This window comes from Sphaerisporangium sp. NPDC005288, assembly GCF_040607475.1.
Taxonomy (GTDB): Bacteria; Actinomycetota; Actinomycetes; order Streptosporangiales; family Streptosporangiaceae; genus Sphaerisporangium; species Sphaerisporangium rhizosphaerae.
On record NZ_JBEXGT010000004.1, the window covers coordinates 114,571 to 172,241 of the forward strand.

Annotated in this window: 44 protein-coding genes (2 of these 44 only partly in view); 25 read left to right on the plus strand and 19 right to left on the minus strand. The window is 72.2% G+C overall.

Features of this window, described 5'->3' with window-relative positions:
* On the plus strand, positions 1-141 hold the 3' end of the coding sequence (locus tag ABZU32_RS05650; RefSeq protein ID WP_354917591.1) for a fused response regulator/phosphatase. Its footprint begins 1,431 nt before the window's first position; the window shows 141 of its 1,572 coding nt (coding positions 1,432-1,572); its start codon lies off the left edge, out of view; its stop codon occupies positions 139-141.
* Positions 142-158: 17 nt separating this feature from the next.
* Here the strand turns inward: ABZU32_RS05650 and ABZU32_RS05655 are convergent, their stop codons facing one another.
* Complete coding sequence (locus tag ABZU32_RS05655) at positions 159-578, minus strand: PIN domain nuclease (RefSeq protein WP_354917594.1); 420 nt, start codon at positions 576-578, stop codon at positions 159-161.
* Positions 579-1,162: 584 nt separating this feature from the next.
* Between ABZU32_RS05655 and ABZU32_RS05660 the strand changes: the two genes are divergently transcribed.
* Positions 1,163-1,993, plus strand: a complete 831-nt coding sequence (locus ABZU32_RS05660; protein ID WP_354917597.1) for a helix-turn-helix transcriptional regulator — start codon at positions 1,163-1,165, stop codon at positions 1,991-1,993.
* A complete protein-coding gene (locus tag ABZU32_RS05665; RefSeq protein WP_354917600.1) occupies positions 1,984-2,184 on the plus strand; it encodes a DUF397 domain-containing protein in 201 nt (66 codons plus the stop codon). Before ABZU32_RS05660 ends, ABZU32_RS05665 begins: the two co-directional genes overlap by 10 nt.
* 102 nt (positions 2,185-2,286) lie before the next feature.
* Here the strand turns inward: ABZU32_RS05665 and ABZU32_RS05670 are convergent, their stop codons facing one another.
* The gene (locus ABZU32_RS05670; protein ID WP_354917603.1) at positions 2,287-4,347 is read right to left on the minus strand and encodes a protein kinase; all 2,061 of its coding nucleotides are present in this window, start codon (positions 4,345-4,347) and stop codon (positions 2,287-2,289) included.
* 5 nt (positions 4,348-4,352) lie between these two features.
* Positions 4,353-6,413, minus strand: coding sequence for a protein kinase (locus tag ABZU32_RS05675; protein ID WP_354917606.1), 2,061 nt, complete (start codon positions 6,411-6,413; stop codon positions 4,353-4,355).
* 301 nt (positions 6,414-6,714) lie between these two features.
* On the opposite strand from ABZU32_RS05675, the gene ABZU32_RS05680 reads away from it, so the two are divergent.
* Complete coding sequence (locus ABZU32_RS05680) at positions 6,715-6,963, plus strand: hypothetical protein (RefSeq protein ID WP_354849931.1); 249 nt, start codon at positions 6,715-6,717, stop codon at positions 6,961-6,963.
* Between the two features lie 51 nt (positions 6,964-7,014).
* Here the strand turns inward: ABZU32_RS05680 and ABZU32_RS05685 are convergent, their stop codons facing one another.
* The 5 genes from ABZU32_RS05685 to ABZU32_RS05705 all read right to left on the minus strand — a co-directional run bounded on the left by ABZU32_RS05685 (position 7,015) and on the right by ABZU32_RS05705 (position 12,408).
* Positions 7,015-8,643: an alkaline phosphatase family protein gene (locus ABZU32_RS05685; protein ID WP_354917609.1), complete on the minus strand. Its 1,629-nt coding sequence runs from the start codon at positions 8,641-8,643 to the stop codon at positions 7,015-7,017.
* 10 nt (positions 8,644-8,653) lie between these two features.
* A complete protein-coding gene (locus ABZU32_RS05690) occupies positions 8,654-9,559 on the minus strand; it encodes a carbohydrate ABC transporter permease (protein ID WP_354849937.1) in 906 nt (301 codons plus the stop codon).
* Positions 9,556-10,611 (minus strand): ABC transporter permease subunit, encoded by a 1,056-nt coding sequence (locus tag ABZU32_RS05695; RefSeq protein WP_354917612.1) that lies wholly within the window; start codon positions 10,609-10,611, stop codon positions 9,556-9,558. Before ABZU32_RS05695 ends, ABZU32_RS05690 begins: the two co-directional genes overlap by 4 nt.
* Before the next feature lie 84 nt (positions 10,612-10,695).
* On the minus strand, positions 10,696-11,088 hold the full coding sequence (locus ABZU32_RS05700; protein WP_354917615.1) for a hypothetical protein: 393 nt from the start codon (positions 11,086-11,088) through the stop codon (positions 10,696-10,698).
* 45 nt (positions 11,089-11,133) lie between these two features.
* Positions 11,134-12,408 carry an extracellular solute-binding protein gene (locus tag ABZU32_RS05705; protein ID WP_354917618.1) on the minus strand — a complete coding sequence of 425 codons (1,275 nt, stop codon included), beginning with the start codon at positions 12,406-12,408 and terminating at the stop codon, positions 11,134-11,136.
* A gap of 316 nt (positions 12,409-12,724) precedes the next feature.
* Between ABZU32_RS05705 and ABZU32_RS05710 the strand changes: the two genes are divergently transcribed.
* The 3 genes from ABZU32_RS05710 (at position 12,725) to ABZU32_RS05720 (ending at position 18,043) form a co-directional block, all read left to right on the plus strand.
* Positions 12,725-13,936 (plus strand): ROK family transcriptional regulator, encoded by a 1,212-nt coding sequence (locus ABZU32_RS05710; protein ID WP_354849946.1) that lies wholly within the window; start codon positions 12,725-12,727, stop codon positions 13,934-13,936.
* A gap of 217 nt (positions 13,937-14,153) precedes the next feature.
* Entirely contained in the window at positions 14,154-16,991 is a 2,838-nt protein-coding gene (locus tag ABZU32_RS05715) for a glycoside hydrolase family 3 C-terminal domain-containing protein (protein ID WP_354917621.1), read from the plus strand.
* The gene (locus ABZU32_RS05720) at positions 16,988-18,043 is read left to right on the plus strand and encodes a LacI family DNA-binding transcriptional regulator (protein ID WP_354917624.1); all 1,056 of its coding nucleotides are present in this window, start codon (positions 16,988-16,990) and stop codon (positions 18,041-18,043) included. The genes ABZU32_RS05715 and ABZU32_RS05720 overlap by 4 nt, the downstream gene beginning before the upstream one ends.
* Positions 18,044-18,142: 99 nt before the next feature.
* Here the strand turns inward: ABZU32_RS05720 and ABZU32_RS05725 are convergent, their stop codons facing one another.
* The 3 genes from ABZU32_RS05725 to ABZU32_RS05735 all read right to left on the minus strand — a co-directional run bounded on the left by ABZU32_RS05725 (position 18,143) and on the right by ABZU32_RS05735 (position 21,916).
* Entirely contained in the window at positions 18,143-19,315 is a 1,173-nt protein-coding gene (locus ABZU32_RS05725) for a low temperature requirement protein A (protein ID WP_354917627.1), read from the minus strand.
* Positions 19,316-19,399: 84 nt separating this feature from the next.
* On the minus strand, positions 19,400-20,230 hold the full coding sequence (locus ABZU32_RS05730) for a DoxX family protein (protein WP_354917630.1): 831 nt from the start codon (positions 20,228-20,230) through the stop codon (positions 19,400-19,402).
* 174 nt (positions 20,231-20,404) lie between these two features.
* A complete protein-coding gene (locus ABZU32_RS05735) occupies positions 20,405-21,916 on the minus strand; it encodes an MFS transporter (RefSeq protein WP_354917633.1) in 1,512 nt (503 codons plus the stop codon).
* A 401-nt stretch (positions 21,917-22,317) separates the two neighbouring features.
* On the opposite strand from ABZU32_RS05735, the gene ABZU32_RS05740 reads away from it, so the two are divergent.
* From ABZU32_RS05740 to ABZU32_RS05770, 7 genes are all read left to right on the plus strand, one after another.
* Complete coding sequence (locus ABZU32_RS05740) at positions 22,318-24,180, plus strand: hypothetical protein (protein ID WP_354917636.1); 1,863 nt, start codon at positions 22,318-22,320, stop codon at positions 24,178-24,180.
* Positions 24,181-24,370: 190 nt separating this feature from the next.
* Positions 24,371-24,805 (plus strand): CBS domain-containing protein, encoded by a 435-nt coding sequence (locus tag ABZU32_RS05745; RefSeq protein ID WP_354917638.1) that lies wholly within the window; start codon positions 24,371-24,373, stop codon positions 24,803-24,805.
* 209 nt (positions 24,806-25,014) lie between these two features.
* Complete coding sequence (locus tag ABZU32_RS05750; protein ID WP_354917641.1) at positions 25,015-27,366, plus strand: AAA family ATPase; 2,352 nt, start codon at positions 25,015-25,017, stop codon at positions 27,364-27,366.
* Positions 27,367-27,588: 222 nt separating this feature from the next.
* On the plus strand, positions 27,589-28,575 hold the full coding sequence (locus tag ABZU32_RS05755; RefSeq protein ID WP_354849969.1) for an ABC transporter permease: 987 nt from the start codon (positions 27,589-27,591) through the stop codon (positions 28,573-28,575).
* On the plus strand, positions 28,572-29,486 hold the full coding sequence (locus ABZU32_RS05760; RefSeq protein ID WP_354849972.1) for an ABC transporter permease: 915 nt from the start codon (positions 28,572-28,574) through the stop codon (positions 29,484-29,486). The genes ABZU32_RS05755 and ABZU32_RS05760 overlap by 4 nt, the downstream gene beginning before the upstream one ends.
* Positions 29,483-31,840: an ABC transporter ATP-binding protein gene (locus ABZU32_RS05765; protein ID WP_354917644.1), complete on the plus strand. Its 2,358-nt coding sequence runs from the start codon at positions 29,483-29,485 to the stop codon at positions 31,838-31,840. Before ABZU32_RS05760 ends, ABZU32_RS05765 begins: the two co-directional genes overlap by 4 nt.
* A gap of 40 nt (positions 31,841-31,880) precedes the next feature.
* Positions 31,881-33,590: an ABC transporter family substrate-binding protein gene (locus tag ABZU32_RS05770; RefSeq protein ID WP_354917647.1), complete on the plus strand. Its 1,710-nt coding sequence runs from the start codon at positions 31,881-31,883 to the stop codon at positions 33,588-33,590.
* A 39-nt stretch (positions 33,591-33,629) separates the two neighbouring features.
* Here the strand turns inward: ABZU32_RS05770 and ABZU32_RS05775 are convergent, their stop codons facing one another.
* Both ABZU32_RS05775 and ABZU32_RS05780 read right to left on the minus strand, forming a co-directional pair.
* Positions 33,630-35,438 carry a hypothetical protein gene (locus ABZU32_RS05775; RefSeq protein WP_354918018.1) on the minus strand — a complete coding sequence of 603 codons (1,809 nt, stop codon included), beginning with the start codon at positions 35,436-35,438 and terminating at the stop codon, positions 33,630-33,632.
* 169 nt (positions 35,439-35,607) lie between these two features.
* Positions 35,608-35,760, minus strand: coding sequence for a hypothetical protein (locus ABZU32_RS05780; RefSeq protein WP_354917650.1), 153 nt, complete (start codon positions 35,758-35,760; stop codon positions 35,608-35,610).
* A 430-nt stretch (positions 35,761-36,190) separates the two neighbouring features.
* Here ABZU32_RS05780 and ABZU32_RS05785 point away from each other — a divergent pair, with 430 nt between their 5' ends.
* The 4 genes from ABZU32_RS05785 (at position 36,191) to ABZU32_RS05800 (ending at position 41,582) form a co-directional block, all read left to right on the plus strand.
* Positions 36,191-36,343 carry a hypothetical protein gene (locus ABZU32_RS05785; protein WP_354849983.1) on the plus strand — a complete coding sequence of 51 codons (153 nt, stop codon included), beginning with the start codon at positions 36,191-36,193 and terminating at the stop codon, positions 36,341-36,343.
* A gap of 78 nt (positions 36,344-36,421) precedes the next feature.
* Positions 36,422-38,521, plus strand: a complete 2,100-nt coding sequence (locus tag ABZU32_RS05790; RefSeq protein WP_354917653.1) for a SpoIIE family protein phosphatase — start codon at positions 36,422-36,424, stop codon at positions 38,519-38,521.
* Between the two features lie 237 nt (positions 38,522-38,758).
* Entirely contained in the window at positions 38,759-40,477 is a 1,719-nt protein-coding gene (locus ABZU32_RS05795; RefSeq protein WP_354917656.1) for an RNA polymerase sigma factor, read from the plus strand.
* Between the two features lie 130 nt (positions 40,478-40,607).
* Complete coding sequence (locus tag ABZU32_RS05800; protein WP_354917659.1) at positions 40,608-41,582, plus strand: hypothetical protein; 975 nt, start codon at positions 40,608-40,610, stop codon at positions 41,580-41,582.
* Here the strand turns inward: ABZU32_RS05800 and yaaA are convergent.
* Positions 41,569-42,333 carry a peroxide stress protein YaaA gene (gene yaaA, locus ABZU32_RS05805; protein ID WP_354849995.1) on the minus strand — a complete coding sequence of 255 codons (765 nt, stop codon included), beginning with the start codon at positions 42,331-42,333 and terminating at the stop codon, positions 41,569-41,571. The genes ABZU32_RS05800 and yaaA overlap by 14 nt on opposite strands.
* A gap of 92 nt (positions 42,334-42,425) precedes the next feature.
* Between yaaA and ABZU32_RS05810 the strand changes: the two genes are divergently transcribed.
* A complete protein-coding gene (locus ABZU32_RS05810) occupies positions 42,426-43,154 on the plus strand; it encodes a GNAT family N-acetyltransferase (protein ID WP_354917662.1) in 729 nt (242 codons plus the stop codon).
* Between the two features lie 140 nt (positions 43,155-43,294).
* On the opposite strand, the gene ABZU32_RS05815 is transcribed toward ABZU32_RS05810, so the two are convergent.
* The gene (locus ABZU32_RS05815) at positions 43,295-43,519 is read right to left on the minus strand and encodes a hypothetical protein (RefSeq protein ID WP_354850001.1); all 225 of its coding nucleotides are present in this window, start codon (positions 43,517-43,519) and stop codon (positions 43,295-43,297) included.
* Positions 43,520-43,762: 243 nt separating this feature from the next.
* Between ABZU32_RS05815 and ABZU32_RS05820 the strand changes: the two genes are divergently transcribed.
* Entirely contained in the window at positions 43,763-45,835 is a 2,073-nt protein-coding gene (locus tag ABZU32_RS05820) for a DNA topoisomerase IV subunit B (RefSeq protein WP_354850004.1), read from the plus strand.
* A 151-nt stretch (positions 45,836-45,986) separates the two neighbouring features.
* Here the strand turns inward: ABZU32_RS05820 and ABZU32_RS05825 are convergent, their stop codons facing one another.
* Positions 45,987-46,487, minus strand: coding sequence for a carbonic anhydrase (locus tag ABZU32_RS05825; RefSeq protein WP_354850007.1), 501 nt, complete (start codon positions 46,485-46,487; stop codon positions 45,987-45,989).
* Between the two features lie 139 nt (positions 46,488-46,626).
* On the opposite strand from ABZU32_RS05825, the gene ABZU32_RS05830 reads away from it, so the two are divergent.
* Positions 46,627-46,956 carry a hypothetical protein gene (locus ABZU32_RS05830; RefSeq protein ID WP_354850010.1) on the plus strand — a complete coding sequence of 110 codons (330 nt, stop codon included), beginning with the start codon at positions 46,627-46,629 and terminating at the stop codon, positions 46,954-46,956.
* Positions 46,957-47,113: 157 nt separating this feature from the next.
* On the plus strand, positions 47,114-47,467 hold the full coding sequence (locus ABZU32_RS05835) for a YciI family protein (RefSeq protein ID WP_354850029.1): 354 nt from the start codon (positions 47,114-47,116) through the stop codon (positions 47,465-47,467).
* A 362-nt stretch (positions 47,468-47,829) separates the two neighbouring features.
* On the opposite strand, the gene ABZU32_RS05840 is transcribed toward ABZU32_RS05835, so the two are convergent.
* The gene (locus ABZU32_RS05840) at positions 47,830-48,387 is read right to left on the minus strand and encodes a thioredoxin family protein (RefSeq protein WP_354917665.1); all 558 of its coding nucleotides are present in this window, start codon (positions 48,385-48,387) and stop codon (positions 47,830-47,832) included.
* 338 nt (positions 48,388-48,725) lie between these two features.
* On the opposite strand from ABZU32_RS05840, the gene ABZU32_RS05845 reads away from it, so the two are divergent.
* On the plus strand, positions 48,726-49,070 hold the full coding sequence (locus ABZU32_RS05845) for a VOC family protein (RefSeq protein WP_354917668.1): 345 nt from the start codon (positions 48,726-48,728) through the stop codon (positions 49,068-49,070).
* 181 nt (positions 49,071-49,251) lie between these two features.
* Here ABZU32_RS05845 and ABZU32_RS05850 read toward each other — a convergent pair whose 3' ends face one another.
* On the minus strand, positions 49,252-51,768 hold the full coding sequence (locus ABZU32_RS05850) for a DNA topoisomerase IV subunit A (protein WP_354917671.1): 2,517 nt from the start codon (positions 51,766-51,768) through the stop codon (positions 49,252-49,254).
* A gap of 234 nt (positions 51,769-52,002) precedes the next feature.
* Between ABZU32_RS05850 and ABZU32_RS05855 the strand changes: the two genes are divergently transcribed.
* Positions 52,003-54,210, plus strand: a complete 2,208-nt coding sequence (locus ABZU32_RS05855) for a DEAD/DEAH box helicase (protein WP_354917674.1) — start codon at positions 52,003-52,005, stop codon at positions 54,208-54,210.
* Positions 54,211-54,289: 79 nt separating this feature from the next.
* On the opposite strand, the gene ABZU32_RS05860 is transcribed toward ABZU32_RS05855, so the two are convergent.
* Positions 54,290-55,183 carry a sugar kinase gene (locus ABZU32_RS05860; protein ID WP_354917677.1) on the minus strand — a complete coding sequence of 298 codons (894 nt, stop codon included), beginning with the start codon at positions 55,181-55,183 and terminating at the stop codon, positions 54,290-54,292.
* 153 nt (positions 55,184-55,336) lie between these two features.
* Here ABZU32_RS05860 and ABZU32_RS05865 point away from each other — a divergent pair, with 153 nt between their 5' ends.
* On the plus strand, positions 55,337-57,671 hold the 5' portion of the coding sequence (locus ABZU32_RS05865; RefSeq protein ID WP_354917680.1) for a GNAT family N-acetyltransferase. It continues 443 nt past the right edge of the window; 2,335 of the gene's 2,778 nt are visible here — the first part of the coding sequence; its start codon is at positions 55,337-55,339; its stop codon lies beyond the right edge, outside the window.

The window sequence follows — 57,671 nt, forward strand, 5'->3', positions numbered from 1 at the left end:
CTCGACGACGGCCTGGAGATCGTCAGGGGCATCTCCGAGACGATCGGCGACGACCTCAACGACTTCTGCGACCGCCTCACCCGCAGATTCGGCCCCCGCACCGACGACGTAGCCCTAGTAGCGGTCCGCCGCCACCCCTGACCCCGCCGCTCCCAAGGTCAGTTCAAGGATCCAGGAGGGGCCAGCCATTCCACTGGTTGTCCGGTGACCTTGGCGATGGTCTCGTAGTCACGGTCGTAGTGCAGGATGGTCAGACCATTGAGCTCCCCGGTCGCCGCCACCAGCAGATCAACAGGGCTGGCACACCGATGCTGGCCCTGCTTCGTCAGCAGTTCCTGGATCTCGACCGCTCGTTGGAAGACGCGGTCCGGCATAGGGACCCAGCAGTATTCATTGTGCAGCCTGTTGAGCACCGATGTTCGTTCGATGGGGGATCTGGCACTATGCAGCAGTTCCAGTTCGGTGATGGGGCACAGGCCGATCGTGCCCCTTATCAGCGCCTGCTGCCAGTTCGCTCGTAGTTCCTTCTGTCGCGTCAGTCGGGCGAGTGCGCTCGTATCGATCAGATACCGGGGCATGACCGCCTCGGTAGTTCCTCTTGTCCATCAACCAGTCCAGGTCGAGCGCACCTGATTCCGCGAGATCCACGAAGTCCTCGAAGATGTCCGCCCGTCGGCGCCAGGCTGATGTCGTCTCCAAGAGGATGGCGTTGATCGCTTCTTCCCGGCTTGACGCCTGATACATCTCCATGGCGGCGGCAAGCGTCGCGTCGTCCACGTCGATCGTTATCTTCGCCATCGTGCACCTCCGAGTGTGAGGGCGTCGCTTGGAGTGTACCTGAGCGGTACGCGTCCACCCGGTCACTATGCGTAGTAAGCATCACGGCACGGAAGGTAGCGGACCCACGGGCTCATGGAGAGCAGTTCACGGAAACTGTGGGCAACGGTGATCGCCGACGCCTGCGCGCTTGCTCGGTCCGCCCCTACGTGGGATGACGCATCGCGATATCGGTGACTTTCCGTATGCGTCCACGGAGTCGCTATTTCTCGCCCCAAGCTTGGAGCGCTGCCTTTACTGTTGGTAGCGAATCGACTACGCAACGGCTTCAGGGTTGCTCTGAGGTCGGTGAGTCAGGTCTGGCCAGGTGTCGCGAGGGGACCTCATGACCAAGATGATCGACATCGATCCCGAGGAGTCGCCTCGGGCGCGGTTCGCCTTCGAGCTGCGCCGCCACCGGCTGGCGGCGCGGCTCACCCAGAAGCAGCTGGCACGGCGCATCGGCTTCTCCACCAGCGCCGTCGCCATGGTCGAGACGTGCAAGTTCCGGCCCTCGGAGCACTTCGCCCGGCTGTGCGACCAGGTCTTCGGCCTGGAGGGTGATCTGGGCCGCCTCTACCTGGAGGTCTGGCCGCCCCCGCCTCCCGTCCCCGCCCACTTCCGCGACTGGGCGATAGAGGAGCAGAGGGCCACCGCACTCCGCTTCTGGGCCCCGCTTCTGATCCCGGGCATGCTGCAGACCGAGGCGTTCGCCCGCCGAATCTTCGAGCGGGAGCCCGGTCTGACCCGTGAGCAGATGGACGAGCGGCTCGCCGGCCGCATGCAGAGAAGGTCGGTCTTCTCGCGCACCGATCCGCCGGCTGTCATGTGTCTGATCGACGAGGGCGTTCTGCATCGTCCCGTCGGCGGCGCTGAGGTGATGCGTGAACAACTCGAACACCTGCTGGAGATGGCGACCAGGCCCAAGGTGACCATTCAGATCGTCCCCTACGGCGCGGAGGCCCTGTCGGGCCTGATCGGCGCGTACGCCATTGCCGAAATGCGCGGTAACGCGTATACGGTTCGAGTGGAGTCCCAACCGCGAGGGCGCACGATAACCGACAGAAGCACAATCACCGAAATCATCGACCGCTATGACGCCGTCCGGGCGGACGCCTACCCGCAACACCTGTCCTGCAAGATCATCAAGGAAGTGGTGACGGAGAAATGGACCTGAGCGGTGCGCGCTGGCGTAAGTCGAGCTGGTCGGGTGGGGACGGCGGCGAGTGCGTCGAGGTGGCGACGAATCTCCCCGGGGCGGTCCTTGTGCGGGACTCCAAGAACGTGCGCGGGCCCGTTGTCGTGTGTGCGGACGACCAGTGGGCGGCGTTCCTCCAAGGCGTCAAGGCGGGCCGGTTCGCTGTCTGACGACACATGAAGTGACCGAGCCCCCGGCGCGTGTGTTCGGGGGCTCCTGAGTGGTGAGATGCCGGGAACTCCGGCGCACGGCCCGGTGTGGTGCCCGCCCGGCTAGCGTCTGGTGAAGCGGTGGACGGAGGTGCCGGGTTTGCCGTTGTCCTCGGAGGCCGGGATGTCGGCGAGCACGCGGGCGGTCCTGCCCTTCAGGTCGGCGACGATGATCTGCTGGGGGTTCTTCGAGGTGTCCTGGTACATCACGTAGGCGTCGTTGAACCACCCGATGGTGAGGAACGACTTCCCCACGGAGAACGAGGAGCGGCGGCGGCCCGTGGCGGTGTCCCAGACGCACATGCTGCCGTAGACGTCGGGGCAGGTGGTGACGAATGACTTGCCGGCGGGGGAGATGGCGTTCTCCGTGGCGTAGGCCTCGCCCACGTCCGGGATGGTGCGGACGGTTTTGCCGCGCAGGTCGTAGAAGCGCAGGCCTGCGCTCGGGCCCCGCCCGTAGCGCAGTGCGACGGTCCTCTCGCCCTGGGCCCACATGACCGGCGCCCCGTCCGCGCCCTCCGCGTCGAGAGTGGCCGGTGTCACCGCGGTCGTGGCGACGTCCACGACGGCGAACCCGACCGGCTTCCTGACCCCGGACGAATTGTCGTAGGTGGTCAGCAGCAGCCTGCGGCTGTCGGAGGACCACTGGGGGTTGTAGTTCTGCAGCCGCTTGTCGGTCAGCCGGACGACGAACTCCCGCCCGCTCGCCCGCTCCACCAGCCGGACGAAGTCGTACGGCTGCGGTGTCTGGTCCTTCAGCCAGGGCAGCATGGCCGTCCACCTGCCGTCGGGCGACATCGCGGGTTCGAGCAGAGGGCCGGTGGCCGTGAAGCGGCCCGAGACGGGATCGCGTTCGTAGCTCTGCGTCGACTGACCCCCGACGTACATGAAGGAGGACATCCGGACCGGGTCGGCGGGGTTCTCGTGCAGCGTGGTCTTCAGACCGGGCAGCCGCGTGGTCGAGGTGGCCGGGCCCGGTGCGGCGGTGACCTCCGCGACGGCTTTGACCGAGCCGGCGGACGGGCTCGCCGGGCCGCCTCCTTCCGCGTCGCCGGTCCGGCCGAGCAGGTACACGACGCCCCCCGACAGCAGCGCCAGCGCCACCGCGCCCGCCGCGAGCCGGACGACCCCCCGGCGCCCGGCGGAGGCCGCGCCCGGCACGGTGACGATCTCGCCGGGAGAGACCGGGGCCGGCGTCTCGACGGGAGGGGATGGGGCGGAGGTCTCGCCGGGAGGGGACGGGGGCGGCGTCGCGCCGGCGGCGACGGCGGAGCCGGCGGAGAGCAGGTCGGTCCCGGCGGGCCGTTCCTGGGCGCCGAGCAGCCGCAGCAGCGCGTCACGGGCGGCCGGGCGGCGGGCCGGGTCCTTGGACAGGCAGTCGGCGATCAGGTCGCCCAGGTCGCCCCGGAGGTCGCCGAGGTCGGGTTCGCGGTGCAGGATGCGGTTCACGACCGCCGGCAGCGAGTCCATCCCGAACGGGGGACGCCCGGTGGCCGCGAACACCATCGTCGAGCCCCACGCGAACAGGTCCGCGGGCGGCTCGACGAGCCCGCCTTCCAGTTGCTCGGGGGCCATGTACGGCGGCGTGCCGATCGCGCCGGAGCCGGTCGCCGAGGTGTCCAGCACGCGGGCGATGCCGAAGTCGATCACCCGCGGACCGTCGCGGCCCAGCAGCACGTTGCTCGGCTTGAAGTCGCGGTGCACCACCCCGGCCCGGTGGATCGCGGAGAGCGCGGTCAGGGTGCCGACGGCCAGCCGGTGAAGGCGGGTGGTGCGCAGCGGGCCCTCGGCGTCGACGACCTGCTGGAGGGTGGGGCCCTCGATGTACTCGCTGACGATGTACGGGCGGCCGTCGGCGGTGCCGCTCTCCACGACCTGGGCCGTGCAGAACGGGGCCACCCGGCGCAGGATCTCGGTCTCGCGCAGGAACCGGTCCGGTGAACCCGGCCCCGCGGTGTCCTGCCCCGCCGGGCCGGGCCGCAGCACCTTGATCGCCACGGACTCGCCGGCGGGGGTTCTGGCGAGGAACACCGAGCCCTGGCCGCCCTCGCCGATGCGGCCGGTGACCTCGTAGTCGCCGACGCGGACCGGATCGCCGGGGCGCAGGGGGACCGTGGAGCTCATGTCCGCTACTTCCGGCCGAGGCGGAGCTGGACCGCCTCGGCGTCCTTTTTCGGTATGTCGGCCAGCGTGCGGGTGGTCTTGCCGTGGAAGTCGATGACGACGAGCTTCCTGTCTGCCTTGCGCTGGTCGTACAGGACCAGGTGGTGCTCGTCCCACCAGCCCTGGATGGACATCTTCGTCCAGGCCGGGATGGTGGCCGTGCGGTTGCCGGAGGCCAGGTTCCACACGCAGATGCTCGTGCCCTCGGTCGACTCCGACTCCGGGCAGTAGCTGTAGAAGGAGGCTCCGGAGGGGGAGAAGAGCCCCGCCCCGGGGATCTGGCTCACCCACGGCAGGGTGCGCACGACGTCGCCGTTCAGGTCGCGGAAGCGCAGTCCGAACCTCGGCTTGCCCTTGGTCTCGTAGGCGCCGACGACGTACGCGCCGTCCGGGCTCCAGTCGAAGTTGCCGAACCCGTCCCGTTGGTCGTCGGTCATCACGACGGTGGCCTTGCGGGTGGTCACGTCCACCACGACGAAGCCACCGGGGTACTGCTGCTCCTTCTTGTCGGTGAAGTGGTAGAAGGTCAGCAGGTAGCGCTTGCCGTCCCTGCTCCACACGCCGGCCAGCCCGCGCAGCGGCTGCTTGAGGGTGTCGACGACGAATCTCTCGCCGGTCCTGCGGTTGAGGAAGACGACGTTGTCGTAGTTCCCGGCCGCGAACTTCAGCATCGGGTTGATCGCGATCCAGGCGCCGTCCGGCGAGATGGTCGGATCGCCGAACTCGCCGTTCTCGGCGATCTTGCGAAAGGTGTCGGTGCCGGCGTCGCGGGCGTAGCTCCTCAGCACTTTGTCGTCGATGTTCTGGAGAAGGTAGGCGTTGACCTGGAACGGGTCCGCCGGGTTCTCGTGCAGCTCGATCTTGGTGTCCGGGAGGGTCACGTCCTTGGTCGGCGGGCCCGGCGGGCTGGGCGAGGCCTGGATGACCGAGGCGGACGGCGCCGGCACGGGCGTCGGGGTGGCGCGCGCGACGGTGGTGACGGTCGTGCGGGGAACCAGCGCGTAGACCGCGCCGCCCGAGATGAGGGCGATGGCGACGGCGCCCGCGGCGAGCAGCAGGGTGCGGCGCCGGCGAGCACCCCTTCCTGGAGGAGGGAGCGTCACGCGGGACGCCGGGTCGGGGGGCGGCGCCGAACGCAGGTCGCCCGGGGGCCACGCCGGCGTCGCGTCCGCCGCGTGCGGGGAGGGCGCGCCGGGCGCCGCGGCGATCGATTCCGCCGTGGCGAGGATCTGCGAGTGGCCGACCAGGCGGAGGAGGGCCTCGCCGGAGGTGGGGCGGCGGACGGGATCCTTGGACAGGCACTGGCCCACCAGGCTGAGCAGGTCGCCGTCCAGGACGCTGAGGTCGGGCTCGTCCCGCAGGACCTTGTTGATCGTGGCGGACATGCTGCCGGCGTCGAACGGGTCGCGCCCGGAGGCGGCGAAGAGCATGGTGGCGGCCCAGGCGAACATGTCGGACGCGGCGCCGACGGCCGAGCCCTCCAGCTGTTCGGGGGTGAGGTAGGCCGGGCTGCCGACCGAGCGCGTCGTGCTGGAGACCCCGGCGTCCAGGGCCTCGGCGATGCCGAAGTCGATCACCCGGGGGCCGTCCGGGCCGAGCAGGACGCTGCTGGGGTCGAACTCGCGATGGGCGATGCCGGCCTGGTGGATGGCGACGAGCGCGGTCATGGTGCCGATGGCCAGCCGGTGCAGCGCCGGGCCGCGCAGCGGGCCGTCCTGCTCGACGGCCCGCCTGAGGGTGGGCCCGTCGATGTACTCGCTGACCACGTACGGCCGCTCGCCCGCCAGGCCGGTCTCGATGACCTGGGCCGTGCAGAAGGCCGACACCTGCCGCAGTTCCTCGACCTTCGCGAGGAACCGGTCGGCGCCGGTCAGGCCGGCGTGCAGCAGCTTGAGCGCGACGTGCTCGTCATCCGGCCCCTTCGCCAGGTAGACCGTGCTCTTGCTCCCCTCGCCGAGCCGGCCGAGGACCTGGTAGCCGCCTAAATCGGGTGGATCATCCGTGAGGAGGGGCGAAGCCTCCGGCATGTCGGGATTCTCCTTAGGGAAAGTCCGTCGGTAGATCGTCAATTATGCGGATGAAAAGCGATGGCGGGGGAGTGCTCATCACTTTTGCCGGACTTTGACGAGCTTCTCACGCTTAGGTGTCGGGCGGGAGCGCCTGGCTGCGACGGGGAGCGGGCGGGCGGCGAGGCCCGATGTGGCACGCCGTCCGGGCCGGTGCCGGGCTTTCCGGAGTGCATCAAAGGTGTGTACGGAATCGACCGGCTTAGCGGGTTGGGCGTTCTTTCTGGGTACTTCGGGATAAAGTCGACTCGAAAGGAAGATCATGGCTAGATGCGAAGTATGCGGTAATGATTATGAGATGAGCTTCGAAGTGCATGCCAAGGGCGGCGTGCACACCTATGACTGCTTCGAGTGCGCCATCCAGGGCATGGCGCCCGTGTGCGAGCACTGCGGGTGCCGCATCATCGGCCACGGTGTCGAGGCCAGCGGCCACTGGTACTGCTGCGCCCACTGCGCCCGCGAGAAGGGCATCTCCGAGCTGGTCGACCACGTCGGGGCCGTCTCCCGTTGACCACCGGCCCGTGGCCCGGCCCCCTGTGTCACCAGAGGGCCGGCGCCGAGGTCACAGCGAGCCGGCGGCGCGCAGGGCGCCCGTCAGGTCGTTGACCTTGGTGTCACGGACGCCGACCGGGGCCAGCTTCAGCCCTCGCTCGATCGTGGCGATGATGGAAGTGGTGTCGTACACCGTGTGGTCCACGCCCGAGTGCCGCAGCGACCCGCCGACGATCAGGGCGGGGATGCGGGTGCCGGGCCCGAACCGGTCGGAGGCGCCGCGGGTGCGGCCGTCCCTGCCGGGCGGCGCGACGTGGTCCCACTGGCCGCCGAACTCGTCGTAGGTGACGACCACCAGGGTGTCCTTGGCCTGCGGCCCGCTCTGGACGGTCTTGAGCAGGTCCACCAGGTGGTCGCTGCCGTTCGGCTCGCTGGCGTAGCCCGGGTGCTCGTTCTCCGCGCCGTACGGCTTGACGAAGCTGACCGCCGGGAGCGTCCCCTCCTCGGCCGCCTCGACGAACGCCGTCTCGTCCTTCAGGTGCGCGCGGCCGGGCTGCCCGGGCGCGTACGCCGCGAAGTAGTTGAACGGCTGGTGGTGGTACTGGAACAGCGGGCCCGGGTGCCCGGCCTCCGCGTCGTCCCAGCCGCCGGAGTACCAGGCCCAGCTGACGCCCTTGCCGCTGAGCCGGTCGCCGATGTTGGGGTACTCGGCGTCGTCGATGAGCGGAAGCCGCGCCCCGCCGCCGTGCGGCGCGCTCGCCGGCTGGATGGTGTTGACCGCGTATTCGCCGCAGGCGAACGCCGGGTTGGCCGTGGGCCCGCACGCCTGTGTGAGCTGGGCGTCCTTGACCGCCGTCGCCGGCTTGTACAGCGGGTAGCCGGCGTTGGGGAACCCCGCGGCGTCGAGCACCGAGTGCAGCCCCTCGTTCGGCCCGCCCGGGCCCGCGCTGGTGTCGACGGGCGCGCGGCCGGCGATCAGCCACTGGTGGTTGAGGAACGAGCCGCCGAAGGCGCCCTGGAAGAAACGGTCGGCGATCACGTACTTGGGCGCGCCGGCCGAGTGCAGGTACTTCCAGATGGGCAGCTCACGGGTGTCGTAGACGCCCATGGTGAGGCCGATGGCGTCGCTGCCGGTCACGTAGCGGTCCTGCCGGCCGTGGTCGATCTGGTACTGCTCCTGGTAGAAGCGGTGCACCAGGTCGCGCGTGCAGCCTCCGGGCTCGGCGCCGTCGGCGTCCTCCGGCACGCCGTTGGGGGCCGACACGCCCGGCGCAGGGCAGGTCCTGTCCTCGGGCCCGATGTAGTCGTCGATGGTGAACGGCCGGTTCGCGAAGTGGCTGGCCGCCACGCCGTGCGCGGCGTCCTGGCAGGTGCCCTCCAGGGGAGGGGTGGCGAGGTTGACGTCGTTCTGGGCCAGGCAGCGGTAGGGAGTGCCGTCCTGGGCGACCTGCCTGACCCGGACGGCGTCCCGGCCGAGGCCGTCCACGCGCTGCCCGCCGACCGGGCCCCAGTCGCCGTACAGGTTGTCGAAGCTGTGGTTCTCCTCGTAGATGACGACCAGGTGGCGGTAACCGCCGATCACATGCGGCTCCGGGCGGCCGTGGCCGCCGTCGGCCACGGCCGCGCAGGCCGGCAGCGACAGGGCGCCCAGCAACCCGCAGGCGGCGACGGCCGTCAGAGGTCTTCTTCTCGCTCGCATCCGCACATCATCACCCCTTGACCGCGCCGATGATGACTCCCTTGGTGAAATGGCGTTGCACGAACGGGTAGACGAACAGCACCGGAATCAGCGCGACCGTGACGATCGACATCTGGATGGCCAGGCTCGGCGGCAGGGGATGGCCGGCGATGGTGTCGCTGGTCTGGCCGACGATCAGCGACTGCCCCTGCAGGACGTACTGCCGCAGGACGACCTGCAGCGGCCACTTGCTCGCGTCGTTAAGGTACAGCACGGCGTTGAAGAAGGAGTTCCAGTAGCCGACCGCGTAGAACAGGCCGATGACCGCGATGACGCCCTTGGAGACGGGCAGCACGATGCGCCACAGGATGCGGAACTCGCCGGCCCCGTCCACGCGCGCGCTGTCGGTCATCTCGCCGGGGATGTTCATGAAGAACGCGCGCATCACGACCAGGTTGAACGCGCTCACGGCCCCGGGCAGGATCAGCGACCAGTAGCTGTCGATCAGCCCGAGCGAACTGACCAGCAGATAATTCGGGATCATCCCCGGTCCGAACAGGAACGTCAGCAGGATCATGAACAGCAGCGGGCGGTGGAACAGCGAGCCGGGCCGCGACAGCCCGTAGGCCGCCAGCACGGTCACCGACAGGCTGATCGCCGTGCCGACGGCGGTGACGGCCAGGCTGACCACGACGGCGCGGGTGACCACCCCGCCGGAGAACAGCTCGCCGTAGGCGGCGAACGACAGCTCGCCGGGGACCCACACCAGCCCGCCGGCCCGGGTGACGGTCTCCTGGGTGGACAGGCTGGTCAGCACCACCATGTAGACCGGGAAGACGACGCAGGCCGCGATCAGCGTGAGCGTCAGGTTCTTGGCCAGCCGTCCGGCGAGGCGCGGCGCCTCGTCCCAGGCCGGGCGCGAAGTCGTGGTCGTCATGATCGTTTGTAGATCCCCTGCTCGCCGAAACGGTGGGCCACCTTGTTGGCCACCAGGATGAGCAGCAGCCCGACCAGGCCCTTGACCAGGCCCGCCGCCGCTCCGTAGCTCCACTCGCCGGTGGTCAGCGTGCGCCAGTACACGAAGGTGTCCAAGACCTCGGCCGCCTCCCTGCCGACCGCGTCACGCTGGAGGAAGAACTGCTCGAACCCCACGTTGAGCGCCTCGCCGAGGCGCAGGATCAGCAGCAGGATGATCACCGGGCGCAGGCCGGGCAGCGTGATGTGCCACATCCGCTTCCAGCGGCTCGCGCCGTCCACCGCCGCCGCCTCGTACAGGTTCTGGTCGATGGCGGCGAGCGCGGCCAGGAAGATGATCGTTCCCCAGCCCGCGTCCTTCCAGACGGTCTCCGCGGTGACCAGCAGCAGGAAGGTGTCGGGATTGGTCATCAGTTCGACGCCCTTGTGCCCGTGGTCGCGCAGGATCTGCGAGATCAGCCCGGCCCCGCCGAACATCTGCTGGAACAGCGTCACGACCAGCACCCAGGAGAAGAAGTGCGGCATGTAGACGATGCCCTGGATGAGCAGCCGCAGGCGGGGCCGCACGACGCTGTCGAGCAGGATGGCCAGCGCGATGGGCACGGGGAAGTAGAAGACGAGCTGGAACGCGGTGATGCTCAGCGTGTTCAGCGTCGCGTCCCAGAAGCTCTGGTCGGCCAGCAGCCACTGGAAGTTGCTGAACCCGACGAACGGGCTGTCCTTGAAGCCGACGTAGGGCGAGTAGTCCTGGAAGGCGATGACGTTGCCGAGCAGCGGCACGTAGTGGAAGACCAGCAGCAGTCCGGCCGCCGGCAATGTCATCAGCAGCAGCGGCCAGTCCCGCCGGAGGCGGCTCGGCAACGGCCTGCGGGCGGGATCGGCGCCGCCGCCGCCCGGTTTCCTGCCGTTCCGGCTTGCTTTGGAGGCGGTGTTGCGGACATTGTTAGTGGTGCCGGTTCCGGCGGGTGAGGTCAGGTCACCCGCCGGGCCGGTCTCCGTGGCCTTTCTCAGCACTCCGGCCGCCTTCGCCCGCCCGGCCGGGGCCGGCCCGTTCGGACGTCGCGCACGGTCGTCGCGCTCGCCATGCTTGTCGGGCGGCTACGCACGGCCGTTGTCCCGCAGGACCTTCATGTAGAACTCGCGCGCCTCGTCCCCGCCGTCGCGCCGCCACTCGGCGACGATCTGCTTGACGTCGCTCACCGGCCGGCGCCCGCGCATGATGTCGGTGAACTTGTCCTCGGTGGGGATCTGCAGGCCCGCCATCCGGGACGGCCGCTGGTCCCGGATGCCGTCGAGCGGGGTCTTCTCGATGTACTTGAACGACGCGTTCTGCCATCCGACGCTGCCCCGGACGGCGTCGGGAAAGGCCACGTAGTCGGCGGCGATCGGCCTGCCGCCGAGGAAGACGTAGGTCGGCTGTGCCTCCTTGCGCCCGAGGTCGGTGAACTGGGGCACGCCCTTGTCGTCCCGGGTGAAGTGCTTGCCCTCCACGCCGTAGGTCGCCAGTTCGTACTCCTTGGTGCCGAACGGGGCGGCTCACCAGTTGAGGACGGACAGCAGCTCCGCGATCTTGTCCTTTCCCAGGCCCTTCTTCACGAACGTGAAGATCCCCGCCGGCTTGTTGTGGTACATGATCGGCGTGCTGCCGTCATGGGAGAACAGCGGCATCGCCTCGATGGCGAACTTCGGGTTCTTGCCGCGGTGCTGCTGCAGCAGTTCGTGCCAGGCGCCCAGGCCGTCGCGGTAGATGACGATCTGGCCGGAGGCGAACAGGTCCTTCTCGTTGGCGCCGCGGTTGGCGCTGACCACGTTCGGGTGGATGAGCTCCTCCTGGAAGAGCTTGCGCATGAAGGCGACGCACGCCTCCCACTCGGGCGTCTCGTACTTGTAGACGAGCTTGCCGCCCTCCAGCCGCCACTCCTGTGGGACCTTGAAGACGGGCCACACCATCTCGTGGATGTCGCCGAACGCCCAGCGCTTGCCCTTGGGATCGGTGATCGCCTTGCCCAGGTCGAGCAGCTCGTCGGCGGTCGTGGGCATCTTCCAGTCGGAGTGCTGGTCGAAGATGTCCTTGCGGTAGAGCAGGGCGAGGGGGAACGGGTCGGTCGGGAAGGGCACCGCCATGAGCTTGCCGTTGAAGACCGAGAAGCCCCACGCGGGGCTGGGCAGGTTGGCCAGCATCGGGTAGGCCTTGACCTTGTCGCCCTGCAGGTAGGGGGTGAGGTCCTCGAACGCCTGGTCGACGGCCCGGTTGAAGTCGGCCATCTTCTCGATCTCCCACTGCGGGATGACCATGAGGTCGGGGATGTCGCCGCCCGCGAGCCGGGCCGTCACCTTGTCGACGTAGGTGGTCCCGTCGGCGATCTGGAAGTCGATGGTCGCGCCGATGTCGGCGTTGCACGCCTGGAAGTAGGCGTTCTCCGACAGTCCGGGCGGGGGAGGGCCCCACAGCGGCGTCATCGCCTTGTAGGAGCCGCCCTTGCCGGCCGTGCCGGGGACGGCGTCGGCCAGGGTGGCGGGGTAGTTCAGGAAGCCGCCGCCGACGTCGGGTACGCCGAGCAGGTTGGAGACGGTGCCGGGGACGTCCGGCTTCACGCCCTGGAAGGGCACGTAGGACGGGGTGAGCGACTTCAGCTTGTCGGCCGCCGCCGCGGTGGCGCCGCCGCTGCCGGGCCTGCGCCCGGAGGGGGTGGAGCAGCCGGCCACGAGGCCGCCTCCGGCGAGCGAGGCCGCGCCGAGGCCGACCAGGCCGAGGAACCCCCGGCGGCTGGGATGGGTGCCGGCGCTCGCGCCGTCAGTGGGAGATGTCATCGGAGGCTCCCTTCGCGGGGGTGTGCGGCGCTTCGTACGGGGGGTGTCAACGGCGCTCCTTCAGGTCGGGCCAGGTGTGTGAAGGGTCGAGGGTGTCGGGAGGGGCGGGCCCCGGGGTAGAGTTAGTTCGTCTGATGACCAAACAAATTAGTCCAGGGGCCCGGGCGCCACAAGGGACGGCCCGGCCGTTCCCCCGGGCCGCCGGTCACGGATTGGTGACGGCGGCCGGCGAGGGAGGGCGAGGGCGAGGTATGACCAGCGGCTCGACGATGCGGCATGATGGGCCCACCGGGGCTCAGCGGGAACGGGGCTGATTTTGATCAATACGCACACCGGGCCTCAGCCGGCGGACTTCGCCGACGTCAGGGCCACCAACCTCGCGGTCGTGCTGCGGTTCGTGCGGGAGAACGCGCCCTGCTCCCGGGCCGACATCGCGGCCTCCACCGGGCTCAACAAGGCCACGGTGTCCAGCCTGGTCGCCGACCTCATCGACCGGCGGCTGCTGCGCGAGACCGGCCTCACCGAGAACCGCGTCGGCAGGCCGGCCACCATGCTCGTGCTGGACGGCTCCCCCTACGCCGCCATCGGCATCGAGGTGAACGTCGACTACCTGACCGCCGTCGCCGTCGACCTGGCGGGCACCGAGCTGCTGTCGTGGCGCCGGTCCTTCCCCGGCGCGACCGCCACCCCGAACCAGGCGGTCGCCGCGGTCGCCGCCCTGGCCCGGCGGGTGCTCGGCCGCATGGGCAAGGAGGCCCGCCAGGTGCTCGGCCTGACGGTCGCGGTGCCGGGCCTGGTCGACGTGGGCGGCTCGGTGCGCATCGCGCCCAACCTGGGCTGGCATGACGTCGACCTGGCCGGCGACCTTGCCAAGGCCCTGCGCGACCCGGGCTTCCCCGTGCTGGTGGACAACGACGCCAACCTCGCCGCGCTCGCCGAGCACCGCTTCGGCCCGCACGGCGGGGCGGCGGATCTGGTCTACCTCACCGGCGCGGTCGGCGTGGGCGCGGGCGTCATCATGGACGGCCGGCTGCGCCGCGGCGGCCAGGGCTTCACCGGCGAGATCGGCCATATCCAGATCGACCCCTCGGGCGCCGAGTGCCGCTGCGGGCGCCGCGGCTGCCTGGAGGCCGTCGCCGGCATGACGGCCGTGCTCCAACGCACCGCCCCCGACGCCGCGCCCGCCGAGCTGGAGCCCGAGATCGAGGAGGTCGTGCGGCTCGCCCGCGGAGGCGACCCGCTCATGCTGGACACCCTGGCCACCATCGGCGGCGAGCTGGGCAAGGGCGTGGCGATCATCGCCAACGTGCTCAACCCCGAGGTGGTCGTCCTCGGCGGCTACTACATCGCCCTCGCGCCGTGGGTGCTGCCCGCCGCGCGCGAGGAGTTCGCCCGCCGCAGTTTCGCCCCGGAGGCCGGCGGCACCCGCCTGGTCGCCTCCACCCTCGGCTACGGGGCGGCGGCCCTCGGGGCGGCCGCCCGCCTGCTGGACTCGGTCGACTCCGGCCGCCTGCCCGCCCAGGGCTGACTCGCGACGGACTCTTGACGGACTCTTGACCCAAAGGCCGCGAAGCGGCACTCTTCAGGAGAACCCCGGATGTAACGCTGCTGAAATCTTCGTGCACACCGTCGAAGCGCTTCGATACGCCTGGACGTCCCGGCCGCGTCGAAGCGCTTCGACCACCAGAGACGCTCGGCGTCGAAGCGCTTCGAAACGCACCTCGGTGAGCGAAGGACGGTCCCAGATGAACGAACCGGTGTCAGGCACCTTCCGCGATCCCGCCCTGCCGGTCGAGGCGCGCGTCGCCGACCTGCTCGCCAGGCTCACGCTGGAGGAGAAGATCGGCCTGCTGCACCAGTACCAGGCGGCCGTGCCCCGGCTCGGCGTCGGGGCCTTCCGCACCGGCACCGAGGCCCTGCACGGGCTCGCCTGGCTCGGCCCGGCGACCGTCTTCCCGCAGGCGATCGGACTGGCCAGCACCTGGGACCCCGACCTGGTGCGCCAGGTGGGCGCGGCCACCGGCGAGGAGGTGGTGGCGATGCACCACAAGGACCCCGCCGGCGCGGGCCTCAACGTCTGGGCGCCCGTCGTCAACCCGCTGCGCGACCCCCGCTGGGGCCGCAACGAGGAGGGCTACTCCGAGGACCCATGGCTGACCGGCGTCATGGGGACCGCCTACTCCCGGGGCCTGCGCGGCGACCATCCGACGCTCAGGACCGCCCCCACGCTCAAGCACTTCCTGGCCTACAACAACGAGACCGACCGCTGCGTCACCTCCAGCAACCTGCCGCCCCGCGTGCTGCGCGAGTACGAGCTGCGGGCCTTCCGCCCCGCGATCGAGGCCGGCGCCGCCGTCTCGCTGATGCCCTCCTACAACCTGGTCAACGGCCGCCCGGCCATGCTCAGCCCGCTGATCAACGAGGTCGTGCGCGCCTGGACCGGCGACGACCTGCTGGTGGTCAGCGACGCCTACGCCCCCGGCAACCTCGCCGGCCTGCAGGGCTACCACGACGACCTGCCGCAGGCCTACGCGGCGGCGATCAAGGCCGGCACCGACAGCTTCACCCAGGACGACGACCGGCCCGCCGCCACGCTCGGCCACATCACCGAGGCGCTGGAGCGCGGGCTGCTCGCCGAGGACGACGTGGACACCGCCGTCCGCCGCGCGCTGGCCGTCCGCCTCCGCCTCGGCGAGTTCGACCCCGCCACCCCCTACGACGGCATCACCGAGGACATCGTCAACAGCGCCGGGCACCAGGCCCTCGCCCGGCGGGCCGCCACGCAGTCCATCGTCCTGCTGAAGAACGACGGCCTGCTGCCCCTGCGCGCCCCCGAGCGCGTCGCGGTCATCGGGCCGCTCGCCGACACGCTCATGGAGGACTGGTACAGCGGCACGCTGCCCTACGCCGTCACCGCCCGCGCCGGGCTCGCCGAACGGTGCGTCACCGCCTTCGCCGAGGGCGTCGACCGGGTCGCGCTCAACGCGGCGGGAGGCCACGTCACGGCCGCCGAGCACTTCGCCGGCGGCCCGCTCGCCGTCTCCCCGGCGGGCGAGGCCCGCGCCACCTGGTTCGACCTGTTCGACTGGGGCGGCGGCGCCTACGCGCTGCGGGCCTGCGCCAACGGCAGGTACGTGTCGGTCGGCGACGACGGCGTGCTGGTCAACGACCAGCCCGGCCCGAACGGCTGGGAGGTGCGCCAGACCTTCCGGCTGGACGAGCGTCCCCGCGGCACCGTGGCGCTGCGCCACATCTCCACCGGCCGCCACGTCGGGCTGGCGCCCGACGGAGTCCTGCGGCTCACCGACGACCCCGACACGGCCGCCGTGCTCACCCTGGAAATGGTCGAGAGCGGCGCCCAGGCCGCCGCCGAGCTGGCCGCCACCGCCGACGTCGCCGTCGTCGTGCTCGGCGACCACCCGCTGGTCAACGGCCGCGAGACCGAGGACCGCGCCGACCTCGCCCTGCCGCCCGCGCAGGAGGCGCTGCTGCGCGCCGTCCACGCCGCCAACCCCCGCACGGTGCTGGTCGTCAGCAGCGGCTGCCCCTTCGCGGTCACCTGGGCCCAGGAGAACGTGCCGGCCGTCCTGTGGTCCGCCCACGGCGGCCAGGAGTACGGCAACGCCCTGGCCGACGTGCTGTTCGGCGACGAGGACCCCGGCGGCAGGCTCACCCAGACGTGGTACAGGTCGGCCCGCGAGCTGCCCGACCTGTTCGACTACGACATCATCGCCACCGACTCGACGTACCTGTACTACCGCGGCACGCCGCTGTACCCGTTCGGCCACGGCCTCGGCTACACCCGGTTCACCTACTCCGACCTGCGCCTGTCCTCGGCCGCCCTCGCGCCGGACGACGTGCTGCACGTGCGGGTGACCGTCACCAACGTCGGTCTGCGCCCCGGCACCGAGGTCGTGCAGCTCTACACCCACCAGCGGCGCTCGCGCGCCAAGCAGCCGCTGCGCCAGCTGCGCGGCTTCGAGCGGGTGCGGCTCGCGCCCGGGGAGAGCCGCACCCTCACCCTGTCCGTCGACGTCGCCGACCTGGCGTTCTGGGACGTCACACGGGGGAGGTTCGTGGTCGAGGAGGCCCCGCACAAGGTCCAGGTGGGCGCGTCGGCGCGCGACATCCGGCTGTGCGCGCACTTCACGGTGGCCGGCGAGCGCATCCCCGCCCGCGACCCCTACACCCGCCCCCTGGACGCTGCCGACAACGACGAGTACGACGGAATCGTGCTGTGCGACGCCGCCCGCTCCGGCGGCGACGCGGTCCGGGGCACCGACCCCGGCGGGTGGATCGCCTTCCGGGAGGTCGACTTCGCCGGCGGCGCCGCCGACTGCCTGCTGGCCGTCTCCAGCACCGAGGGCGGCGTGCTGACGCTGCGGCTGGACGACCCGCTGTACGGCGAGGTCATCGGCGCGGTGTCGGTGGCGCCGTCGCGGGACAGGTACGACCTGGCCACGGTCACCTGTCCCCTCGCCGGGGCGGCGGGAGTGCACGATCTTCATGTCGTGTTCGAGAACGAGGGGGTCACGGTGAGCGAGCTCCGCTTCACCCGGCAGGCCACGGGGAGCGCTCGTTGAGAACGGTCACCATCGCCGACGTCGCCAAGCACGCCGGCGTCGCCGTGAGCACCGTCTCGTACGTGCTCAGCGGCAAGCGCGCGATCTCGGCGACGACGAGCCAGCGCGTCATGCGCAGCGTCCGCGCGCTCGGCTACCACCCGAACGCGGGCGCCAGGGCGCTGGCCAGCAAGCGGTCCAACGTCATCGCCCTGGTGCTGCCGCTGCGCGCCGGCATGCACCTGCCCGTCCTGATGCAGTTCGCCACCTCGGTCGTCACCACCGCCCGGCAGTTCGACCACGACGTGCTGCTGATGACCGCCGACGAGGGGCCCGACGGGCTGCGGCGGGTCGCCGCCAGCGCGCTGGTGGACGGCCTGGTGCTGATGGACGTGGAGATCCACGACCCCCGGGTGCCGCTGCTGCGCGAGCTGGAGGAGCCGAGCGTGCTCATCGGCTTCCCGGCCGACGCCTCCGGGCTGACCTGCGTGGACCTGGACTTCGCACAGGCGGGGGCGATCTGCGCCGAGCACCTGGCCTCCCTCGGCCACCGCGAGATCGCGCTGCTGGGCGCGCCGAACGTCGTCTACCAGCGCGGCACCGGCTACGCCGAGCGCACCATGGAGGGCTTCGCCGAGGCCGGGCGCGAGCACGGCGCGACGGCGATCGCCCGGCCGTGCGAAGAGAGCTTCGACGAGGTGTGCGCGGCCGTGAAGGCCCTGCTGGAGGAGCATCCCGGGCTCTCGGGCATCGTGGTGCACAACGAGGCCGCGGTCGGCCACGTGCTGGGCGCGCTGCGGGTGCTCGGCCGGCGGGTGCCCGAGGAGGTCTCGGTCGTCGCCATCTGCCCCGACGACGTCGCAGAACGGGCCAGCCCGCCGCTCACCTCGGTGCTCATCCCCGCGGCCGACGTCGGCCACCAGGCCGTCCGCCTGCTCATGGCCAAGCTGGAGGGCGGCGCCGTCCCCGACGCCACCCTGCTGCCGCCCCGGCTCACCATCCGCCAGAGCACGACGGCCCCCGGTCCCGTCCCGCCCCTCGCGAACTCGGCGACCGCACCGACGAAGGGCTGACCGGCGGTGCGCGCCGGCCGCGGCCCGCTCGGCGAGCACCGCGGTCCGGCGTGACGGCGGCGTCCGACCACCCCGCGCTCTGAACCGTGCCCAGGCCGCTCACCCGGTGGCGGCCTCCCGGGACGCGGCGGTGTGCTCGGCGGCCAGGGCGCAGGACAGCATGACCACCAGGGCGGTGAGCTGGGCGATGGAGGACCACAGGCCGAGCGGGATGGTGAGGGGCGCGACGGCCGCCGCCACCGTGCGCAGGGGGCGCGCGGGCAGGGCGAGCACCCGGCGGTACATCGTGTCGCCCGCCAGGTAGAGCGTCACGCCCGCCGCCAGGGCGATCGCCGGGCCGGCGTGCAGGTGGTCCAGCGGGTGGCCGATCGCGTTCTTCACCCCCGCCGCGACGCCGACGATGCCGAGCAGCATCGGGATGTGGGCGTAGAAGTAGGCGCCGAGGATGAGCCGGGTGCGGCGCACCGGCTCGGCCTGTACCAGCGCGTGCTCGGCGGCGGCGTCGTCCTCGCCGCCGAAGTAGCTCCACCACAGACACGCCGCCAGGGCCAGCCCCAGCGCGGCGGCGGCCAGCAGGGCCGGGCTCACCTCGCCGTGGGCGCCGATGCCGATGGCCACCACCGACTCGCCGAGCGCCACGATCACCAGCAGCCCGTGCCGCTCGACGATGTGCGCCGGGTGCAGCGGGAAGCCCTTCTGCCCGATGAAGTACGGGCTGCCCCACAGCAGCACCATGGCCGCCGCCCAGAGCAGGTAGACCAGGACGCCGTCGGCGAGGCCGGCCGCGAACAGCAGTGCGGTCGCCGCGAGGTTGAACGGGATGACCCGGACGAACGAGGCGGTCGCCTGGAGGTAAAGGCCCGCGTGGACCAGCACGATGATCAGGTAGCCGAGCGCGAAGGCCCACCCGCCGCCGTCGAAGGCCCGGGGGATGGCCAGTGCCATGATGAGGAATCCGGCCATGCCGAGCAGGATGAGCACCCGCCGGGCAGGGCGGGCGGGCGGCACGGTGTTGGTCAGCCAGGCGTATCCGGAGTACATCCACCAGATGACGCCGAAGACCAGCAGCACGCGCACCGCGCCCTCGACGGGACCGCCGTGCGCGGTCTGCGCGGGGGCCTGCGGGGCGAAGCCGTCGACGAGCAGCGTGGTGAGCTGCGTGACGGTGAAGACGAAGACCAGGTCGAAGAAGAGCTCCAGCGTGGAGACGCGCAGCTCCTGATGGGGGGAGGTGGGCTCGACACGTTCGGCGAACCAGCCGGGCAGGCGCATGCGCCCATCCTCGCCCCCATTCGCCCCTTATGACCGCAGAGTTCGCCCGAGGCTGATCATCCGCCCTGGAGGTTCGCGGTCACGCTAGTCGGTGTCGGAAGGGGTGGTGGTCTTCCTGCCGCCCGCGACCAGGCGGTCGGTTCTGGTGGAGGTGGACGGGGCGTCGGCGGTGATGTCCTCGGCGTCGTCGGAGGGCTTGGCCGGGCGGCGCGGCCGGGCCTTGCGGGGCGCGGTCACCTCGCCGGCGCCGCCGGCGTCGCGGGTGCCGCCGGTGTCGCCGGCGCCGGTACGGCCTTCGGGGAAGGTCACCGGGCCCTTGGCGCTCGCGTCCTTGACGGCCGGGCGCTGGACGGGGGCCTGCTTGGCGCCCCCCGCGTCGCCGCCCGTGCCGGACGCGGTGGGGGCCGGGGCGTCGCCGGAGGACGAGGCGGGGCGCGCGGTCTCGCGCCAGGAGGCGATGACGTGGTCGGCCTCGGCGTCGGCGGCCATCTCGTCGGCGGCCTCGGCCTCGCGCCTGCGGATCACGACCAGGTGGTCGACCGACAGGCGCCCGGCTCCGACGACCGCGAGGAGCACAGACGCCGAGCCGAGGGCGACGATGAGGTTGATGTCCCCGCCGGTCAGCGGCAGGCCGGTGTCCCCGCTGACCAGCACGAACACGGCCAGCGCCTCGGCGAAGAGTATGAGCCCGCAGGCCGGGACGGCCAGGCCCGCGACCAGGAGGGCTCCTCCGATGAGCTCGATGAGCATGGTGGTGGCGGCCCACAGGCCCGGCGCCGGGGCGTCCATCCGGGCGAACTGCTCACTGGTGGCGGTCAGCCCGAACTCCAGCTTGTGCCAGCCGTTGGCGAAGAAGATGCCGCCGACGCCCAGCCGGGCGGCCAGCGCGGCGAGATCCTGGAGGGTTCGTCTCACGGTAGCCATTCTCCTGGGGTCGGTCGGCGTTGCACAGACAATTGCCCTGTATCGCCCCCGACATGCGCGCCGGAGCGGCGCACGGACGGGCTGGACGGAACGCGGAAGCGGGCGCGGGACGGTGCGCAGGACGGCGGGGCCGTGGGCCGGTCGCCGGGTCGCGGGCCGGCCGGGTCAGAGGGGGATGCGTTCGCGGTCGGGGCCGGGGACCGGGGAGCGAGAGGGACGGCGGGGGAGCAGGACCAGGGCGGTGATCGCGGTGACCGCCAGCAGGGCGACGCTCACCAGGATCGTGGAGTGCAGGGCGGTGACGAAGGCCGCGCGGGCGCCGTCCATGAGCGAGTCGCCCGCGGGCCCGCCCACCTCCCGGGCGACGTGCGCGGCCGAGGCCAGCGACTCCCTGGCCTGGCCCATGGCCGCCGGCGCGACCCCCGGCACGGCGGCCACGCCGGGCGCGTACACGATGGTGGTGACGGTGCCGAGGACGGCCACCCCGAGCCCGGCGCCGAGCTCGTAGGCGGTCTCCTCGATCGCCGCCGCGCCGCCGGCGCGTGACTCCGGCGCGGACGCCATGATCGTGTCGGAGGCGGCGAGCAGCGCGACCTCCACGCCGAAGCCGATGCCGGCGAAGCACACGCAGAGCATCACCGGGTGTTGTTCGGCCCCCCAGAGGAGGGTCGGCGCCAGGGCCAGCCCGGCGAGGGCCAGGCCGCCCGTCATGGTGGCCCGCAGGCCGAACCGCTGCAGCAGGTGGGCCGCGCACAGGCCGCCCGCGATGGCGGCGATCATGAGGGGGAGCATGCGGGCCCCCGCCCGCAGCGGGCTGTCGCCGAGCACGAGCTGAAGGTATTGCGCCAGCATCAGCTGGAGCCCGACCAGGGAGAAGACGGCCAGCAGCACGCACAGGACGCCGATGGCGAAGCCGCGCTCGGAGAACAGCCCGATGTCCAGGAACGGCCGGGCCAGACGGCGCTGGCGCGCGGTGAACCAGACCAGCAGCCCGACGCCGGCGATCATGATGGCGACCGCCGGGGCCGTCCCGACCGTCCCGCCGTGCCCCAGCTCCTTCAGCCCGAAGGCGAGGAACAGCACGCCCAGTGTGGACAGCGCGGCGCTCGGCACGTCCCAGCCGTGGCCGGGGTCGCCATCGGAGCGGGGAAGCAGGCGCGCGGCCAGCGGCAGCGCCACCACCAGCAGCGGGACGTTGATCAGGAAGACCGCGCCCCACCAGAAGTGCTCGACCAGGACGCCTCCGACCAGCGGGCCGAGGGCGGCGCCCCCGGCGGCGACCGCGCTCCAGACGCCGAGGGCGACGGCCCGCTCGCGGCGGTCGGTGAACACCTGACGGATGATCGAGAGCGTGGCGGGCATGATCATCGCGCCGCCGACGCCGAGCAGCGCCCGCGACAGGATCAGGGCGAGCGGGCCGCCCGAGAAGGCGGCCGCGAGCGACGCCACGCCGAAGACGACATAACCGGCCAGCACGAACCGCCGCTTGCCGTACCTGTCGCCGAGCGTTCCGAAGGTCACCAGCAGCGGGGCGACGACCAGCGAGTACACGTCGATGATCCACAGCAGCTCGACCGCGGACGGCTCCAGGGCTGCGGTCAGGGCGGGGACGGCGATGTGCAGGACCGTGGCGTCCACGGCGATCAACAGGAGGCTGAAACAGAGCAACGCGAGCACCGACCACCGGTTCGCCTGATGGTCTATGGTCGTGCCTCTGACGCGGCTCCCTGGCCGGGTGCCCAGAACGGTCATTGATCAGCCGAAAGGTTCTCGCCCGCAGAACATGCGAGGCAGCTTAGGCCATCTCGGTTGATAGTTCAGCGGGTTGTGACAATGGCCCTGACTCACCGCGTCCTGGACCGCCGGTCGCCGAACGGGGCGCGGTGAAACGGTGGCTATCGGACTATGCCGACCTTCGCGACATTCCGCCCTGGAGGTGCCCCTGGGGTTGGTGATCAAGGTGGGGCGGCGCCGACCTCTCTAGAGAGCTATAGGTATATGTCCGGCATCTAGGCAATCGGTGATCCGCAACGGACCATGACGGCGTGGGGAACGCCAGCGAGTCAGATCCCTTACCGGTGCCATCCCCGCGAGATCGCTCCGATCCCCGCGCCTGGTGCGTCGTCGCCGTCGCCCGGCTGGCGCGCGACCTGCCCGAGGGAGCGCTGGAGGCCGCCGGCGAGGCGGTCGCGCGCGACCCCGACGGCGAGTGGGGGCATCGGCTGGTGAGTCTCGCCCATGAACGCCTCGGCCGCGACTCCGAGGCGGTCGTAGCGGCTCAGGACGCCGTCCGGCTCGCACCCGGCTCCTGGGCCGCACGGCTACGGCTCGGCTCAGTGCTGCGCAGGCTCCCCGGCCGATGGCGCGACGCCTGGAGCCAAGCCCAGCACGCCGTGCGCTTCGCTCCCGAGCAACCCGACCCGCACGTGCTGATCGGCGACCTCGCCCTGCTGCGCGGCGACCACCGGCAGGCCGCCGCGGCCTACCACGCCGCGCTGCGGAGGGAGGAGGAGCACCTCGGGGCTCGGGTCAACCTCGGGCTCGCCCACCTGCGCTGGGGCCGCCCGCGCGACCACCACGACCCGGTGTGGAGCGTCGACCCCCGCGAGACCGGCCTGGCCCGCCGTGCCCTGGAGCTGTGGGCCAGGCAGGTGCGCCTGCTCCTGGCGCTCTGCCTCGCGGCCGTCGCCGTCCTCGCCTTCTGGTACGACCTGCGCGACCAGGCGCGCATCGGCGGCGCGGCGGTGCTGCTCCTCGCGGCCGCCGTCACCGTGCGGCGGGCCCGCCAGATCACGGTGTGGCGGTACGTGCCGGGCATGCTCGCCCGCGACCTGTGGCTGTGCGTCGCGGTGTCGGTGACGGTCCTCGCGGTCGCCGCGTACGCCGCCGCGCTGCTCACCCTGCCGGCGTGGACGCTCGCCGACGAGGTCGTCCCCCTGGTCGCGGCGGCCGGCGCGCCCGAGATGGTCCGCTGGGACGACGTCGTCGGCGGCTTCTGGGCGGGATTGTTCGGGCTGGTGCTGTTCAACGGGGTGGCGGTGACCAGCCTGCGCGCGTTCGCCGAGACCTGGCAGGGCCGGCCCGTGCGGGCGCTGGCCGAGTTCACCGCCGTCCCCCCCGAGCGCGTCGGCCGGCGCGACACGGACGTGACCCTGTGGATCATCGCCGCCCGCCTGTGGTTCCTGGTGGTCCTGCTCGCCCTGCTGCCCGCGGTGGCGGCCGAGCCGCGCGCGGCGCTCGCCGGGGCCTGCGTGCCGATCGCCATGCTGTACGTGCGCCGGCGCGGCGGCCTGCGCTCGCGCCTGAGGGAGATCCTGCGCGAGGACCGGGGGCTGGCGGTGGCGCTCACGTTCCTGCTCGCGGCGTCCGCGGCCCTGGTCCTGGCGGGCGCCGTGCCGGCCCTGGGGTTGCCGCCATCGGACGGGGCGTGGGCGTGGTGGTCGGTCGCCGCGGCGCTGGTCGTGGTGGTGCTCGCGTTCGCGGCGCGGGCCGCGCGGGCGTGGTGGCGGGGGTCGGCGGGGCCGTGGCGGGCCTCGCTGATCCTGTGCGAGGGCTGCGGTCCCCGCCTGCCCGGGGACGCGGGCCCGTCGGTCGCGCTGAGCCCGGAGGTGCGGCGGGCGTTCACCTACTCCCGCGGAGTCGTGCTGTCCTACACCGACGCGGGCGGCCCCCGCACCCTCGCCGTCGGGGCGGTCACCTCGGTCACCCGGTCGGGGGAACTGCGCCTGATCGCCGCCGAGGACGCCTGGGCCGCGGCCGAGCGCGACCCGCGGGTGGCGGTCTTCGTGGCCGACCCGATCGGGCGGCGGTTCTGGACCGAGGTGCGCGGCATCGCCCTGGCCGACCCCGCCGAGAACGTGCTCCGGGTGACGCCCAAGCACGTCATGGTCGGCGAGTACCCCGGCCGCCACGAGGCCAGGCCCGCTCCCCGGCGTCCGTGAGCCCGCGGGGCGACGCCGCAGGCGCCGTGACCTCTTGGGCGTCGCCGGCGTCCGCCCGGCTCGGGGCCGTGCGGGTGTTCGCGGGGGACGAAGTTTCCGTTAAGTTACCCGTGCGCAGGGTTGGGACGGTCTCGAGATCTGGACATATACCTACTTATAGGTAGAAATCCAGCATCCTTCGGGGGTACCGATGAGCACACCGCATAGCGACAAGCGGGCTCAGGACGTCATGCACCCGGGCGCCCAGTGCGTCGGCGAGCACGACAGCCTGCGCACGGCCGCGCAGATGATGCGCGATCTCGCGGTCGGCGCGCTGCCCATCTGCGGGGAAGACGACCGGCTCAAGGGCATCATCACCGACAGGGACATCGTGGTGAAGTGCTGCGCCGAGGGCAGGGACCTCGACCGGACGACGACCGGCGAACTGGCCCACGGGCTGGTGTGGGTGTCCGCGGACAGCGACATCGAAGAAGCCCTGATGAAGATGGAGCAGCACCAGATCAAGCGCCTGCCCGTGATCGAGAACCACCGCATCGTCGGGATGATCAGCGAGGCCGACCTGGCGAAGGAACTGCCCGACAGCAAGCTCGCCGAGTTCGTGCACCGCCTCTACGCGGGAGCCTGACCGCCCCGCCCCGAGAACGCCCGGCCCCGGCCGGGCGGAAGACCGCCCGCGCGCCTCCGCCGGCGTGCCGTCGCGAGCACCGCGACGCGCCGACGGGGGCGCGCCGCCATGCGCGGGGGCGTGAACGCGGCGCGTCGTGGCGGGCGCGGCGCGGGACGCGCGCTCGGGGCCCCGGTGCGGTATAACCGGGAGGCGACCGGGGAGGCAAAATGCGGGACTCCGACAGGGCCCGGCCGGCGGGGCGCGCCGCGGCCCGTGATGCGTTCGAGCACGTCCGGCTCCGTTATTTCCAGCTTTCCCGTGCTACGAGACGGGTCATCTTCGGCGCTGTCCTCATAGGCGCCATGGTGCTCGCCGTCTTCCTCGGCTGGTCGCCGTTCTCCACCTTCGCCACCACTCTGTTACTTCTCGGCTACGGCGAGCTGACGCTCCGCTATCCCCGCGCCGCCGCGACCGTCCTGGTCGTGGTGGCGTGGTCGTCCCTGATGATGGTCGCCGCCGAGTACGTCAGCCCGCACTCCCTGCTGCCCACCCTGTTCGTCCTGCTCGCCGTGCTGACCGGCGTGGCGGCCCACCTCATCAGGTGGGTGACGCCGTGGATCACCACCATGGCCGCCCTCGGCGCCGCCGCCCTCGTGAGCCTGGCCGTGGCCACCTTCTCGGCGGACGCCGCCACGTGGGCGGCGTACGGCGTCGCCGTGGCCGTGCTGACCTACCGCCTGGTCCAGGCCGGGCAGGCGCGCAAGCGGCTGGCGGCGGCGCGCCCCGAGGCCCCTGTTCAGGCGCGCCAGCGCGTGCGGGACGGCGCGGCCGAGCGCGACGGCGGCGCCGAGCGCTCGGCGCCGCCGCCGATCTCGGTCGACGACGCCCTCGGCGAGCTCGAGAGCATGATCGGCCTCGACCCGGTCAAAGAGCAGGTGCGCTCGATCGCGGCGTCCATCGAGGCCTCGCGGCTGCGCGCCGAGGCGGGGTACGCCTCCGAGCAGCCCATGCGCCACTTCGTGTTCCTCGGCCCGCCCGGCACCGGCAAGACCTCCGTGGCCCGCACGGTCGCCAAGATCTTCTACGCGTTCGGCCTGCTCGAGACCCCCTACGTCGTCGAGGCCCAGCGCGCCGACCTGGTCGGCGAGTACCTCGGCGCCACCGCGATCAAAACCAACGAGCTGATCGACCGGGCACTCGGCGGCGTGCTGTTCATCGACGAGGCCTACAGCCTGGTCAACTCCGGGGAGGGCCAGCACGACCGGTTCGGCGCCGAGGCCGTGCAGACCCTGCTCAAGCGCGCCGAGGACGACCGCGACCGGCTCATCATCATCCTGGCGGGCTACGACAAGGAGATGTCCGCCTTCCTGGCCTCCAACCCCGGTCTGTCGTCCCGGTTCTCCACCCGCGTCAACTTCCCCACCTACTCGCCGGCCGAGCTGGTCGGCATCGTCGAGCTGCTGCGCGCCAGGCGGGGCGAGCGGCTGCAGGCCGACGCCCCCGCGGCGCTGCACGGGCTGTTCGAGGACGTTCACCGGCGCGGCCTGATCGACGAACTGGGCAATGCCCGCTTCGCCCGCAGCCTGGTCGAGGTGGCGGCGCAGGCCCGCGACGTGCGCGTGGTCGGGGCCGGCGGCTCGCCCAGCCGCGATGATCTCCTCACCACCACCACGGCCGACCTCACCAAGGCGTTCAACGAGATCACCGCCCGGTTCCGCGGCTACCAGGCCACGCCGACCCTCGCCGACGCCCTGGCCGACCTCGACCGCATGGCCGGCCTCGAGCCGGTCAAGCGCCAGGTGCGGGCCATCGCCGCGCAGTTGCGCGTCGCCCGCATGCGCCAGGAGCAGGGCCTGCCCGCGCCGCCGCAGATGCGGCACTTCGTGTTCGTCGGCCCGCCGGGCACCGGCAAGACCACCGTGGCCCGCGTGCTCGGCCGCGTCTTCGCCGCGCTCGGCCTGCTCTCGCGGCCCGACGTGGTCGAGGCCTCCCGCGCCGACCTGGTCGGCCAGCACCTCGGCGCCACCGCGATCAAGACCAACGAGCTGGTCGACCGGGCGCTCGGCGGCGTGCTGTTCATCGACGAGGCCTACAGCCTGGTCAACAGCGGCTACCAGGGCGGCGACGCCTTCGGCGCCGAGGCCGTGCAGACCCTGCTCAAGCGCGCCGAGGACGACCGCGACCGGCTGGTCGTCATCCTGGCCGGATACGCCTCCGAGATGGAGCGGCTCCTGGCCACCAACCCGGGCCTGGCCAGCAGGTTCAACCAGCGCGTGACGTTCCCCTCCTACAGCGCGGCCGAGCTCACCGAGATCGCGGCGCTGCTGGCGGAGGAGTCGGGCGACCGGTTCGACGACTCCGCGCGGCGCGACCTGGCCGAGGTGTTCGCGTGGGTCTGCGCCGAGGGCCTGATCGACGGTCTGGGCAACGGCCGCTTCGCCCGTTCGCTGTTCGAGCGGGCCGCGCTGGGCCGCGACGTCCGCCTCGCGGGACGCGGCGGCACCGCCAGCGCCGAGGAGCTCACCACCATCACCAGCGCCGACGTGCGCACCGCCGTCGACGAGCTGGCCGACCGCTGATCCCCGCGGGCCTGCCCGCGGGGTCCGCGTCCTCGGTTCACCGCCGCACGCGCGCCGTCCTGACGGCCCGCCCGTCGTGGCCCGCGGCCGACACCTGGTCCGATTGACGACTTTCTTGTCACCGGATGGTTACGCGATGTAGCAGGATGGGCACGGAGGGACGCGGAACGTCCCTCACGGTGCGCGATCCGGCACGCCTGGGCAGTCGGCGGAAGGGGGGCGATGGCGGGATTCCTGCTTCGCCGGTTGGTGAACTACGTGGTGCTGATCGCCGTGGCCGCGAGCCTGGCGTACATGCTGGCCGCCGTCGCGCTGGACCCGCGGTCCAACTACGAGGGCCGCAACCCCCGGCCGCCCGCCGCGGTCATCGACGCCCGGCTCCGCGCGCAGAACCTCGACGACCGCACCCCGCTCTTGCGGCGCTACCTCACCTGGGCCGGGGGAGTGCTGCACGGCGACCTCGGCCGCACCTGGAACGGCGACCCGGTCGGCGCCCAGCTCGGGCGGCGCCTCGGCGTGACGCTGCGGCTGGTGGTGCTCGGCCTGCTGCTCGGCAGCGTCGCCGGCGTGCTCGTCGGCGCCGCCGCGGCCGTCGGGCAGTACGGCTGGTTCGACCGGCTGTCCACCATCGCCGCCTTCACCGTGCTCGCGATCCCCACGGTCGTGCTCGCCAACATGCTGATCATCGGCGCTATCTGGCTGAACGACCACCTCGGCGCGCAGGTGTTCCTGGTCAGCGGCGAGGCCACGCCCGGCCTCGCGGGCGGCCCCGGCGCGGGACTGCTCGACCGGGTTCAGCACCTGGCCCTGCCGACGCTCTCGCTCGCCGTCGGCCAGGTCGCCGTCTACAGCCGCTACCAGCGCAACATGATGCTCGACGTGCTGGAGGCCGACTTCGTCCGCACGGCGATGGCCAAGGGGCTGCGCAGGCGCACCGCCCTGGTGAAGCACGCCCTGCGCACCGCCCTCATCCCCGCCGCGACGTACTTCGCGTTCACCTTCGGCGCGCTGCTGGTCGGCGCCACCATCACCGAGTCGGTGTTCGGCTGGCACGGCATGGGCGAGGAGCTCGTGGCCTCCATCCGCACCAACGACGTCAACACCGTCGCGGCGATCAGCTGCTTCGCGGCGCTGGCCGTGCTGCTGGCCGCCCTGGCCTCCGACGTGCTGCACGCCGTCCTCGACCCGCGGGTGCGGGTGGGCCGATGACCACGACGCTGAGCGAGGAGGAGTTCGCCGAGGGGGAGGCCGGGGCCGGGCGGGTCCGCGCGCCCTCACGGGGCCGGGTGGTGGCCGGGCGGTTCTTCCGCACCAGGCAGGGCGCCGCGGGCTTCGCGCTGCTGGCGTCCATGTTCCTGCTCGCCTTCGCCGGGCCGCTGGCCTGCCCCTGGTCGGCCGGCGAGCTCGACTTCTCGGCCTTCATGCAGCCGCCCTCGCCCGGCCACTGGTTCGGCACCCTGCAGACCGGCGCGGACGTGTTCGCCGTCACCATGCGCGGCGCCCAGAAGTCGCTGGTCGTCGGCCTGCTCGTCGCCGTGCTCTCGACGGGCCTCGCGGCCGTCGCCGGCTCCTTCGCCGGCTACTTCCTCGGCTGGACCGACCGCACGCTCATGTGGGTGGCCGACCTGCTGCTGGTGCTGCCCGCGTTCCTGGTGCTCGCGGTCATGTCGCCGCTGTTCGCCGGCGGCCGGTGGATGCTCTTCGTCGTCATGCTCGCGCTGTTCCTGTGGATGGTCACCTCCAAGATCGTGCGCGGCATGACCCAGACGATCAAGGAACGCGAGTACGTCAAGGCGGCGCGGTTCATGGGCGTGCCGCCCCGCACCATCATCTTCCGGCACGTCATGCCGAACCTCGCGTCTCTGCTGATCGTGGACGCGACGCTGAACGTCAGCGCCGCCATCCTCACCGAGACGAGTCTGTCCTACTTCGGGTTCGGGGTTCAGCCGCCTGACGTCTCCCTCGGCGGCCTCATCGCCGACGGGTCCAAGACGGCGCTGTACGCGCCCTGGACGTTCTGGTTCGCGGCAGGAGGGCTGATCATCACGATCCTGTCGGTCAACCTGGTCGGCGACTCGCTGCGCGACGCGTTCGACCCCGGCGCGGGGAGGTCCACGTGAGCGGGCGGGCGTGGGGCGTGCGCGACGCGGAGCCCGCCATGCGAGAGCGGGCGCGGGGCGTGCGCGACGCTGAGCCGGCCGTGCGAGAGCAGGCGCGGGACGCCGATGACGCCGAGCCCAGCCTGCGCGAGCGGGCGGGCCGGGCGGGCGAGGACGAGCCGGCCGTGGACGACCCGGTCTCGCGGGCGGGCGAGGCGGAGCCCGCCGTGCACGACCCCGTCCTGCGCGTGCGCGACCTCCAGGTGGCCTTCGGCGGCGTGCGGGCGGTGCGCGGGGTCGGGTTCCACGTCCGGGCCGGCGAGGTGCTGGGCATCGTGGGGGAGTCCGGCGCGGGCAAGTCCGCCGCCTGCCTGGCGGTGATGGGCCTGCTGCCCCGCCACGCCACGGTGTCCGGCTCGGTGCTGCTGCACGGCCGCGAACTGCTCGGCGTCCCCGAGAAGCGCCTGGCGGCCTACCGGGGCCGGGCCATCTCGATGGTCTTCCAGGACCCGCTGTCGGCCATGACGCCCGTCTACCGCGTGGGCGACCAGATCGCCGAGGCCGTGCGCGTCCACCAGCGGGTGAGCCGCCGACAGGCGGCCGAGCGGGCCGTCGAGCTGCTCGACCTGGTGGGCATCCCCCACCCCCGGCGCCGGGCCAGGGCGTTCCCGCACGAGTTCTCCGGCGGCATGCGGCAGCGGGCGATGATCGCGATGGCGATCGCCAACGACCCCGACGTCGTCATCTGCGACGAGCCCACCACCGCCCTGGACGTCACCATCCAGGCCCAGGTGCTGGAGGTCCTCAAGAAGGCCCAGCGCGAGACCGGCGCCGCCATCGTGCTGATCACCCACGACCTCGGGGTCGTCGCCGGCTTCGCCGACCGGGTGCTGGTCATGTACGCCGGGCGCGAGGCCGAGTCCGGCACCGTCCGCGACGTCTACCACCGCTCCCGCATGCCGTACACCATCGGCCTGCTCGGCTCGGTGCCGCGCCTCGACGCGGGCGAGCGGCTGCCGCTGACCCCGATCGACGGCGCGCCGCCCTGCCCGTCCCGGCTGCCGCCCGGCTGCCCGTTCGAGCCGCGCTGCCCGATGGCGGTCGCCGCGTGCGCGCGGAGCGAGCCCGCGCCGGCGCAGGTGGCCCCCGGGCACCGCGCGGCATGCCACCGCTCCGGCGACCTCGACGGGACGGCCGTCGCCCTCCTCACGAACGGAGAGACCAAGCCCGCGAGGGGAGAGGTCCTGTCCGCGAAGGCGGAGGCCCTGCCCGCGAAGGGGGATGCCCTGTCCGCGAAGGGGGATGCCCTGCCCACGGCCGGCGACGCCATCCCCGTGGCCGCCGAGGCGGCGCCGGCGGAGTCCCGTGAGGCGCGGGCCGCGGTGCTGGAGGTCGCCGGGCTGGTCAAGCACCACCCCCTGATGAAGGGGGCCGTGTTCCGGCGCCGGGTCGGCACCGTCCGGGCCGTCGACGGCATCGGCTTCGACATCCGCGAGGGCGAGACGCTCGGCCTGGTGGGGGAGTCCGGCTGCGGCAAGACCACGGCGCTGATGGAGATCCTCGAACTGTCCCGTCCCGAGGCGGGCCGCGTCGCGGTGTTCGGCCGCGACACCGCGACGCTCACCCCGCGCGACCGCATGGCCGTCCGGCGGCGCCTGCAGGTCGTCTTCCAGGATCCCCTGGCCTCCCTCGACCCGCGCATGACCGTCCACGACATCGTGGCCGAGCCGCTGGTCACCCATGGTCACCGCGACCCCGGCCCGCGGGTGCGGCGCCTGCTCGGGCTCGTCGGCCTCGACCCCGCCGACGCCGCCCGCTACCCGCAGTACTTCTCCGGCGGCCAGCGCCAGCGGGTCGCCATCGCCCGTGCCCTGGCCCTTTCGCCCCGCCTGGTCGTGCTGGACGAGCCGGTGTCCGCGCTGGACGTGTCGGTCCAGGCGGGGGTGCTCAACCTGCTGTCCGGCCTCGGGCGGCGCCTCGGGCTGTCCTACCTCTTCGTGGCCCACGACCTGGCCGTCGTCCGGCACATCGCCGACCGCGTGGCCGTCATGTACCTCGGCCGCATCGCCGAGATCGGCCGGGTCGAGCGGGTCTACGGCAGCCCGGCGCACCCCTACACCCAGGCCCTGCTGTCCGCCGTCCCCATCCCTGACCCCGACAAGGAGCGCCGGCGCCGCCGGATCCTGCTGGAAGGCGACCTCCCCAGTCCCGCCGACCCCCCGTCGGGCTGCCGGTTCCGCACCCGCTGCCCGAAGTTCGCGACCCTCGCCGGCCCGGCGCGGGCGCGCTGCGTCGAGGAGGAGCCCGAGGTCCGCCCGGTGGAGGGCGACCACGGGGCCGCGTGCCACCACGCGGAGAGGCTGGGCGTCGTCTGAGGCGGCGCCGGTACCGAGAGCTTGTAGATCGGGAGGAAACGTGACAACAGTCCGCAGACGGGCGCTGGCCGCCGCCCTGGCCGTCGCCGTGCCGCTCACGGCCGCGTCCTGCGGGGGCGGCGCGGACGGCGGCCACCGCGCCGCCGGGGGCGCGCCCGCGTCCATGAAGGCCTTCGACGTCAACCCGGTGCCCCGCGAGCGGGTGAAGGACGGCGGCACCCTGCACTGGGGGCTCACCGAGTTCCCCACCCAGTGGAACATCAACCACGTCGACGGCAACCTGGCCGAGGTCAAGAAGGTCGTCGACGCGCTCATGCCCGCCGCCTTCCGCGCCGACGAGAACGCCACGCCCACCCCGAACACCGACTACGTCACCGACGCCCGGGTCACCGCGACCAACCCCCGCCAGGTGGTCACCTACACCCTCAACCGCCGGGCCCGCTGGTCCGACGGCCGGCCGATCACCTGGCAGGACTACGAGGCCCAGTGGAAGGCCATGAACGGCCGCAACCCCGACTTCCACGTCGCCTCGACGACCGGCTACCAGGACATCGCGAGCGTCGCGCGGGGCAAGGACGACTACGAGGTGCAGGTCACCTTCCAGACGCCGTTCTCGGAGTGGCAGTCGCTGTTCTGGCCGCTGTATCCGAAGTCGGCCAACGCGACGCCGGACGCCTTCAACACCGGCTGGCTGAACCGCGTGCCGGTGACCGCCGGGCCGTTCAGGTTCCAGGCGTTCGACCTGACCGCCAAGACGATCACGATCGTCCGCGACGACCGGTGGTGGGGCGGGCGCGCCAAGCTGGACAAGATCATCTATCGGTCGCTGGCCACCGACTCCCTCGTCGGGGCGTTCACCAACGGTGAGCTGGACGTCTTCGACGTCGGCCCGTCGGCGCCCGACCTCGCGAGGGCGGCGCAGGCCAGGGGCGCGGTGATCCGCCAGGCCGCCGGGCCCGACTTCCGGCACCTCACCCTCAACGCCGAGAGCCCCGCGCTTTCGGACGCCCGGGTGCGCCAGGCCATCGTCCTCGGCCTGGACCGCTCGGCGATCACCCGGTCCGACCTGCAGGGCCTCGGCTGGAAGGGCACGCCGCTGCAGAACCACCTGTTCATGAACACCCAGGTCGGCTACCAGGACAACTCCGGCGAACTCGGCGCCTTCGATCCGGCCAAGGCCGAGCGCCTGCTGGACGCCGCGGGCTGGCGCAGGGCGAGCCCGACCCGCCGCAAGGACGGCAAGGAGCTCGCGGTGCGCTTCGTCATCCCCTCCGGGCTGCAGCTCAGCAAGTCGGAGGCCGAGCTCGCCCAGGCCATGCTGCGCCGCATCGGGGTCACGGTCACCATCCAGTCGGTGCCGAGCGACGACTTCTTCTCCAAGTACGTCATCCCCGGCAACTTCGACATCGCGCCGTTCTCCTACATCGGCACGCCGTTCCCGATCTCCAGCAGCTACGCCACCTACGCCGACCGCACCAGGGCCTCCGACGGCAAGGCGCGCTGGAACGCCAACTTCGGCAGGTCGGGCAGCCCCGAGATCGACGCGGCGATGCGCCGGGCGTCCTCCGACCTCAACCCGGTGCGGGCGCGCCGCGACGCCAACGAGGCCGACAAGCTGATCTGGCGCGAGGTCAACGTGCTGCCGCTCTACCAGCGCCCCCAGAACTGGGGGGTCAAGGCGACCCTGGCCAATATCGGCGCCCCGGGCTTCTACACCCTCAGGTACGCCGACATCGGCTTCACGCGCTGATCGCCCCGTCCCGGCTCCCGAGGCCGGGACGCACCCCGGTCAGGCGGGCGGTTCGTCGGGGATGTCGGCGATGTCGTCCAGGGCGGCGGCCAGCTCGTCGGGGTGGTCGCCGATGCGCTCGGCGATCTCCATCAGGACGTGCAGCACGTCGTGCCGGTCGTGCCCGAGGTCGAGCAGGCGCTGCGCGGCCTCCCACAGCTGCTCGGGCTCGCCGTCCCACAGCCGCTTGGCGATCTCCTCGTGCCAGGCCAGGTGCTCGGCGAAGTCCGGGCGGTCGCGCTCGTCGGCGTGGTCGATCTCGAGCAGGATGCGGCGGTCGGCGTCCTCCGAGGGCCGCAGCCGCCACAGCTCGACGTCGCCGTGCGTGCCCTCTAAGAACGGGAAGGCGAAGGCCCGCCGCGCCAGGGCCGAAAGGTCGCCGTCGGGCAGGAGACGTTCCACGAGGGAGCGGTCCAGGCCGAAGGTCGTCGGGTCGCGGTAGGCCTCGGTGAAGCGCCCCGTGGCCTCCCAGACGGCGTCCAGCGTCGCCCGCACGCCCTCCTCGGGAAGGCCGGTCCTGGCGGCGGCGAAGCGCACCCACGACAGCAGGACGTGCGGCATGGCCTCCTGCTCGGCCGGGCTGAGCAGCACCTTGCGCGGCAGCCAGTCGAGCAGGAAGGTCTCGCACTTGGTCGGGCTGACCCGCAGCGGCCGGTTGAAGTCCTCGTCGCAGCCGTAGTCGATGATGTGGTCGGCGCACCGGGAGGCGGCCGAGGGGTCCGACAGGTGCTCGGCGGCGTCGGAGGCCAGGAACTCCGCCGCCAGCATCGCCCGGCGGTCGCGGCTGTAGGGCGCCTCGCTGAGCAGCGGGGCGGGGCGCTTGCGGCCCGGGGGCAGCGCCTTGATGCGGGCCCTGGCGAAGGCGTGGAAGGCGCTGTAGCCATCGCTGACGAGCTTCGGGCCCTTGCGGCGGCCCAGGGACGCGGCGGTGGCCTTCATCGCGAACTCCAGCAGCGCCCTGGCCTGCTTCGGCTCGATCTCCTCGAACGACAGCATCGGGTTGCCCGCGGCCTCGACGGCGGCCTTGCGCAGCAGCTCGTCCACGTGGGAGGAGACCCAGGCGTCGCGGGCCATGCCGCGCATGTTGTAGTCGACGACCACCACCAGCGCGTGGGCGTCCTCGGGATGCTCCACCGGAGGGGCCGGCGCCTGCGGCGCGGTCGCGGCGTCCTGGCCGGAGGAGGCGACCGCCCCCTGGCCGGCCGTCGCGCCGGCGGCCTCCTGGGAGGCGGTCTCTTGGGCCGCCGGGGCCCCCTGGGCGGCGGGCGCCTCCTGGGCGGCGGCGCCCGTGCTCTGGGCGGCGGACGCCCCGTGGGCGGTGGCGCCCGTGCCCTGGGACGAGCCGGCCGGGGCCGCGGCGCCGTGGGAGGAGGCGTGGGCGGAGACGGCGGAGGCGGCGCTGTCGCGGCCCTGGAAGGCCGGAGGGGCCCCGCGGTAGGCGAAGGTGCACACCACGGTGTCCTGGTCGCCGTAGGCGTCCCTGGAGACGTAACACCCGCGCGGTTTGACCGCTCCAACGCGCTCGGCCCAGCGGGGCCGGGCGACGTCGGACTCCATGAGCGCCAGCGCGGCGCCCTCGGCCTTGGCGGCCTGACGGGCGGTGCCGAGATAGGCGGCGGCGACCAGCAACGTGAGGGCGGCGGGCGTGCCGGCCTTCGCGGCGTAGTCGACCAGCCCCTCGCCGAGGAACTCCTCCACGTCGCCCCGGCGCAGCCTGCGGCCCCACCAGGCGCCCAGCATGTCGGAGACCATCAGCTCGGCGTCCAGAGGACTGCGGACGGCGAGCAGTTCGCGGGCCGCCGTAAGCATTTCCGCGAACACGTCGTCCGGCGGCTGGGTCCCCCGGGGGTCTCGTCGTCGTCGGCGGCTCACGCCCTTACCCTCTCGCATTCCGCGCCCGAAAGGTGCACGGAACGCGCCCTGGTGACCCCGCTGTTACCGTCAGGGCCGCGTTGTCACCCCGCCGAGCCGGCGAAGGTCATCCGAGGGGCTCGTGCGCGCCGCTCGGCGGGCGGTCGGTCAGCGGCACCGAGCTCGCCACCGCCAGCAGATGCTCGCGGGCGATGCGCTCGACGACGGCCGTGGTGACATCGACGCCGAGATGCGCGGCGCACGCTTCGACGTCCTCCACACAGCGGTCCACGACTTCGACGGGCACTCCGAGGAACTCGTCCTGGAGACGGGCACTGACGGCCGTTTCGTCCCCCGACGCGGGAGAACGGGGCTCACGCGGTGCGGTCGCCTGTGAGCCGGTCCCCCGCCGATCGGCGGTCCCTTCGGTGAAACGCGTTGCTAGAGCAGGCATGGGCGGTTTCGCATCCTCCGATGAGCCGGGGGACATCCATCCCCCGGACCAGTGCTCTGAGGGGGCGTGCGGTTCCCATTCCACCCTTTCTCGCGATGGTGTCAACCCCTGTCGCCGTAAGGGTTCGGCACATCGGGCACCCCGGAGCCGCTCCTGTGGGAAGCTGTCTTCGAAACGCGTCCGGTCCCGGGCGCGCCATGTCCGTCGCGGCGCCTCGCGCCGCCGTCAGGGTCGCGGATGCCGGAGAGGTGGAGGCTTGGCCGAGGTGCTGCGGACCGACCAGGCCACGATGCGCGTGGTGAGAAAGTCGGCCGATCTTGCTGCACACCGCGGCGCGTTTTTGACAGGATGCGTTGACCGCATCGCGGCCGGGGCTTCCGTCCGCGCGTGCCCATCGCCGATGATGTAGTGCAGATTCCGCGCTACCAATCACAGTTATGGAGATGTGCCTCGTGGGAGACCCTGGCACGCGACGGAGGTGCCGACCATGAGCGCCGAAACCTCCGTGCCCCGTCCCCGGGAGTCGGGTGTGGACATCTCAGACCCCGCCCTGTTCGCAGGCCTGCTGGCGGAGGCCCCGTTCGCTTTCGCGTTCTTCGACGCCACCGGCAGGATCCAGCGGGTCAACCAGAGTTTCGCCGACGCCAGCGGCGTGGCCGCCGAGGAGCACGTCGGCCGGTTGGCGTCCGAGATCGTCGCCGCCGACCTGTCGGCCCTCATCGAGGCCGCCCTGCGCAGGGTCGTCCAGGAGCACCGCGCCGTCGTCCACGACGACCAGCGCTACCGCAGCATGTCGGCCACCGGTGAGCTCCGCCACTGGAGCCTGTCGTTCTACCCGATCCACGGCGACAAGGGGGCGCTCGCCGGGGTCGCGATGTTCGGCGTGGACGTCACCGAGCGCCAGCTCGCCGAGGAGGAGCTGCGCCGCAGCGAGGAGCGCTACCGCTCGCTGGTGGAGTCCCAGCAGCAGCTCGTGTGGATCGCCTCGCCCACCGGAGCCGTCGTCGACGACGCCCCGCAGTGGCGGGCCATCACCGGCCAGAGCCTGGAGGAGTACCTCGCCTACGGCTGGCTGGAGGCCGTCCATCCCGACGACCGCCCGGCCGCCGAGGAGGCCTGGCGCGAGGCCCTGCGCGGCCGCACGCTGTTCGAGTGGAGCTACCGCGTCCGCACCCGGGCCAGCGGCTACCGCCACTTCGAGGTGCGCGCCGTCCCGATCATCCGGCACGGCCGGGTCGTCGAGTGGGTGGGCGCCAACAGCGACGTGACGCCGCAGCGCGAGGCCGAGGAGATGCGGGGTCGGCTGACCGACCAGCTCGGCGCCGCCGCCCTGCGCACCGCACGCCTGCAGGGCGCCACCGCCCAGCTCGCCGAGGCGCTCACGGTCGAGCAGGTCGTCCAGGTCATCATCGACGTCGGCCGCACCGCCCTGGCCGCCGACAAGTCCTCGGTCGCGCTGCTCGACACCGACCGGGCCGCGCTCAAGCTCACCAACAACGGCGGCGTGGCCGATGTTCCGGGCGGCACGGGCGAGGAGATCCCGCTCTCCCAGTCCAGCCTGATGACCATGGCCGTCAACAGCCGCAGGCCGGTGTTCGCCGAGTCGCCCGAGAGCCTGAAGGCCCAGCTCGTGGAGGCCGGCGCCGACGAGGCGGTCATCGACGGGTTCCTCGCCGGCAGCGACGAGCGGGCCTGGGTCGGTCTTCCGCTGCTGGCCGCCGGGCGGGCCCTCGGCGCGCTCAGGTTCGCCTTCACCCGCCCGCAGAAGATCTCCCAGGAGGACGGCGTCTTCCTGGAGGCCCTGGCCGGGCAGTGCGCCCTGGCGGTCGAGCGCGCCACGCTGTTCGAGCGCGAGCACCGCACCGCCGAGACCCTCCAGCGCAGCCTGCTGCCCGACCGGCTGCCGGTGATCCCCGGCCTGGTGCTGGCCCAGCGGTTCCGCTCCGGCAGCAGGCACGTCCAGGTCGGCGGCGACTGGTACGACGCGTTCGTCCTGCAGGACGCCCGGGTCGCGGCCGTCGTCGGCGACGTCATGGGCGAGGGCGTCAAGGCCGCGGCCGGCATGGGCCGCATCCGCAACGCCATGCGCGCCCTGGCCCTCACCAACCCGCCGCCCGCGGCCGTGCTCACCGGCCTTGACCGCGTCTTCGACGCCACCGAGGAGGAAGAGCAGGTCACCACCCTGGCGTACATGGTCGTCGAGCCCGCCACCGGCGAGGGCACCCTCGCGCTGGCCGGCCACCCGCCGCCCCTGCTGGTGTCCCCGCAGGGCACCGCCGTGCTGTCCGACGGCGAGCCCGGCACGCCGCTCGGCTGGCCCACCACCCGCAAGCAGTTCCGGTTCTGCGTGCCGCCGGGGCACACCGCGGTGCTCTACTCCGACGGGCTCGTGGAGAACCGCAAGCGCGGGCTGGACGCGGGACTCGCGGAACTTTCGTCGGTGGTGGCCGAAGCGCCCCCCGAAGTCCTAGGAAATCCGCACATGTTGCTTGACTTCCTGGTGGATCGCATGCTGGCGGGGTATGAGCAGGACGATGACGTCACAGTGCTCGCCGTCCACGTGCCGGCCGCCACAAAGAGTGACTGAATGAAACAGTCATAAGGGTTGCTTTCGGGTATCGGTGACCCGCTTCCGTACGCACTACTGTTCCGGTCGGCCTAGGGTGGAGGGCAACCGCTGTGAGGCGGCCGTATGGACTGCGGGGTCATGCCACAATGCTGGACAGGCACGTCGCGGTTCGCACGGCCCACCACCGAAAAGAAGCAAGAGCCCCTAGCGGGCACCTGGGTCCATTCTCACCATGCGTTCGTTCGAGAGGTGTTCGTGTCGCCTGCAAGTTCGACTCGCTCGAAGCCGTCTGAGCTGAACGAGCCCGTCATTCAGCGGCTCATCGAGCGTGGGCGCTCGCAGGGTTTCCTCGAGTCTGAGGATGTCCGCAAGGCCTTCGAGGAGGCGGACATCCCGATGTCGCACGCCGCGGTGTTCCTGCGGAACCTCAGCAAAGAGGGTGTGACCGTCGTGGTGACCGCTGCGGACTCGGCGGCGCCCAAGAAGTCTCGTGGCCCGGCCAAGCGTCGCACCGCCGCCCCCGTCAAGAAGACCAAGACCGCCACCGCGGCGGCCAAGGAGCAGCCCGATACCGTCACGGCCGTGGTGAGCGGTGCCGGGGGCGAGGCCGCGGCGACCGGTGAGAATCCGGTCGCCAAGAAGCCCGTGGCCAAGAAGGCCGCGCCGGCGAAGAAGGCCGCACCCGCCCCTGACGCTCCCGCCAAGGTCGCAACCCCTGCAGCCCTCGCCAAGAAGGCCAAGCCGGAGGTCGCCGTGCCCGCGTCGCCATCGCCCAAGATCGAAACCAAGCCCAAGGTCGCCTCCGAGGATGACGAGGACCTCGACATCGAGGGCGACCTCGAACTGGAGGACTTCGACATCGACGTGGAGGTGGACGCCGAGGCCGAGCCCGAGGCGGAAGCCGACGCCGAGACCGAGGCGGAAGCCGAGGTAGAGGCCGAGCCGGAGGCCGAGGTCGAAGAGGAGCCCAAGGCCGGCGCCGAGGTCCAGAGCGACGACGAGGTGCTGATCCTCTCCGATGACGACGACGACGCGCCGGTCGCGCAGGTCGCCGCCGCCGGGGCCACCGCCGACCCGGTGAAGGACTACCTCAAGCAGATCGGCAAGGTCCCCCTGCTGAACGCCGAGCAGGAGGTCGAGCTCGCCAAGCGCATCGAGGCCGGCCTGTTCGCCGAGGAGCAGCTTGCCAACGACGGCGAGCGCCTGCCCGTCGACGTCCGCGCCGAGCTCGAGTGGATCGCCGAGGACGGCCGCCGCGCCAAGAACCACCTGCTGGAGGCCAACCTCCGCCTGGTGGTCTCGCTGGCCAAGCGCTACACCGGCCGCGGCATGCTCTTCCTGGACCTCATCCAGGAGGGCAACCTGGGCCTGATCCGCGCGGTGGAGAAGTTCGACTACACCAAGGGCTACAAGTTCTCCACCTACGCCACGTGGTGGATCCGCCAGGCGATCACCCGCGCCATGGCCGACCAGGCGCGCACCATCCGCATTCCGGTGCACATGGTCGAAGTGATCAACAAGCTGGCCCGGGTCCAGCGGCAGATGCTGCAGGATCTCGGCCGCGAGCCCACCCCCGAGGAGCTCGCCCGCGAGCTGGACATGACCCCTGAGAAGGTCGTCGAGGTCCAGAAGTACGGGCGCGAGCCGATCTCCCTGCACACCCCCCTCGGCGAGGAGGGCGACAGCGAGTTCGGCGACCTCATCGAGGACTCCGAGGCGATCGTCCCCGCGGACGCGGTGAGCTTCACCCTGCTGCAGGAGCAGCTCCACTCGGTGCTCGACACGCTGTCCGAGCGCGAGGCGGGCGTGGTCTCCATGCGGTTCGGCCTGACCGACGGCCAGCCCAAGACGCTGGACGAGATCGGCAAGGTCTACGGGGTGACGCGCGAGCGCATCCGCCAGATCGAGTCCAAGACCATGTCGAAGCTGCGCCACCCGTCGCGCTCGCAGGTCCTGCGCGACTACCTCGACTGACCCGCCGAACGGCCCCCGCCCGGTCACCGGGCGGGGGCCGTTCTGTGCCCGGATCCGGTGAGGCGTGCTTAACGCATCCGTAACATGCCGGTAGTGAGCAACGTCTCGACGGCTTCTAGGCTCACGCGGCATGGGTGTGATCGAAGTGGATCGGGCGCGTGCTCGGGGGCCACGACTGATCGCAGGCCGTCCCTGGGCGGACACCGTGCTGGACGACGCGGTGGCCGCTCTCGGACGTGGATTCCTGGAACCCGCCATCCCCGCGCTGGTCGCGACCCGGGCGGATCCGGAGTTGCGCGCGCTGCGCGTGGAGGCGCTGGCCAAGGCCGCCGTGGGAGTCACGGGCGGCATCGAGGCCCTGCTCGAGCGAGATCGGGTCAACCCCGACCTGTGGCTGTGGCTCGGCCGCGCGCGCGTCGAGGAGGCATGGGAGATCAAGCCCGACGTGCGGGCGCGGGCGGTGCAGGCCGGCCGCCTGCGCACCTTCCACCAGGCGATGGAGTCGGCGCGGGCCCCGCTGCTGGCGGCGGCCCAGCTGCTGCCGGGCGACCCCGTGCCCTGGACCTGCCTGCTGTGGATGGCGCTGGCCCTGGAGAGCCCGAGGGAGGAGAAGGACTCCCTGTGGGCCGAGGCCTGGCGCCGTCATCCCTCGCTGTACGCCGCCCACGTCGTCCGGCTGATGACGCTGTCGCCCGGGTGGGGCGGCACCAGCCAGGAGATGTTCGAGTTCGCCCGCGGCGCGGGGCAGTTCGCGCCGGTCGGCGACCCGCTCTGGGCCCTGCTGCCGCTGGCCCACTTCGAGCACGTCGCGGGGGAGCGCTCGGGACGGTCGCGCGCGTGGGGCACCTTCGACGTGCAGCGGGAGATCAGCGCGGCGTCCGGGCGCTGGCACGACGGCAGGGGCTCGCGGCCGCATCCGCGGGCCGTGGAGGCGCACAACGCGTTCGGGGCCGCCTTCTACCTGGCGGAGATGCGCCGGCCCGCCAGGGGCCACCTGTCGCGCACCGGTGGCCGCTTCAGCGACATGCCGTGGTCACATCTGGGCGACCCGGCCAGGGAGTTCCACAAGGCGTGCTCGCGGCTGAATGTGATCACGAACGGATAACGACGTCCATGGTCCAGGGCCGCCCCCGCGAGGGCGCGGCGCCCAGCTCGATGGTGTGCCCGAGGCCGGTCAGCAGGTCGGCCAGCTCGCCCGGTGTGCGCGGGTCGGCGGCGGACTCCACCAGCGAGCGGGCGACCGCGCCGCGCGTGGCCTTGGCCATGTGGCTGACCACCGTGCGCGACCCGCCCGACTCGCGCAGTACGCGCACCGTGACCGCGCGCGAGCCGGGCTGCCACGCCTGCGCGTAGGTCGAGGACCGCAGATCGACGATCAGGCCCTTCCCCCCGTCCAGGGCCTCGCGCAGGCTCGGGCGCCAGTGGGCCGCCAGGCCGCCCAGGGGAGGCAGCCGCACACCCATGGACAGGCGGTAGGGCGGCACGCGGTCGCCGAGCCGTAGGGCGCCCCACAGCCCCGAGAACACGATGATCCGGCTGCCGGCGCGGCGGCGCGCCCGGGCGTCCAGCGTCGCCAGGCCGAGATTGTCGTACAGCACGCCGGTGTAGAGCTTGGAGGCCGGCAGGGCGGGGGCGGTGCGCAGGGCGAGGTTCCTGCCCAGCTCGCCGGCCTGGCCGGGGGACAGGCCGAGCACCGTCATCGCCTCCTCCTGCGGGCCACTGACCAGCGCGTCGAGCGCGTCGAGGGCCTTCTCGCGGGCCGAGGTCAGCTCGGGGAAGGACAGGGCGCCGAGGTCCAGGGGGCGCCCGGTGCCGCGGGCGGCCTTTCCCTCGGAGGGCGGCAGCAGGATGAGCACGGCTCCCGATCCTAGCCTCCGCAGGTCAGCCGGGTCGCGCGGCCTCCTGCGGCCCGGCCGGGAGGCGGGAAGATCGGCTAGAGTCTGCGCTGATGAACGAGGAATGTGCGGACATCGAGGCTCTTGTGCACCATGCCTGGCCGGCGACGCACCAGGAGGTGGTCGGCGACTGGATCCTGCGCGCGGCGGACGGCGTGACCAAACGCGCCAACTCCGTGCTGCCATGGGGAGAGCCGGACGATCCGGACAAGGCTCTCGACGCGGCCGAGAGGTTCTACGCCGCCCGGGGGCTGCCGTGCGTGTTCTCCGTGGGCCCGCGCGCGCCGTCATGGCTGGACGGCCACCTCGCCGGGCGCGGCTACCGCCTGGTGGACGAGGCCGCCTACATGACCGCCCCGCTGGACGGTGCGACCCCGCCGGCCGCCCACCCGGTGACGATCACGGACGAGCCCGGGCCCGGCTGGCTGACCACCTGGTGGGAGGTCGACGGCAGGTTCGACAGGGGCCTCGCGACCGCCGAGCGCATCGTCCGCGGGGTGCCCGCGAGCTACGCCGCCGTGCACGAGGGCGGCGCGCCGCTCGCCGTCGGCCGATCAGTGCTCAAGGACGGCATGCTGGGGATCTACTGCATGGCGACGGTGCCCGCCGCCCGGCGGCGGGGCCTCGGGCGCGGCGTGCTGCGCGGCCTGCTGGCGCACGGACGCGCGCGCGGGGCGACCGGGGCCTACCTGGTCGTCCTGTGGCGCAACACCACGGCCATGGCCATGTACGCCGCCGAGGGCTTCACGCCGGCGGGGCGCTACCACTATCGCGTGAGGTAGCACCGGCGCGCGGGCCCTGACAGCGCGACGCGGCGAGGCCGAGGAGGCGTCCGGGGGGACGCCTCCTCGGATCGCCGCGTTCACGGTTCACCGTTATGAGGTTGTGCTCGGTTATCTGGGTCAGAGCGACGGGCCTGAGCTCACCGCTCGCTGGTGTTCGTAGGGGTTTCGCTGAGACGCGCCGACTCGTCCTGGATGTCGGCGCCCTTGTCGCGCAGAGCCGCAACGTGCCGACGCCCGTGGTGGGCGCAGAACAGTAGCTCCCCGCCCATGGGGAGGGACGCGCGGATGTACGCCTGGGCGCCGCACCGGTCGCATCGGTCGATGGCGGTCAGCGGCTTGGTGGGGGCGAGAGCTCCAGTCACGTATCGCCTTTCGGGTCACCCCACTGACGTGGGGATTTGGCGTCAGTCACTTGGCTCAACATCTAACCCGATGCGGACGTTCCCAATCGCCTTCCGGATACGCCGAGAGCAGAATGTGTCGTTAAGTGACGTGAATCGGCCGCCGCCTGACGCAGAACCCCCTGTTGGTGGCACGCTTAGGCACGGTGGACCATCGGAAACGGTAGGCTACGCACACATGTTCGATGCTCGGTGGGAGTGGGAGTGACCGCAGTCAGCACGGAGACGGGTTACACGGCCCGTCATCTGTCGGTGCTGGAGGGCCTGGAGGCCGTCCGTAAGCGCCCCGGAATGTACATCGGGTCCACTGACAGCCGCGGTCTCATGCACTGCCTCTGGGAGATCGTGGACAACGCCGTCGACGAGGCTCTCGCCGGCTACTGCAAGCGCATCGAGGTCGAGCTGTTCCCCGACGGCTCCATCGAGGTCCGCGACGACGGCCGGGGCATCCCGGTCGACATAGAGCCCAAGAGCGGCCTGGCCGGCGTCGAGCTCGTCTACACCAAGCTCCACGCCGGCGGCAAGTTCGGCGGCGGCTCCTACGCGGCCTCCGGCGGCCTGCACGGCGTCGGCGCCTCGGTGGTCAACGCCCTGTCCGCCCGGCTGGACGTCGAGGTCGACCGCGACGGGCGCGTCCACGAGATCAGCTTCCGGCGCGGCGTGCCGGGCGTGTTCGACGGCGAGGGGCCGGGCGCCAAGTTCAAGAAGAAGTCCGGCCTGCGCGACGGCGGCGCGCTGGGCCGCAAGGCCACCGGCACGCGCGTGCGCTGGTGGGTCGACAAGCAGATCTTCCTGCCCGAGGCCGAGGTCTCGCTGGACGAGATCCACGTCCGCGCCCGGCAGACCGCCTTCCTGGTCCCCGGCCTCACCATCGCCGTGCGCGACAGCCGGGGCGAGGAGCCGCTGGACGAGGAGTTCCGCTTCGACGGCGGCATCTCCGAGTTCACCGAGTTCCTGGCCCGCGACGAGGCCGTCTGCGACGTCATGCGACTGCAGGGCGTCGGCCACTTCCACGAGACCGTGCCCGTGCTGGACGAGCAGGGCCACATGACCTCCACCGAGGTCGAGCGCGAGCTGACCGTCGACGTCGCCGTCCGCTGGGGCAAGGGCTACGAGACGACCGTGCGCTCCTTCGTGAACGTCATCGCCACGCCCAAGGGCGGCACCCACATCAGCGGGTTCGAGCGCGCCCTGCACCGCACGATCAACGAGCAGCTCAGAGAGACCCGCCTGCTCAAGAACGGCGACGACCCGGTGACCAAGGAGGACCTCCTCGAGGGCCTCACCGCCGTGGTCACCGTGCGCGTGCCCGAGCCGCAGTTCGAGGGCCAGACCAAGGAGGTCCTCGGCACCTCCGCGGCGAGCCGCATCGTCGCCCACGTGGTCTCTCGGGAGCTCAAAGAGCTGTTCGCCAGCACCAGGAAGGCCAACAAGCTCCAGCTCAGGGCCGTCCTGGAGAAGATCGTCGCGGCCGCCAAGGCCCGCATCGCCGCCCGCGAGCACCGCGACAACCAGCGCCGCAAGAGCGCCCTGGAGAACTCCGCGCTGCCCGCCAAGCTGGTCGACTGCCGCAGCGACGACGTCGACCGCAGCGAGCTGTTCATCGTCGAGGGCGACTCCGCCCTCGGCACCGCCCGCGCGGCCCGCGACTCGGAGTTCCAGGCGCTGCTGCCCATCCGCGGCAAGATCCTGAACGTGCAGAAGGCCTCGGTGGCCGACATGCTCAAGAACGCCGAGTGCGCCGCGATCATCCAGGTGATCGGCGCCGGCTCCGGCCGGGGCTTCGACCTCGACGCCGCCCGCTACGGCAAGGTCATCCTCATGGCCGACGCCGACGTGGACGGCGCGCACATCCGCTGCCTGCTGCTGACGCTGTTCCACCGCTACATGCGGCCGATGGTCGAGGCCGGGCGCGTCTTCGCCGCCGTGCCGCCCCTGCACCGCATCGAGATCACCAACCCGGGCAAGGGCAAGGAGAAGTACCTCTACACCTACTCCGACGCCGAGCTGCACCGCACCCTGCGCGACCTCGATCGGCGGGGCAAGCGCTGGAAGGACCCCATCCAGCGCTACAAGGGCCTGGGCGAGATGGACGCCGACCAGCTGGCCGAGACCACCATGGAGCCGCGCCACCGCACCCTGCGCCGGGTCCGCATCGAGGACGTCGAGGCGGCCGAGCAGATCTTCTCGCTGCTCATGGGCAGCGACGTGGCGCCCCGCCGCGAGTTCATCGTCAGCAGCGCCGCCGAGGTCGACCGCGACGCCATCGACGCCTGACGCCTGCGGCTCCTCGGGGGTGGCGGGGCGTGCGGCCCGTTCAGGGCGCGCGGGCGCCGGCCTGGTGCCTGCGCTCACGAGATCGCCATTGCTGAGGTGAAGGCCGGGAGAGATCCCGGCCTTCACGGTATGCGGGCGGTGCGGGCAGGGGTCAGAGTTCGACCGGCATCAGCTTGCCGGTGTGGACGTCGTACACCGCTCCGCCGACGGCCAGGCGGTCGGGCAGGTAGGGGTAGGTGCGGATGCGCACCATGTCACGCCGCAGCGCGGCGTCCTGGTCGGGGACGGTGTGGAACTCCAGGCTGCGGGTGTCCACGCCGTACTGGCGGCTGATCAGCTCGTGGACGTCCTCGTCGGTCGACTTGGCCATCCGGCAGTCGGTGTGCGGCATCACCAGCACGCGATCGACCCCGAGCAGGTACACCGCGAGCACGAGCGTCCGCAGGACGTCCTCGGTCACGCGCGCCCCGGCGTTGCGCAGGATCTTGGCGTCGCCGGCCGACAGGCCGAGCAGCTTGAGCGGGTCGATCCGTGAGTCCATGCAGGTGACCACGGCCAGCCCGCGCCTGGCCTGACCGGTCAGGTCCGCCTGCTGGAAGGATCTGGCGAAATCCTCGTTGGCGGTGAGCAGATCGTCGAAGGCTTCCGTCATGATGCCCATATTCCCGGATGTCGGTTCGGCGAATACCTCCGGGGGGCCCGATACGAGGGTTCGTAAAGATCCCACGATCACGCGTCACGATGGGTGATGATGTTCCCACTCTTAGTGAAGATCGTGGAGAGGGTTCGTGGTGGGGACGACCGATTCGCTCGCAGGCCATCTACGTGCGCGGGCCAGGTGGCGGCTCGACCGGGTGCAGGCCCGGGACGGCGGCTGGAACGCGCGCTGCGCGCTCGCCCTGCTCGACGCCGCGTCCTACACGCAGTCCCTTCCCGACGACGACCCGCTGATCGCCGCGCTGGAGGAGGCCGGCTGCTTCGGGGCGTACGGCTGCGGCGAGTTCGAGCCGCAGGAGGCCGTGGCCCGGCTCATCGACTCCTGGCACGACGGCGAGCCCTGGGAGCTGCTGACGGCCATCCCCGTCGCGGCCAAGGCCGGCGCCACGCCCTCCCCCTCCTGACCACGGGCGTTCGCGCGGGAGCGGCCGCACGGGCCGCCGGGAAAGTCCGGGAAGATAATCGCGAGGGTGACGTAGAGCGGGCCGGGCCGGCTCCGACTCCCTTACGACGGACCCCGCAGGGGTCGCCGCACACCGCAAGGAGCCGATCGTGAAGTACATGCTGTTGATCCATAACCGTCCCGGCTACGTCGACGAGCTGTCCGAGGCCGACCGCGAGGCGTTGTTCGGCGCGGTCGACTCGATCATGAAGGAGCTGACCGAGACCGGCGAGCTGCTGCGCGGCGAGGCCTTGGCCGACCCGTCCCAGAGCAAGACGGTGCGCGTCCGCGACGGCGTCCCGGCGATCACCGACGGGCCGTTCAGCGAGGCCAAGGAGCAGTTCGCCGGCTACCTGCTCGTCGAGTGCGAGACGCCCGAGCGCGCCGTCGAGATCGCCGCGAGCTGGCCCGACGCCCGATACTTCGCCATGGAGGTCCGGCCCGTCGTCCACCAGTCAGGGCCGGAGGCCTGAAGACGCCCGTCCCGGCCCGCTAGTGCGGTGACCACAGACGTTCACCGGGCGCGGCTCTCCACTCCGGGCCGCGCCTGGTGCGGTGACCGCGTACGTTCGCCGGGCGTGGCTCTCCACTCCGGGCCGCGCCTGGTGCGGTGACCGCGTACGTTCGCCGGGCGTGGCTCTCCACCCCGGGCCGCACTTGGTGCGGTGACCGCGTACGATCCCCGGGCGCGGCTCTCCATCCCCGGCCACGTGCCGCAGTGATCGGCGCCGGGTCGGCGGGTCGTGGTACGGCGATGCCGGCGCCTGCTACGGCGCCCGAGCCGGTACACGTTCGTGGACGGCGCCCGAGCCGGTACACGTTCGTGGACAGCGCACTAGTCGTTCCCCGGCTTCCACTTGATGCCGCAGCCGAGGCTGGGGTTCTGCGGGCCGGGGACCGGCCGCCCGGCGAGCACCGCGTCGATGGCGCGGCGCAGCGAGGAGCCGGTCACCGGAACCTGGTTGGACGGCCGCGCGTCGTCGAACTCGCCGCGGTAGGCCAGGCGGCGGCCGGCGTCGTAGAGGAAGAAGTCCGGCGTGCAGGCGGCGTGGTAGGCCCTGGCCACCTCCTGCGACTCGTCGACCAGGTAGGGGAAGCCGAAACCGGCGCGCTCGGCCTGCTCGGCCAGGTGCTCGGCGTCGTCGTCGGGGTAGTTCACCACGTCGTTGCTGCAGACGGCCACCGTGGTGACCCGGTCGCTGTAGTCGGCGGCCAGCGCGCCGATGCCCTCCTCGATGCGGCGCACGTAGGGGCAGTGGTTGGACAGGAAGACCACCAGCGTCGCCGGGGCCTGCCGGAGCCCGGCCAGCGACACGCGGCCACCGTCGATGGACGGCAGGTCGAACTCAGGCGCGGGGGTGCCCAGCGGCACCATGAACGAGGTGACGGCCATGCCGCCATTCTCCCGCACCGGCCCGGCCGAGATCCCCGTCCGCGCCGGCCCGGCCGGGATCCCTGTCGGCGCCGGCCCGGCCGACATCCTCGTCCCCACCGGATCGGCGGGATCCCGTCCCTCTCTCGCTCGCCGCCGCCGGGTCCCGCTCCCGGGACGCCGTTTGACCTTCTCCCGTCGGGTAGGCGGATCACGGCCGCGCTTCGTCGAGCCGGCCGGACAGGTGACAACGAGATGCCGGGCCCGGCGACACCACTGTAGGGGGCTCGCTGGTGCCGTACGGGTACGGCGGAGAAACGGGAGTGACAATGGCGGAGATCGCGCGCTTGCGGAATATCGTGCTCGACTGTCCAGACCCCAGGGCGCTGGCCGAGTTCTACGCGTCCGTGATCGGCTGGAAGGTCGCCCACGAGGACGACGAGTGGGTCAGCCTCAGCGACGGCGGCCAGGTCAAGCTGTCGTTCCAGCGGGCCGAGAGCTACCAGCCGCCCAACTGGCCGAGCGCCGAGCATCCCCAGCAGGCGCACCTGGACCTCACCGTGGACGACCGCAAGCAGGCCGAGATCGAGGTGCTCGCCCTCGGCGCCGTCAAGCACCCGCACCAGCCCGGCGAGTTCGACGGCGACTTCACCGTCTTCCTCGACCCCGCGGGCCACCCCTTCTGCCTCTGCGACGCCGGCTGACCCTTCCGCGCACCGGCCGACCGGCGCGCGGCTCACCGCCACCCCGGCCCCGGCCCCGGCCGCCCCGGTTTCACGCCGAGGAGCGGCCGAGCCGGCTCAGATTCACGCCGAGGAGCGGCCGAGCCTGGAACCCCTCACGCTCATCTCACCGGGCCGCCGGCGGGCGTCCGGCGGCCGGCGCTCAGGGCGTCTCGGCCGCGTCCAGAGACCGCCCATCGGCGGGGGAGGCGTCCAGGTCGTCGTCCGCGGCGCTGCCGAGCGCTCCGCCGATGGCGGCGACCGGAGCGCTCAGGCGCACGCCCGAGCCGTCGCGGCGTCCCAGCTCGGCCGGCAGCTCGACCGGCTTGCCCGTGGACGACACGGCCTTGATCGGGGCCGGGCCCGCCCAGGCGAGGATGAGCACGTCCTCGCCCTTGAGGAAGCGCTGGGCCCGCACGCCGCCCGTGGCGCGGCCCTTGGGCGGGTACTCGGCGTAGTCGGAGACCTTGGCGCCTCCGATCTCGGTGCCGGGCAGCGCCGTGGCCGCACCGGCGACGGTCACCACGCGGGCCTCGCGCGCCGGGTCGACGACGCCGAACCAGACGACCTTCGCGCCGCCGTCCAGCCGGATGCCGGTCATGCCGCCGGCCGGGCGCCCCTGCGGGCGCACCGACGAGGCGGAGTAGCGCAGCAACTGGGCGTCGGAGGTGATGAACACCAGGTCGTGCTCCTCCGAGGTCAGCTCGACGGCGCCGACCACGCTGTCGCCGGGCTTGAGGCCGATGACCTCGAAGTCGTTGCGGTTGGCCGGGTACTCGGGCACGACCCGCTTCACCATGCCCTGCGCGGTGCCCAGGGCCAGCCCCGCGCCTTCCGGGTCGAGCGAGCCGAGGCCGACGACCAGTTCGCCGGCGTTCAGCGTCACGTACTCGCTGACCGGGTGGCCGCCCGACAGCGACGGCGGGCTCGCCGACGGCGGCAGCGTCGGCAGGTCGACCACCGACACCCTGATCAGGCGGCCGGCGGAGGTCACCACCCCCACCTCGCCGCGCACGGTGGAGCGGACGACCGAGACCAGGACGTCGTGCGCAGAGCGTTCGTCGCCCGACCCCAGCGGCGAGGCGTCCGCGGTGCGGGCCAGCAGGCCCGTCGAGGACAGCAGCACCTGGCACGGGTCGTCGGCGACCTCCAGCGGGATGGCGCCCGGCGTCGTCACCGGGCCGCCTTCCAGCAGGACGGTGCGGCGAGGGGTGCCGTAGGTCTTGGAGACCTCGGCCAGCTCGTCGGAGACGACCTTGCGGAGGCGGTCCTCCGAGGACAGGATCGCGGTCAGCTCGGCGATCTCGTCCTGCAGGGTCTGCCGCTCGCGCTCGAGTTCCAGCTTGTCGTAGCGGGTGAGGCGGCGCAGCGGCGTGTCGAGGATGTAGTTCGCCTGGATGTCCGACAGCTCGAAGATCTGCATGAGCCGCGAGCGCGCCTCGGCGGAGTCCTCCGAGGAGCGGATGACCTGGATGACCTCGTCGATGTTGAGCAGGGCGATGATGAGGCCGTCGACCAGGTGCAGGCGGTCCTCGCGCTTGCGCCGGCGGTAGGTGGAGCGGCGGCGCACCACCTCGATGCGGTGGTCGACGTAGACCTGCAGCAGCTCCTTCAGGCCCAGCGTGCGGGGCTGGCCGTCGACCAACGCCACGTTGTTGATGCCGAAGGTCTCTTCCATCGGGGTGAGGCGGTAGAGCTCGGCGAGCACGGCCTCGGGGTGGAAGCCGTTCTTGACCTCGATGACCAGGCGCAGGCCCTTGTGCCGGTCGGTGAGGTCCTTCAGGTCGGAGATGCCCGAGAGCCTCTTGGAGGTCACCAGTTCCTTGATCTTGGTGATGACCCGCTCGGGGCCGACGTTGAAGGGCAGTTCGGTGACGACGATGCCCTTGCGGCGCGGGGTGACCTGCTCGATGGTCGCCTTGGCCCGCATGCGGAAGGTGCCGCGGCCGGTCTCGTAGGCGTCGCGGATGCCCGCCAGGCCGATGATCGACCCGCCGGTCGGCAGGTCGGGGCCCGGCACGAACCGCATCAGCTCGTCCAGGGAGGCGTCCGGCCTCTTGATCAGGTGGCGGGCGGCGGCGACGACCTCGACGAGGTTGTGCGGGGCCATGTTGGTCGCCATGCCGACCGCGATGCCCGCCGCGCCGTTCACCAGGAGGTTGGGGAAGGCGCTGGACAGGACCGTCGGCTCGGTCTCCTGGCCGTCGTAGTTGGGCTTGAAGTCGACGACGTCCTCGTCGATCGACTGGACCATGAGCATGGCCGCGGCGGCGAGGCGTGCCTCGGTGTACCGCATGGCGGCCGGCTGGTCGTCGGGCGAGCCGAAGTTGCCGTGGCCGTCGACCAGCGGCAGCCGCATCGAGAACGGCTGCGCCATGCGCACGAGCGCGTCGTAGATCGCGGTGTCGCCGTGCGGGTGGAGCTTGCCCATCACGTCGCCCACGACGCGGGAGGACTTGACGTGCCCCCGGTCGGGGCGCAGGCCCATCTCGCTCATCGAGTAGAGGATGCGGCGCTGAACCGGCTTCAGACCGTCGCGCGCGTCGGGAAGGGCGCGCTGGTAGATCACGGAGTAGGCGTACTCCAGGTAGCTGGTGCGCATCTCGGTCGAAACGTCGATGTCGACGATTCGCTCCTCGAAGTCCTCATCTTGCGGGGGCGTGGTAGTCCGTCGGGCCATATCGAACATTGTGCCGAAGCCCAGAGGCACTCCGCGACACGAAGCCCTTTTACCTCCCGGCGCACCGCGGATCCCTGGCGCCTTGCCCTCCACCCTCCCAACCTGCGCCACCGCCGTTCCACCGCCGCTTCACCGCCGTTCCACCGTCCGGGGACGGCGCCTGAGGGGCGCGGGTCGTCCACAGGCGTGGCGCGGGCGGCCGGAAAGGTCGCCCGGACCTGATAGCAAGGAGTCATGGTTGACGACAGTGGCCTGCGGGCCGAGGCCGAGCTGAAGCTGCGGGAGCTCGCGGGCGATCACGCGGCTCTGCGCGATGACCAGTGGTCCGCCATCCGGGCGCTGGTCGTCGATCGGCGGCGCGCGCTCGTGGTGCAGCGCACCGGGTGGGGAAAGTCGGCGGTGTACTTCATCGCGACCGCCCTGCTGCGGGCGCGGGGCGCGGGGCCGACGGTGATCGTCTCGCCCCTGCTCGCCCTGATGCGCAACCAGATCGCCGCCGCCGAGCGGGCGGGTGTCCACGCCGCCACGATCAACTCGGCGAACATCGACGAGTGGGACACCGTCCACGCCGAGGTCGAGGCCGGCGAGGTCGACGTGCTGCTCGTCAGCCCCGAACGGCTCAACAACCCCGACTTCCGCGACTTCATCCTGCCGAAGCTCGCGGCCGGGGCCGGCCTGGTGGTCGTCGACGAGGCCCACTGCATCTCCGACTGGGGCCATGACTTCCGTCCTGACTACCGCCGGCTGCGCACCCTGCTGGCCGACCTCCCGCCGGGCGTGCCGGTGCTCGCCACCACCGCCACCGCCAACGCCCGGGTCACCCGCGACGTCGCCGAGCAACTGGGCACCGGCTCCTCCGCCGGCGCCCCTTCCGGTGCCTCCGGTGCCCCATCCGATGTCGTGTCCGGTGCCTCGTCCGATGCCCTCTCCGCCGCCTCGTCCGGCTCTTCGCCGCAGGCGCCTTCCGGCGCGTCCGACGGCGGCACGCTCGTGCTGCGGGGCCCGCTCGAGCGCGACAGCCTCCACCTCGGGGTCGTCCGGCTGGGCACGGCCGAGCAGCGGCTGGCCTGGCTCGCCGAGACGCTGCGCGACCTGCCGGGCTCGGGCATCATCTACACCCTCACCGTCGCCGCCACCCAGGAGATCGCGGCCTACCTGCGCGACCAGGGGCACGAGGTGGCTGCCTACTCCGGCCAGACCGACCCGGCCGAACGCCTCGCCGCCGAGCAGGCCCTGCTCGGCAACCGGCTGAAGGCCCTGGTCGCCACCTCGGCCCTCGGCATGGGGTTCGACAAGCCCGATCTCGGCTTCGTCATCCACGTCGGCGCGCCGGCGTCGCCGGTGGCGTACTACCAGCAGGTCGGCCGGGCCGGGCGCGGGGTCGAGCGGGCCGAGGTGATCCTGCTCCCCGGGCCGGAAGACCGCGACATCTGGGCCTATTTCGCCTCGCTGGCGTTTCCCCCAGAACCGGTCGTGCGAGCCACGCTCGACACCCTGGCCGCAGGGGGCATGATGTCCACGGCCGCGCTGGAGACCCGGGTCGACCTCAGTCGCAACCGGCTCGAGATGATGCTGAAGGTCCTGGACGTGGACGGCGCCGTCAAACGGGTCAAGGGCGGCTGGCAGGCCACCGGCCGGCCGTGGGCGTACGACGCCGACAGGTACGCCCGGGTCGCCGCAGAGCGGGCGGCCGAGCAACGCGCGATGCTCGGCTACATCTCCACCACCGAGTGCCGCGAGGAGTATCTCCGCCGTCACCTGGACGACGCCACCGCCAAGCCCTGCGGCCGCTGCGACAACTGCACGGGCGCGCACCGTCCGGTCGAGATCGCCTCCGCCGCCGTCCACCGGGCCCGCGAGCGGCTGCACCGCCCGGGCGTGGAGGTCGAGCCGCGCCGCCAGTGGCCCACGGGCCTCAAAGAGCTCGGCCTGTCCGGCCGCATCCGCCCCGAGATCGCGGCCGAGCCGGGGCGCGCCCTCGGCCGGCTCACCGACATCGGCTGGGGCAACGTCCTGCGGCGGCTGCTGGCCGAGGGGGCGCCCGACGGGCCGGTGCCCGACGAGGTGTTCGACGCGGTGGTCGCGGTGCTGAGCGCGTGGCGCTGGGCCGAGCGCCCGGTGGCGGTGGTGACCATGCCGTCCGCGGCCAGGCCGGTGCTGGTCTCCACCCTGGGTGAGCGGCTGGCCGCCATCGGCCGGCTGCGCCACCTCGGCTCCCTGGCCTACCGGCAGGGCCCTCCCGGCCGTCAGCACAACAGCGCCCAGCGGGTGCGCGCGCTGCGGGCCACGCTGGCGCCGCCGGAGGCCGATCTCGCCGACGGCCCGGTGCTGCTCGTGGACGACCGCGTCGACACGGGGTGGACCATGACCATCGCGGCCGCCCTGCTCCGCCAGTCCGGCGCCCCGGCCGTCCTGCCCCTGGCCCTCGCCACCACCAACTGACGGAGATGCCAGAGGCGCGGTCAGGAGACGCCGAGGCGGGGGTGGGAATGGTCGGTGCCGGAGGTGTGCGTGGCGGGGGTCAGAGGCGGGGGCGGGCGCCGAGGTTGCTGATGGCCTTGGCGGCCAGGGCGTTGCCCGCGGCCAGCGCGTCGGCCGGCTGCTTGCCCTCCAGCCACGGCTGCAGGAAGCCCGCGGTGAAGGCGTCGCCCGCGCCGGTGCCGTCGACGATCCGCTCGATGTGATCGGCGGGCGCGCGGACCGGCTCGGGCCGGTTGTTGGTGTACCACAGGGAGCCCTCGGCGCCCACCTTGATCACGACCTGCGGGAACCAGGCGGTGAGCACCTTGGCGGCGGAGGCGGGGTCGTCGCGGCCGGTCAGCACCTTGGCCTGGGCGTCGTTGGCGAACAGCAGCTTGGCGCTGTGGGTCCACTCGAGGAACGGCTCGGCGCCGGTGCGCTCGAGCGGGGCCGCCGAGGCGCAGTCGATGGAGATCGACATGCCGGCGCGGCGGGCGTGGTCGAGCGCGGCCAGCCCGGCGTCGCGCGAGCCGTCGTTCAGCAGGGTGTACCCCGAGACGTGCAGGTGACCGCCCTGGGCGAACAGGTCGCGCGGCAGGTCTTCGGGAGACAGCGCGGCGTTGGCGCCGGGGTCGGACAGCAGGGTGCGCTCGCCCTTGTGGGTGACGAGCACGACGCAGGTGCCGGTCGGCCGTTCGGGATCCATCACGAGGCGGGCGTCCACGCCGTACCCCATGAGCTCCATGTCACGGTTACGGCCGGTGATGTCGGCGCCGCGGCGGCCGACGAACGCGACCTCGGCGCCCTCGACGGCGAGCCAGGACGCGATGTTCGCCCCGGAGCCGCCACCGTGCATGGTGACGACGGCCGGAGTGTCGCTTGCCCTGGCGAGAGGGTAGCGGGCGCGTGCGACCGCATCGGTCATCAGATCGCCCACCACGACAACCCGGGTCATGATGTCACCACCTTGCTGGCACTACAGGAGGCTGCTGACAGAAAACCTAACAGCTTCAAGCCGGGGCGTGGGGCATAGAGCGGACACCCGTGCACAGTCGATGCACAAGCGTTGCCCAACGAATCGGACAGACAGCCGCTTACCCTCATCAATGTGGAACCTCACTACCCGGCCCACTGGGAGGCCGACGTCGTGCTCGCCGACGGGGGCACCGTACACGTGCGTCCCATCCGGCCCGAGGACGGCGACATCCTCCGCGCCTTCTACTCCCGGCTGTCGGAACAGTCGATCTACTTCCGGTTCTTCGGCCCGCGTCCGCGGCTGTCGGACCGCGAGGTGGCCTGGTTCACCACCGTCGACTACGTGGACCGGGTGGCGATGATCGCGACCCTCGGCACCGAGATGGTGGCGGTCGTCCGCTTCGACCGCCTGGGCCGGCAGGACGCGGCCGAGGTGGCGTTCCTCGTCGAGGACGCCCACCAGGGCAGGGGCGTCGCCTCGGTGCTCATGGAACACCTGCGGGCCGCGGCGCGGGAACGCGGCATCAGGTCCTTCATCGCCGACGTGCTGCCGGCCAACAGCCGCATGATGGCGTTCTTCCGTCACGCGGGCTACACGGCGCAGAGCCAGTTCGAGGACGGCGTCGTGCGGATGACCCTGGACCTGGCGACCACGGAGACCTCCCGCGAGGTCACCATGGCGCGCGAACACCGGGCCGAGGCTCGCTCGATCGAGCGGCTGCTCACCCCCACCTCCGTCGTCGTCGTGGGCGCGGGCCGCGAGGCCGGCGGCATCGGCCAGACCGTGCTGCGCAACCTCCTCGGCGCCGACTTCAACGGTCCGGTGTACCCGGTGCACCGCGAGGTGCGCGCGGTCGCCGGCGTCCGGGCCTACAAGAGCGTCTCGGCGATCGACGGTGACGTGGACCTGGCCGTGGTCGCCGTCCCCGCCGACGCTGTGCTAGACGTGGTCGAGGAATGCGCGGAGAAGGGCGTCAGGGGCCTGGTGGTCGTCTCCTCCGGCTTCGGCGAGACCGGACCCGAGGGCCGTGCCCGCCAGGACGAACTGGTGCGCATCGCCCGCGCTTACGGCCTTCGCGTGGTCGGGCCGAACTGCCTGGGCATCGCCAACACCGACCCCAAGGTCCGCCTGAACGCCACCCTCGCCGCCCGGCTGCCCGGCAGAGGGCGGGTCGGCTTCTTCAGCCAGTCCGGCGCGCTCGGCACCGCGCTGCTGCAGCGGGTGGCGCAGCGGGGCATGGGCATCTCGACGTTCGTGTCCGCCGGCAACCGGGCCGACGTGTCCGGCAACGACCTGCTGCAGTACTGGGAGCAGGACCCGGCCACCGACGTGATCCTGCTCTACCTGGAGTCGCTGGGAAACCCGCGCAAGTTCGCCCGGCTGGCCCGGCGGACGGCCCGCGAGAAGCCGATCGTCGTCGTCAAGAGCGGCGGCGTCACCCAGGGCGTGCCGGTCGGGCACGCGGCCCCGGTGCTCGGGCTGCCGGACACCGCGCTGACCGCGCTCTTCGAGCAGGCCGGGGTGATCAGGGTGGACGACCTCGCGCAGCTCTTCGACGTCGCGCAACTGCTCGCCTACCAGCCGCTGCCCGAGGGGCCGAGGGTCGGGGTGGTCAGCAACTCCGACGCGATGGCGCTGCTGGCCGTGGACGCGTGCGTGGCGGCCGGGCTGGAGCCGTGCCCGCCGGCCAACCTCGGCGCCCGCGCCGGGGCCCTGGACTACCGCCGGGCGCTGGCGGACATGGACTGCCAGGTGGACGCCATCGTCGCGATCTACATGCCGCCGGTGCCGGGAAACGCCGCCGAGGTCGCGGCCGAGCTGGTCCGGGTGGCCGAGGAGACCGGCAAGCCGCTGCTGGCCACCTTCGAGGGCCGCATGGGGATGCCGGAGGAGCTGCGCGTGCCGGGGGAGGGCGGCGACCCGGGCAAGGGTTCCATCCCGTCCTATCCGGCCGCCGAGGAGGCCGTGCGCGCCCTGGCCCACGTGGTCCGCCACGCCCTGTGGCGGCGTACGCCGCCCGGCACGCCCCCCGGCCTGCCGGACGTCGACACCGCGGCGGCCAGGGCGGTGGTCGACCGCGTGCTCGCCTCTCCCGAGGCGCATGACGGCGCCCGCGGACAGGACCGGCAGGAGCCTTCACGGCGGCCGCCCGAGGAAGGGGCCGCCGATGGGGAGACCACCCCGCCACAGGGGCCGGCGGCCCTGGTCGCCCGCGAAGGGCCGGCGGCGTCGCCGGTCGCCGGGGCGGTGGAGGCCGACGCCACCGAGTTGCTCGCCTGCTACGGGGTGCACGTCTGGCCCTCACGGATCGTCTCCTGCTCGGAGGAGGCCGTCGAGGCGGCGCGGGAGCTGGGCTGGCCGGTGGTGGTGCGCGCCGACGACCCGGAGATCTCCCACCGGGCGGGCACGGTGCGGCTCGGCCTGTCCGACGCCGGCGGCGTCCGGCTGGCCTACGACGACCTGGCGG

Bases quoted from the DNA above. Each gene is read 5' to 3' on its own strand.
- ABZU32_RS05655 (WP_354917594.1), bottom strand. From the start codon at position 578: ATGCCCCGGTATCTGATCGATACGAGCGCACTCGCCCGACTGACGCGA.
- ABZU32_RS05660 (WP_354917597.1), top strand. From the start codon at position 1,163: ATGACCAAGATGATCGACATCGATCCCGAGGAGTCGCCTCGGGCGCGG.
- ABZU32_RS05665 (WP_354917600.1), top strand. From the start codon at position 1,984: ATGGACCTGAGCGGTGCGCGCTGGCGTAAGTCGAGCTGGTCGGGTGGG.
- ABZU32_RS05670 (WP_354917603.1), bottom strand. From the start codon at position 4,347: ATGAGCTCCACGGTCCCCCTGCGCCCCGGCGATCCGGTCCGCGTCGGC.
- ABZU32_RS05675 (WP_354917606.1), bottom strand. From the start codon at position 6,413: ATGCCGGAGGCTTCGCCCCTCCTCACGGATGATCCACCCGATTTAGGC.
- ABZU32_RS05680 (WP_354849931.1), top strand. From the start codon at position 6,715: ATGGCTAGATGCGAAGTATGCGGTAATGATTATGAGATGAGCTTCGAA.
- ABZU32_RS05685 (WP_354917609.1), bottom strand. From the start codon at position 8,643: ATGCGAGCGAGAAGAAGACCTCTGACGGCCGTCGCCGCCTGCGGGTTG.
- ABZU32_RS05690 (WP_354849937.1), bottom strand. From the start codon at position 9,559: ATGACGACCACGACTTCGCGCCCGGCCTGGGACGAGGCGCCGCGCCTC.
- ABZU32_RS05705 (WP_354917618.1), bottom strand. From the start codon at position 12,408: ATGACATCTCCCACTGACGGCGCGAGCGCCGGCACCCATCCCAGCCGC.
- ABZU32_RS05715 (WP_354917621.1), top strand. From the start codon at position 14,154: ATGAACGAACCGGTGTCAGGCACCTTCCGCGATCCCGCCCTGCCGGTC.
- ABZU32_RS05725 (WP_354917627.1), bottom strand. From the start codon at position 19,315: ATGCGCCTGCCCGGCTGGTTCGCCGAACGTGTCGAGCCCACCTCCCCC.
- ABZU32_RS05745 (WP_354917638.1), top strand. From the start codon at position 24,371: ATGAGCACACCGCATAGCGACAAGCGGGCTCAGGACGTCATGCACCCG.
- ABZU32_RS05750 (WP_354917641.1), top strand. From the start codon at position 25,015: ATGCGGGACTCCGACAGGGCCCGGCCGGCGGGGCGCGCCGCGGCCCGT.
- ABZU32_RS05755 (WP_354849969.1), top strand. From the start codon at position 27,589: ATGGCGGGATTCCTGCTTCGCCGGTTGGTGAACTACGTGGTGCTGATC.
- ABZU32_RS05760 (WP_354849972.1), top strand. From the start codon at position 28,572: ATGACCACGACGCTGAGCGAGGAGGAGTTCGCCGAGGGGGAGGCCGGG.
- ABZU32_RS05775 (WP_354918018.1), bottom strand. From the start codon at position 35,438: ATGCTTACGGCGGCCCGCGAACTGCTCGCCGTCCGCAGTCCTCTGGAC.
- ABZU32_RS05790 (WP_354917653.1), top strand. From the start codon at position 36,422: ATGAGCGCCGAAACCTCCGTGCCCCGTCCCCGGGAGTCGGGTGTGGAC.
- ABZU32_RS05800 (WP_354917659.1), top strand. From the start codon at position 40,608: ATGGGTGTGATCGAAGTGGATCGGGCGCGTGCTCGGGGGCCACGACTG.
- ABZU32_RS05810 (WP_354917662.1), top strand. From the start codon at position 42,426: ATGAACGAGGAATGTGCGGACATCGAGGCTCTTGTGCACCATGCCTGG.
- ABZU32_RS05825 (WP_354850007.1), bottom strand. From the start codon at position 46,487: ATGACGGAAGCCTTCGACGATCTGCTCACCGCCAACGAGGATTTCGCC.
- ABZU32_RS05835 (WP_354850029.1), top strand. From the start codon at position 47,114: ATGCTGTTGATCCATAACCGTCCCGGCTACGTCGACGAGCTGTCCGAG.
- ABZU32_RS05840 (WP_354917665.1), bottom strand. From the start codon at position 48,387: ATGGCCGTCACCTCGTTCATGGTGCCGCTGGGCACCCCCGCGCCTGAG.
- ABZU32_RS05850 (WP_354917671.1), bottom strand. From the start codon at position 51,768: ATGGCCCGACGGACTACCACGCCCCCGCAAGATGAGGACTTCGAGGAG.
- ABZU32_RS05855 (WP_354917674.1), top strand. From the start codon at position 52,003: ATGGTTGACGACAGTGGCCTGCGGGCCGAGGCCGAGCTGAAGCTGCGG.
- ABZU32_RS05860 (WP_354917677.1), bottom strand. From the start codon at position 55,183: ATGACCCGGGTTGTCGTGGTGGGCGATCTGATGACCGATGCGGTCGCA.